The sequence below is a fragment of the Paraburkholderia sp. EG286B genome (genome assembly GCF_040965655.1).
In the GTDB taxonomy this organism is placed as follows: Bacteria; Pseudomonadota; Gammaproteobacteria; order Burkholderiales; family Burkholderiaceae; genus Paraburkholderia.
Map to the genome: position 1 here is coordinate 112,687 of NZ_JBFRCF010000003.1, position 57,671 is coordinate 170,357.

General features: G+C 64.7%; 49 protein-coding genes and 1 pseudogene (2 of these 50 only partly in view). 30 read left to right on the forward strand and 20 right to left on the reverse strand.

Annotated elements, in window-relative coordinates:
* Window positions 1-321, reverse strand: the beginning of a protein-coding gene (locus AB4Y42_RS06690; protein ID WP_368693721.1) for an STAS domain-containing protein. Its footprint begins 546 nt before the window's first position; only the first 321 of its 867 coding nucleotides appear in the window; the start codon lies at window positions 319-321; its stop codon lies off the left edge, out of view.
* 372 nt (window positions 322-693) lie between these two features.
* Here AB4Y42_RS06690 and AB4Y42_RS06695 point away from each other — a divergent pair, with 372 nt between their 5' ends.
* From AB4Y42_RS06695 to tssJ, 17 genes and pseudogenes are all read left to right on the forward strand, one after another.
* Complete coding sequence (locus AB4Y42_RS06695) at window positions 694-924, forward strand: hypothetical protein (RefSeq protein ID WP_368691728.1); 231 nt, start codon at window positions 694-696, stop codon at window positions 922-924.
* Between the two features lie 143 nt (window positions 925-1,067).
* Window positions 1,068-1,718 carry an ABC transporter substrate-binding protein gene (locus AB4Y42_RS06700; protein WP_342922957.1) on the forward strand — a complete coding sequence of 217 codons (651 nt, stop codon included), beginning with the start codon at window positions 1,068-1,070 and terminating at the stop codon, window positions 1,716-1,718.
* Between the two features lie 170 nt (window positions 1,719-1,888).
* On the forward strand, window positions 1,889-3,844 hold the full coding sequence (locus tag AB4Y42_RS06705; protein ID WP_368693722.1) for an AI-2E family transporter: 1,956 nt from the start codon (window positions 1,889-1,891) through the stop codon (window positions 3,842-3,844).
* An 84-nt stretch (window positions 3,845-3,928) separates the two neighbouring features.
* A complete protein-coding gene (locus AB4Y42_RS06710; RefSeq protein WP_342922955.1) occupies window positions 3,929-4,180 on the forward strand; it encodes a hypothetical protein in 252 nt (83 codons plus the stop codon).
* A 363-nt stretch (window positions 4,181-4,543) separates the two neighbouring features.
* Window positions 4,544-5,284, forward strand: a complete 741-nt coding sequence (locus AB4Y42_RS06715; protein WP_342922954.1) for a 3-ketoacyl-ACP reductase — start codon at window positions 4,544-4,546, stop codon at window positions 5,282-5,284.
* Window positions 5,285-5,370: 86 nt separating this feature from the next.
* A pseudogene (locus AB4Y42_RS06720) lies at window positions 5,371-5,503 on the forward strand (HTH domain-containing protein); the annotation flags it as partial.
* 56 nt (window positions 5,504-5,559) lie between these two features.
* Window positions 5,560-8,076 carry a DNA ligase D gene (ligD, locus tag AB4Y42_RS06725; protein ID WP_368693723.1) on the forward strand — a complete coding sequence of 839 codons (2,517 nt, stop codon included), beginning with the start codon at window positions 5,560-5,562 and terminating at the stop codon, window positions 8,074-8,076.
* A gap of 76 nt (window positions 8,077-8,152) precedes the next feature.
* On the forward strand, window positions 8,153-9,079 hold the full coding sequence (locus AB4Y42_RS06730) for a Ku protein (protein ID WP_368691723.1): 927 nt from the start codon (window positions 8,153-8,155) through the stop codon (window positions 9,077-9,079).
* On the forward strand, window positions 9,076-9,915 hold the full coding sequence (locus tag AB4Y42_RS06735) for a tetratricopeptide repeat protein (protein ID WP_368691722.1): 840 nt from the start codon (window positions 9,076-9,078) through the stop codon (window positions 9,913-9,915). The genes AB4Y42_RS06730 and AB4Y42_RS06735 overlap by 4 nt, the downstream gene beginning before the upstream one ends.
* Window positions 9,916-10,251: 336 nt before the next feature.
* Complete coding sequence (locus tag AB4Y42_RS06740) at window positions 10,252-12,621, forward strand: type VI secretion system Vgr family protein (RefSeq protein WP_368693724.1); 2,370 nt, start codon at window positions 10,252-10,254, stop codon at window positions 12,619-12,621.
* Between the two features lie 75 nt (window positions 12,622-12,696).
* The gene (locus AB4Y42_RS06745) at window positions 12,697-15,015 is read left to right on the forward strand and encodes a M23 family metallopeptidase (RefSeq protein ID WP_368693725.1); all 2,319 of its coding nucleotides are present in this window, start codon (window positions 12,697-12,699) and stop codon (window positions 15,013-15,015) included.
* Window positions 15,016-15,028: 13 nt separating this feature from the next.
* The gene (locus AB4Y42_RS06750; protein ID WP_368691718.1) at window positions 15,029-15,433 is read left to right on the forward strand and encodes a hypothetical protein; all 405 of its coding nucleotides are present in this window, start codon (window positions 15,029-15,031) and stop codon (window positions 15,431-15,433) included.
* An 11-nt stretch (window positions 15,434-15,444) separates the two neighbouring features.
* Window positions 15,445-15,711 (forward strand): PAAR domain-containing protein, encoded by a 267-nt coding sequence (locus AB4Y42_RS06755; protein WP_368691717.1) that lies wholly within the window; start codon window positions 15,445-15,447, stop codon window positions 15,709-15,711.
* The gene (locus AB4Y42_RS06760) at window positions 15,711-16,991 is read left to right on the forward strand and encodes a hypothetical protein (RefSeq protein WP_368691716.1); all 1,281 of its coding nucleotides are present in this window, start codon (window positions 15,711-15,713) and stop codon (window positions 16,989-16,991) included. Before AB4Y42_RS06755 ends, AB4Y42_RS06760 begins: the two co-directional genes overlap by 1 nt.
* A complete protein-coding gene (locus AB4Y42_RS06765) occupies window positions 16,984-20,601 on the forward strand; it encodes an ImcF-related family protein (protein WP_368693726.1) in 3,618 nt (1,205 codons plus the stop codon). Before AB4Y42_RS06760 ends, AB4Y42_RS06765 begins: the two co-directional genes overlap by 8 nt.
* 17 nt (window positions 20,602-20,618) lie before the next feature.
* Entirely contained in the window at window positions 20,619-22,478 is a 1,860-nt protein-coding gene (gene tssF / locus AB4Y42_RS06770; RefSeq protein WP_368693727.1) for a type VI secretion system baseplate subunit TssF, read from the forward strand.
* Entirely contained in the window at window positions 22,478-22,834 is a 357-nt protein-coding gene (gene tssJ / locus AB4Y42_RS06775; RefSeq protein ID WP_368691164.1) for a type VI secretion system lipoprotein TssJ, read from the forward strand. The genes tssF and tssJ overlap by 1 nt, the downstream gene beginning before the upstream one ends.
* Window positions 22,835-23,092: 258 nt before the next feature.
* Here the strand turns inward: tssJ and AB4Y42_RS06780 are convergent, their stop codons facing one another.
* Complete coding sequence (locus AB4Y42_RS06780; RefSeq protein WP_368693728.1) at window positions 23,093-23,953, reverse strand: class I SAM-dependent methyltransferase; 861 nt, start codon at window positions 23,951-23,953, stop codon at window positions 23,093-23,095.
* Between the two features lie 34 nt (window positions 23,954-23,987).
* On the reverse strand, window positions 23,988-24,971 hold the full coding sequence (locus AB4Y42_RS06785) for a LysR substrate-binding domain-containing protein (RefSeq protein ID WP_368691162.1): 984 nt from the start codon (window positions 24,969-24,971) through the stop codon (window positions 23,988-23,990).
* Between the two features lie 166 nt (window positions 24,972-25,137).
* On the opposite strand from AB4Y42_RS06785, the gene AB4Y42_RS06790 reads away from it, so the two are divergent.
* From AB4Y42_RS06790 to araH, 7 genes are all read left to right on the forward strand, one after another.
* Complete coding sequence (locus AB4Y42_RS06790) at window positions 25,138-26,889, forward strand: IlvD/Edd family dehydratase (protein WP_368691161.1); 1,752 nt, start codon at window positions 25,138-25,140, stop codon at window positions 26,887-26,889.
* Window positions 26,890-26,964: 75 nt separating this feature from the next.
* On the forward strand, window positions 26,965-28,320 hold the full coding sequence (locus AB4Y42_RS06795; protein WP_368693729.1) for an MFS transporter: 1,356 nt from the start codon (window positions 26,965-26,967) through the stop codon (window positions 28,318-28,320).
* A 40-nt stretch (window positions 28,321-28,360) separates the two neighbouring features.
* Window positions 28,361-29,290 (forward strand): dihydrodipicolinate synthase family protein, encoded by a 930-nt coding sequence (locus AB4Y42_RS06800; RefSeq protein WP_368693730.1) that lies wholly within the window; start codon window positions 28,361-28,363, stop codon window positions 29,288-29,290.
* A 56-nt stretch (window positions 29,291-29,346) separates the two neighbouring features.
* Window positions 29,347-30,276 carry a Gfo/Idh/MocA family protein gene (locus AB4Y42_RS06805; protein ID WP_368693731.1) on the forward strand — a complete coding sequence of 310 codons (930 nt, stop codon included), beginning with the start codon at window positions 29,347-29,349 and terminating at the stop codon, window positions 30,274-30,276.
* A 56-nt stretch (window positions 30,277-30,332) separates the two neighbouring features.
* Entirely contained in the window at window positions 30,333-31,337 is a 1,005-nt protein-coding gene (locus tag AB4Y42_RS06810; protein ID WP_069265832.1) for an arabinose ABC transporter substrate-binding protein, read from the forward strand.
* Window positions 31,338-31,392: 55 nt separating this feature from the next.
* Window positions 31,393-32,931, forward strand: a complete 1,539-nt coding sequence (araG, locus tag AB4Y42_RS06815) for an L-arabinose ABC transporter ATP-binding protein AraG (RefSeq protein ID WP_368693732.1) — start codon at window positions 31,393-31,395, stop codon at window positions 32,929-32,931.
* Window positions 32,932-32,958: 27 nt separating this feature from the next.
* Window positions 32,959-33,969, forward strand: coding sequence for an L-arabinose ABC transporter permease AraH (gene araH / locus AB4Y42_RS06820; protein ID WP_254315920.1), 1,011 nt, complete (start codon window positions 32,959-32,961; stop codon window positions 33,967-33,969).
* A gap of 66 nt (window positions 33,970-34,035) precedes the next feature.
* Here the strand turns inward: araH and AB4Y42_RS06825 are convergent, their stop codons facing one another.
* The 8 genes from AB4Y42_RS06825 to AB4Y42_RS06860 all read right to left on the reverse strand — a co-directional run bounded on the left by AB4Y42_RS06825 (window position 34,036) and on the right by AB4Y42_RS06860 (window position 42,778).
* Window positions 34,036-34,761: a FadR/GntR family transcriptional regulator gene (locus AB4Y42_RS06825; protein WP_110854758.1), complete on the reverse strand. Its 726-nt coding sequence runs from the start codon at window positions 34,759-34,761 to the stop codon at window positions 34,036-34,038.
* Window positions 34,762-34,815: 54 nt separating this feature from the next.
* Window positions 34,816-35,625 (reverse strand): ATP-binding cassette domain-containing protein, encoded by an 810-nt coding sequence (locus tag AB4Y42_RS06830; protein WP_342923044.1) that lies wholly within the window; start codon window positions 35,623-35,625, stop codon window positions 34,816-34,818.
* Entirely contained in the window at window positions 35,625-36,638 is a 1,014-nt protein-coding gene (locus AB4Y42_RS06835) for an ABC transporter permease (protein ID WP_368691156.1), read from the reverse strand. Before AB4Y42_RS06835 ends, AB4Y42_RS06830 begins: the two co-directional genes overlap by 1 nt.
* 27 nt (window positions 36,639-36,665) lie before the next feature.
* The gene (locus AB4Y42_RS06840) at window positions 36,666-37,769 is read right to left on the reverse strand and encodes a sugar ABC transporter substrate-binding protein (protein WP_368691155.1); all 1,104 of its coding nucleotides are present in this window, start codon (window positions 37,767-37,769) and stop codon (window positions 36,666-36,668) included.
* A gap of 233 nt (window positions 37,770-38,002) precedes the next feature.
* On the reverse strand, window positions 38,003-39,142 hold the full coding sequence (yjfF, locus tag AB4Y42_RS06845; protein ID WP_368693733.1) for a galactofuranose ABC transporter, permease protein YjfF: 1,140 nt from the start codon (window positions 39,140-39,142) through the stop codon (window positions 38,003-38,005).
* Between the two features lie 32 nt (window positions 39,143-39,174).
* Entirely contained in the window at window positions 39,175-40,212 is a 1,038-nt protein-coding gene (locus AB4Y42_RS06850) for an ABC transporter permease (RefSeq protein ID WP_342922938.1), read from the reverse strand.
* Complete coding sequence (locus tag AB4Y42_RS06855) at window positions 40,209-41,732, reverse strand: sugar ABC transporter ATP-binding protein (protein ID WP_368693734.1); 1,524 nt, start codon at window positions 41,730-41,732, stop codon at window positions 40,209-40,211. The genes AB4Y42_RS06850 and AB4Y42_RS06855 overlap by 4 nt, the downstream gene beginning before the upstream one ends.
* A gap of 95 nt (window positions 41,733-41,827) precedes the next feature.
* On the reverse strand, window positions 41,828-42,778 hold the full coding sequence (locus AB4Y42_RS06860) for an ABC transporter substrate-binding protein (protein WP_368691177.1): 951 nt from the start codon (window positions 42,776-42,778) through the stop codon (window positions 41,828-41,830).
* 286 nt (window positions 42,779-43,064) lie between these two features.
* Here AB4Y42_RS06860 and AB4Y42_RS06865 point away from each other — a divergent pair, with 286 nt between their 5' ends.
* Complete coding sequence (locus AB4Y42_RS06865; protein ID WP_368693735.1) at window positions 43,065-44,807, forward strand: IlvD/Edd family dehydratase; 1,743 nt, start codon at window positions 43,065-43,067, stop codon at window positions 44,805-44,807.
* A gap of 46 nt (window positions 44,808-44,853) precedes the next feature.
* Here AB4Y42_RS06865 and AB4Y42_RS06870 read toward each other — a convergent pair whose 3' ends face one another.
* The gene (locus AB4Y42_RS06870) at window positions 44,854-45,861 is read right to left on the reverse strand and encodes an NAD-dependent epimerase/dehydratase family protein (protein ID WP_368691152.1); all 1,008 of its coding nucleotides are present in this window, start codon (window positions 45,859-45,861) and stop codon (window positions 44,854-44,856) included.
* A gap of 130 nt (window positions 45,862-45,991) precedes the next feature.
* Here AB4Y42_RS06870 and AB4Y42_RS06875 point away from each other — a divergent pair, with 130 nt between their 5' ends.
* Complete coding sequence (locus AB4Y42_RS06875) at window positions 45,992-46,894, forward strand: LysR family transcriptional regulator (protein WP_368691151.1); 903 nt, start codon at window positions 45,992-45,994, stop codon at window positions 46,892-46,894.
* Between the two features lie 8 nt (window positions 46,895-46,902).
* Here the strand turns inward: AB4Y42_RS06875 and AB4Y42_RS06880 are convergent, their stop codons facing one another.
* Entirely contained in the window at window positions 46,903-47,826 is a 924-nt protein-coding gene (locus AB4Y42_RS06880; RefSeq protein ID WP_368691176.1) for a LysR family transcriptional regulator, read from the reverse strand.
* A gap of 121 nt (window positions 47,827-47,947) precedes the next feature.
* Here AB4Y42_RS06880 and AB4Y42_RS06885 point away from each other — a divergent pair, with 121 nt between their 5' ends.
* Entirely contained in the window at window positions 47,948-48,718 is a 771-nt protein-coding gene (locus AB4Y42_RS06885) for a transporter substrate-binding domain-containing protein (RefSeq protein WP_368691150.1), read from the forward strand.
* 46 nt (window positions 48,719-48,764) lie between these two features.
* Window positions 48,765-49,883 carry a succinylglutamate desuccinylase/aspartoacylase family protein gene (locus AB4Y42_RS06890; protein WP_368693736.1) on the forward strand — a complete coding sequence of 373 codons (1,119 nt, stop codon included), beginning with the start codon at window positions 48,765-48,767 and terminating at the stop codon, window positions 49,881-49,883.
* A gap of 15 nt (window positions 49,884-49,898) precedes the next feature.
* On the opposite strand, the gene AB4Y42_RS06895 is transcribed toward AB4Y42_RS06890, so the two are convergent.
* The 6 genes from AB4Y42_RS06895 to AB4Y42_RS06920 form a co-directional block, all read right to left on the reverse strand.
* On the reverse strand, window positions 49,899-51,101 hold the full coding sequence (locus AB4Y42_RS06895; RefSeq protein ID WP_368693737.1) for a sensor histidine kinase: 1,203 nt from the start codon (window positions 51,099-51,101) through the stop codon (window positions 49,899-49,901).
* Between the two features lie 364 nt (window positions 51,102-51,465).
* A complete protein-coding gene (locus AB4Y42_RS06900) occupies window positions 51,466-52,800 on the reverse strand; it encodes an epoxide hydrolase family protein (RefSeq protein ID WP_368693738.1) in 1,335 nt (444 codons plus the stop codon).
* A gap of 145 nt (window positions 52,801-52,945) precedes the next feature.
* Complete coding sequence (locus AB4Y42_RS06905) at window positions 52,946-53,413, reverse strand: MarR family winged helix-turn-helix transcriptional regulator (RefSeq protein ID WP_254315907.1); 468 nt, start codon at window positions 53,411-53,413, stop codon at window positions 52,946-52,948.
* 139 nt (window positions 53,414-53,552) lie between these two features.
* Window positions 53,553-53,822 (reverse strand): hypothetical protein, encoded by a 270-nt coding sequence (locus tag AB4Y42_RS06910; protein WP_368691146.1) that lies wholly within the window; start codon window positions 53,820-53,822, stop codon window positions 53,553-53,555.
* 68 nt (window positions 53,823-53,890) lie between these two features.
* Window positions 53,891-54,337, reverse strand: a complete 447-nt coding sequence (locus tag AB4Y42_RS06915; protein WP_368691145.1) for an Ohr family peroxiredoxin — start codon at window positions 54,335-54,337, stop codon at window positions 53,891-53,893.
* Between the two features lie 269 nt (window positions 54,338-54,606).
* On the reverse strand, window positions 54,607-55,080 hold the full coding sequence (locus tag AB4Y42_RS06920) for an OsmC family protein (RefSeq protein ID WP_368691144.1): 474 nt from the start codon (window positions 55,078-55,080) through the stop codon (window positions 54,607-54,609).
* Between the two features lie 118 nt (window positions 55,081-55,198).
* Between AB4Y42_RS06920 and AB4Y42_RS06925 the strand changes: the two genes are divergently transcribed.
* A complete protein-coding gene (locus AB4Y42_RS06925) occupies window positions 55,199-55,852 on the forward strand; it encodes a GntR family transcriptional regulator (protein WP_368693739.1) in 654 nt (217 codons plus the stop codon).
* Between the two features lie 111 nt (window positions 55,853-55,963).
* Window positions 55,964-56,602 carry a GNAT family N-acetyltransferase gene (locus tag AB4Y42_RS06930; RefSeq protein WP_368691142.1) on the forward strand — a complete coding sequence of 213 codons (639 nt, stop codon included), beginning with the start codon at window positions 55,964-55,966 and terminating at the stop codon, window positions 56,600-56,602.
* 19 nt (window positions 56,603-56,621) lie between these two features.
* On the opposite strand, the gene AB4Y42_RS06935 is transcribed toward AB4Y42_RS06930, so the two are convergent.
* Window positions 56,622-57,671, reverse strand: partial view of an EAL domain-containing protein gene (locus AB4Y42_RS06935; RefSeq protein WP_368693740.1) — the 3' portion only. 525 nt of this gene lie beyond the right edge of the window; the window shows 1,050 of its 1,575 coding nt (coding positions 526-1,575); the start codon falls outside the window, past its right edge — the gene reads right to left on this strand; its stop codon occupies window positions 56,622-56,624.

The following is a 57,671-nucleotide window of genomic DNA, read 5'->3' on the forward strand; positions in this document are numbered from 1 at the left end:
GTAGAGCGGCTCCTTGAAGGAGAACACGAAGGTGGCCGTTTCGACCGGCGTGTAGCCCTGACGCGCGCGGTGCGCCGACAATTCCGCGAGGAACGCGCGCACCGGCTCCCACTCCGGGCGGCCCGAGTCGAAGGTTTCGGTGTTCGGCAGCGTGTCGAGAAAGACGTTGAGGAACGCGGAGAACTGCTCGCGAATTTCCCCTTCCATCGCGAGGCCGCGGCGCAGCGCGATCGGCAGATGCAGGCGCAGCCATTCGACGAGCAGCGTGTCGCGATGCTGGCCGAGGATGTCCGCAATGCGAACCTGTTCCGGTGTGTTCATGCGATCTCCTGAGCGATGGGGCGCGCCTCGTCTTCGAGACGAACCGCTGAACCTTACACGATCGAATCGAGTCGATCCCGATTGCATTGCAATTGAACCGATTACGCGGGCAGGCAAGGCGAGCGAACGGGCGGGCGTGCGGCTGCATGCGTTTTTCGTGCCCGCTTGCCCGCGCAACGACTGCTGGGCCTGGCGCGCGCGGGCCCCTCCGGTTTGCCGTGACGCGCGTGTAGTTTTTACAGGGCGGAAGTGGCGTGCGGGTGCGCAAGCGTGGCTGCGGGCGGGTCCGGGCGCAATGCCACGACATGGTATGTGTCTTGCTTCACCGTAACGCCAATCACAATCCGGTCCGCACCGAGGAGCACCGCAGCCATGGAGCCCGAAGCCATTTCTCGCCAGCAATCGCCGTTATCGACGACGTCCGCGCCACTGTCAGGCGCGCCCGCTTCTGGCGAGACCGCGCTGGAGGAGGGCGCCGTGGACAGCGAAGGCGACCCGATGCCGGCGGTGCTATCGCGCCTCTCGTTTTGCGTGGCCTGGCTTTTCGGGCTCGAGGCGTTTCTCGCGGCGTCCGACGCGCGTGCGCGCGGGCCGCGCGCGTGAATGCACGAGCGCACGCGCGGCACAACGATCCGACCTGAGTGCGCCCGACCCGCTAGACTGAGCGCTGGCGTGCGCTCGCGCGATGCGTGCGGCTTGTCGATTTCGCGCCCGCTCGCCGCTCCCGCCATTGTCCAGAGATATCGATGACCAGGTTATTCCGCATGACCGCGCTGCTCGCGTGGTGTCTGTCGTTCCTGCCCGCTACGGCGGCGTTCGCTCAATCGTCCCAGGTGGACCAGTCGGACCCGCAGGCGCTCATCAAGACCGCCACGCAGCAGATCCTCGACGAAGTCCGCACGAAGGCCGTCGCGCCCGACGACATCGCGCGCATCCAGGATATCGTCAACCGCGACATTCTTCCGTACGTCGATTTTCGCCGCACCACGCGCCTCGCCATGGGGCCGCACTGGCGCACCACCACGCCTGAGCAGCAGGCGCAGATCGAGCAGCAGTTCCAGCTGCTGCTGATCCATCTCTACTCGGGCGCCATCGCGCAACTCAAGCCTGACCAGAAGATCGAGTACCCGCCCATGCGCAGCTCGCCTGGCGACACCGACGTCGTCGTGCGCACGCTCGCGCAGACCAGCAGCAATCCGATCGAAATCGATTACCGCCTGTACAAGACGCCGCAGGGCTGGCGCCTTTACGACCTGAACGTGCTCGGCGCGTGGCTGATCCAGACCTATCGCCAGCAGTTCAACGAGAAGATCCAGCAGGGCGGCGTGGACGGGCTCATCCAGTTCCTGACCGCGCGCAACCAGGAGCTCGTCACGGGCAAGACGCAGACGCAGTGACGCGCGGATTTTGCGTCCCGCCCTCGCGACCTGCGAAAATCTGGACGGCTGGGCCCCACGCGTGTGGGCGCGGTACCATTTCGAGGCGCGCTTCGTGCGTATAGAGGGGCCGTGCGCTTGCCCGAGCCAGCGCGGCCCCGATGTTTCTTTTTTTGCCGATCCGATCCGACATGAATTTCCCGCTGCCGCCGCAGGGCCGACGCAACCGGGTGTTTCCGCCGAGCCCGCCCACGCTGCACAGCCTCGCCTCCGTCATTACCGGCGTGGTCGTGGTGTGCGGCCTGTACTTCGGGCGTGCGGTGCTGATTCCCATTACGCTCTCGGTGCTGCTGAGCTTTCTGCTGGCGCCGCTCGTCACCACGCTGCGGCGCTTTCATCTGCCGCAGTTCCTCGCCATTCTCGTAGCGGTGCTGTCCACCGTGCTCGCGCTCGCCGGCGTGGGCGCGCTGATCGCCGCGCAGGTCTACCAGCTTTCCGCCTCCCTGCCGCAGTATCAGGAAGAGATCGAGCAGAAAGTGCAAACGGTGCAGGAAAAAACCGTGGGCCGCGCCGATTCGCTGATGTCGCGGGCCGCCACCGCGCTGCAGCGCGTGACGCCCACGCCGCCGCCCGCGCCGCCGCAGCCGCGCGGGCGCGCGGCGCGCAACCAGCCGCAGCAGCCCATGCCCGTGGAGATCCATAATCCCGCGCCCACGCCGCTTACGCTCGCGCAAAAGGCGCTCGCCCCGGCTATCGCGCCGCTCGAGACGACCTTCATCGTGCTCGTGGTGACGATCTTCATCCTGTTCCAGCGCGAGGATCTGCGCGACCGGCTCATCAGCGTGTTCGGCTCCGACGACCTGCACCGCACCACGACCGCCATCAACGACGCCTCGCAGCGGCTCTCGCGCTACTTCGTCGCGCAAGTCGGCGTGAACGTCACGGTGGGCGGGGTGATCGCGCTGGGGCTGGCGGGCATCGGCGTGCCGGGCGCGCTGCTGTTCGGCGCGGTGGCGGCGCTCATGCGCTTCGTGCCGTACATCGGCATCTGGATCGCGGCGATCATGGCGACGATCGTGGCGGCGGCCACGCAGCCGCAATGGACCATGGGCGTGACGACGCTGATCTTCTTCATCGTCGTGGACGTGGTGGCCGGGCAGTTCGCCGAGCCGATGCTCTATGGCAAGCGCTCGGGCCTCTCGCCGCTGGCCGTGGTGGTGGCGGCGATCTTCTGGAGCTGGCTGTGGGGGCCCGTGGGGCTCGTGCTTTCCACACCGCTCACGCTGTGCATCGTCACGCTGGGCCGCTACGTGGACCGGCTGAACTTCCTCACGATCCTGCTCGGCGACCAGCCCGCGCTCACGCCCGCGCAAACCTGCTACCAGCGCCTGCTCGCCGACGATCCCCATGAAGCGCTGCTGCAGGCGGACCGGCTGCTCACGAGCATGCCGCTCATCGACTACTACGAGCAGGTGGCGTTCGAGGGCCTGCGCCTCGCGCGCAACGACGCCATGCGCGGCGTGCTGCCCGGCGAGCAGGTCGCGCGCATCAACCAGGCGCTGCTCGATATCGTCGAGGACCTCGAATCCGTGGACGATTCGCGCCACGCCGCAGCCGCGGACGAGAGCGCAAAGAAGTCCGCCGAGGGCGCGGACGAAGGCGCGAGGGTGATCGAATTCACGCTCTCGCCGGACGCGGGCGAGGTGCTCTGCGTGCCCGGACGCGGCGCGTTCGACGACGTGGCGGTGGCGATCGTCGGCCAGTTGCTCATGCGGCGCAATATTCCCTGCACGGCCACCACCTACGACGAAGTGCGCGCCACGCGCGGGGCCATGATCGACGAGCGCTCGCCGGCCATCTGCGTGGTCTCGCTCGATGCGCCCGAGTCGGCGCCGTACCTGCGCAATCTCGTGCGGCGCCTGCGCGAGCGTGCGCCCGACGCGACCATCGTGGTGGGCATCGGCGCGGCGCTGCGCGACGACGGCGCAGGCATTGCCGACGACCCCGGCACGCTCTTCCCAACCTCGCTGCGCAACCTCGTGGAGGAATGCGGCGCGGCGCTCGTGCCGGCACAGACGCCGCTGTCCGAAAAGAGGGCAGCAACGCCGGATATGCAGGATCAATATAGTGCGGGAGCGAAATTGTGACAGTCATGCCCGTGTCACATTGAGGCTCGAATATATGCGGCCCTGTGCCCCTGGTTGCGGCATGAAAGTTACTGGGAGACAACGTTGCTGAGCCCGAAAGAATTCGCCACGCTGATGCTGGTCCGCCATTCGCCGGACCAGATCGACATGAACCGCCAGGAACTGGACACGCTGCTCGAGCGTCAGCTGGTTGCGCTCGAGCAATGGACGGAAGGCCACCGCCGGCTGTCGCTCACGATTGCCGGCCGCTCGCTGCTCGAAGCAGTGGGGCGGCTGGAATACGTGACCGGTTTGCCCGACGGGTATGGCAACGAGCGCCTCGCCGCCGGCCTTTGATGCTCAGTTGATGCTTGCGCAGTGAGCCTGCGTGCGGCCCGGTCTCAAATGGAGCCGGGCCGTATCTTTATGCAAAACACATTTTCCCCGCAGGCATTTATTGAGGCATGCCAGGTAATTGTGTGTTTTGGCCCACGTCCGAGGGCGTGATCGTCTTGTGTCCCCCAAAGGACGCTGCTACGCTGATCCGGTTCTCCGGCGGTATCGAGCGAAGGCCGGCACGCTGTCTTACGGAAGGATTGCGGCAGGCGTTTTCCTGTACGGGTATTTCCCCATCGCCCGGCTTGGTGGCGCTCGTCAAACTGACTCCATCCTCCAGAGTCTTTCCCAACTCACCTACCCCCTAAAGCAAAAGGAGGATCTATGGCAAAGCGTATTGCCTACGTGACCGGCGGCATGGGCGGCATCGGAACGGCCATCTGCCAGCGTCTGCACAAGGATGGCTACACGGTGGTCGCGGGCTGCGGTCCGAACTCGCAGCGCAAGGCGCGCTGGCTCGACGAGCAGAAGGCGCTTGGCTACGAGTTCGTCGCGTCCGAAGGCAACGTGGCCGACTGGGACTCCACGGCTGCCGCGTTCGAGAAGGTGAAGAAGGACGTCGGCGAGATCGATATCCTGGTCAACAACGCCGGCATCACGCGCGACGTCGTCTTCCGCAAGATGACGCACGAAGACTGGATCGCGGTGATCGACACCAATCTCACGAGCCTCTTCAACGTGACCAAGCAGGTGATCGACGGCATGATCGAGCGGGGCTTTGGGCGGGTGATCAATATTTCGTCGGTGAACGGGCAGAAAGGCCAGTTCGGTCAGACGAATTACTCCACGGCCAAGGCCGGCATTCACGGCTTCACCATGGCGCTCGCGCAGGAAGTGGCGACCAAGGGCATAACGGTCAACACCGTTTCGCCCGGCTATATCGGCACGGACATGGTGAAGGCGGTGAAGCCCGAAGTGCTCTCGAAGATCGTCGACAGCATTCCGGTGCGGCGCCTCGGCGAACCGCAGGAAATCGCCTCGATCGTGGCGTGGCTCGCGTCCGACGAAGCGGGCTTTTCGACCGGCGCGGACTTCTCGCTCAACGGCGGTCTGCATATGAGCTGAGCGTTGCCGCGGCTTCTGGCGCGGTGCTTGTGAGCACAACGAAGTGATCTGGCGGGAGCGGCGAGAGCCGGCTCCCGCTTTGTCTTTTGGATGTGGCCGCTTCGCCGGCGCCAGCACTGAAGCGCACGAGGCTGTCGACATACGCTGGCGAAGCCGTTGCGCGTGGCGCGGGCGACCGTCCAGAACCGCATTGCGCGGCTCGAGGAGAACGGCGTGATTGCCATCGCAAACCTGAATGCGACACACCAGGCGAGAGTTCTTCCTAGACTATCGTCATGGCCTCAACCCGCGACCGCAATCCGTCATCACCGCCGCTGTCCCGCTACGGAAAAAAGCGGGATTTCCGTGTCACGCCCGAACCGGCGCCGCCGGCCGCCAGCCCGCCCGCTGAAAATGGACATCTGGGCTTCGTCGTGCAGAAGCACTGGGCGAGCCGGCTGCACTACGACTTTCGACTCGAACTCGACGGGGTGCTGCTGTCCTGGGCCGTACCCAAAGGCCCGTGTTACGACCCGAAGGAAAAACGGATGGCCATACACGTGGAGGACCATCCTGCCGACTACGCGGGCTTCGAAGGCACGATTCCGGCAAAACAATACGGCGCCGGCGACGTGATCGTCTGGGACCGTGGCAGCTGGGAACCCGTCGGCGATCCGCGGGAGGGAATGACTGCCGGCAAGCTGGTTTTCCGGCTCCACGGCGAAAAGCTTGCCGGACTCTGGGAGCTGGTTCGCATATCGAAGCCCGACGACAGGCAAGACCAGTGGATGTTGTTCAAGAAGCGCGATGCGTGGGCGCAGCCGCTTGCCGAATACGATGTCATCAAGGCGCTTCCCGATAGCGTTACGGCGAAGCCGCTCGGGCTCATCGAGGACCGTGCGCCGAGGGTCGCGAGGCCTGCGCGCAGCGAGTCGTCGGAGATGGACCTTTCCGCGGCGGTGCCTGCCCCGTTGCCTGCCAGACTCGAGCCTCAACTCGCGACCCTGGCGCCTTCACTTCCTGCAAGTGGCGACTGGATCACCGAAGCCAAGCTCGACGGCTATCGCATGCTGTCCCGTATCGCCAAAGGACGAGTGCGACTCATCACACGAGGCGGTCACGACTGGACCGCGAGTTTTCCCGCGCTTGCTGCCGAGGTCGAAGCGCTTGCGCTCGACAGTGCGTGGCTGGATGGCGAGATCACGGTCCTCAAAAATGGCCTTCCCAGTTTCGCTGCGCTGCAAGATGCCATCGACGGCAACGCGAATCAGGACATCGTCTACTTCCTGTTCGACCTGATGTACCTCGACGGGAAAGACCTCAGGAAGGTGCCCCTGTGGTCGAGGCGCATGCTGCTCGCGCGGCATCTTGCCAATGCCGGTGAGCACATCCGGTTCAGCGAGGACTTCGAGGCGCCCCCTGCCCAACTGTTCGAGGCCGCCTCGGGCCTGGGCCTCGAAGGCCTCATGCTCAAGCGCCGCGACGCGCCCTATGAATCGGGGCGGACCCAGACGTGGCTCAAGGCGAAGTCCCGGCTGCGGCAGGAACTGGTCATCTGCGGCTTCACGGGCCGAGGCGGCAAAGACGGGGAGATTGGCAGCCTGCTGCTGGGTTACTACGCAGACGGCAAGCTTCGCGACGCCGGAAGCGTCGGCACCGGCTGGGACGCCCGGACCGCGCGGGACCTGTGGGCGCGGCTGACGCCGCTCGAAGTCGATGCGGCACCCTTTGAAGTCGACGTCGCGAGGTCGCGCCGGTGGGCCCGGCGCTCGGCCGGCAGCGAGCGGTGGGTTCGCCCCGAACTCGTCGCAGAGGTCGAATTCGCGGACTGGACCGCCGATGGCGTCATCCGCCAGGCTTCCTTCAGAGGTCTGCGTATCGACAAGCCGCCGAGCGGCGTCGTCCGGGAGGGTGGAAAGACGCAGGCGCCGGAGCCGCAACTGAAGCTGAAAATCACGCATCCGGAGCGTGTCGTCGACCCATCGACGGGTGTCACGAAGGCGGACCTCGTGCGCTACTACGCGAGTATCGCCGAGCGGATCCTGCCTCACCTGAAGGCCCGGCCCATTGCGATGGTCCGTGCGCCCGCAGGCATCGCCGAAGACCTGTTCTTTCAGAAGCATGCCGAGAGAACAGGCATGCCCGGATTGACGGCTCACGACCGCAGTCTCTGGCCGAATCATCCGCCCCTCTTGACCGTCGACACGGTCGACGCGCTGCTGTCGACGGCACAGATGAACGCCGTCGAGTTTCACACCTGGAATTCGACCGTTCGACGACTCGACAAGCCCGACCGGGTCATCTTCGACCTGGACCCAGGCGAGGGCGTGAAATGGGGACGCGTTCAGGAAGCGGCGCTGCTGGTTCAAACGTTGTTGTCGGAACTAGGGCTGCAAGCCTGGCTGAAGACGAGCGGCGGGAAGGGCTTGCACGTCGTCGTGCCGCTCGCGCCGCGGCTGGACTACGATGCGGTCAAGTCGTTCTCGCAGGCATTCGTGCGGCATCTGGCGAAGACGATTCCCGAGCGCTTTTCGGCGACCGCCGGGGCTTCGAACCGGGTCGGAAAGGTCTATGTCGACTACCTGCGCAACGGCAAGGCGCAGACCACCGCTGCGGCATTTTCCGCGCGTGCGCGACCCGGAATGGGCGTCTCGATGCCGGTCGCCTGGGCGCAGTTGAACGACCTCAAGAGCGGGGCGCAGTGGACCGTTCAAACGGCCCGCGAGTATCTCAGCTTCCAGCAGCAGGACCCGTGGGCAGATTACTGGTCGGCGGCGCAATCGTTGGCATCGGCGATAAAGCTCCTAAAATGAAACGACCGCCAGTCGGCGGCGGCACGCGCTTTGCGTAAGCGACGAGCCGAACCTGCAAATCCGCGAGGAGAAGTCCATGCCCGCCCGCTCAATCGCTTCCCTGACGCTGTCCTTCGGGCTCGTTTCGATTCCGGTGAAGCTCTATACCGCCACCGAGAGTTCGTCCGACGTCCGGTTTCACATGCTGGCGCCCGACGGTTCGCGCGTGAAGCAGCAATACGTTTCCGAGAAGACGGGCGACGTGGTCGAGCGTTCGAGCATGAACAAGGGCTACGAATTCGAAAAGGACCGCTTTGTGGTCTTCACCACCGACGAGCTAAAGGCGCTGGAAGATGCGGCGAGCCATGTCGTCGAAATCATGGCTTTCATCCCGGAAGAGGCGATCAACCCGGTCTTCTACGACAAGGCCTACTACATTGCGCCCGACAAGCGAGGCGGCAAGCCTTACAGCCTGTTGCAGCAGGCACTCGTGCAGAGCGGCCGCTGCGCGTTGGCGAAATGGGCGTCAAAAGGCCGGACGCGGATCGTGCAGGTGCGCCCCGAAGAAGACGGACTCGTCTTTCAGCAATTGCTGTATGCGGACGAGGTGCGCTCGCTGGCCGACCTGCATGTCGAACGTGTCGACGTATCCGATACCGAGATGAAACTCGCGCTGCAGATTATCGAGCAGGGCGCCGAAGACAATTACGACCCGACTGCGTACGAAGACGAAGAGAAGAAGCGCATCCTCGCGGCCATCGACGAAAAGATCGCGGGCAAGCAGGTCGTCGTTCACGAGGCTCGCGAAGAGCTGGCTGGCGGCGGACAGGTTATCGACCTGATGGACGCCTTGCGCGCGAGTTTGAAGGGTGGCGCGAAAGCGAAAGCCGCTCCGGCGCCGAAGCGCAGCAAGAGCGCGGAGCCCGTTAGCGAACTGCCTGTCGCGCCCAAGACGCGCAAGCCGCCGGCGCGTGCCGCCAAGGCACCCGCTGAAGCGCCTGCCAAGGTCCGGGCACGCAAGTGACGCCACAAGTCGCCGCGCGCGAGATATCGATGCGCGAATTGCAGGCCATGCTGGGCGTTTCCCGGAGGGTGGTGTCGGGCCTCGTTGCCGCGGGATTCGTGAAGCCGTCACGGGGACCGCGAAACGCCTACCGCTTCACGTTCCAGGACGTCGTGCTGCTGCGTACGGCATTGCAGTTGCGCGATGCGCGCATTGCGCCGCGCAAGATCATCATGGCGCTCACGCGGCTCAGAGACGAGTTGCCCGATGAATTGCCGCTTACGGGGATACGCGTATCGGCAGTCGGCAACGACGTGGCCGTGCGAACCGGTCCTTCGCAATGGGATGCCGCCACCGGTCAGTTCCTGCTGGATTTCGAAGTGGCGGAAATCAAGGGCGACGTCGTGTTTCTCGACTCCGCGCCGGCGCAGAAGAATCTCGCGCATCAGGCGCACGAGTGGTACGACCTCGGCGAGCAATTGAGAGCGTCGGATGTGAACGGTGCCGAGCGGGCGTACAGGAAGGCCATAGCGCTATCGCCGCAACCTTTTTATCCTGCCTACGTTGATTTGGGTGCGCTGCTGTGTGAACTCGAATCCCGGTGCGAGGATGCGCTGCGTGTATTCGATGAGGCGTTGGCTCACTTCCCCGACGACGCCGTGTTGCACTTCAATCGCGCGATTGCATTCGAGGAGCTGGGCCGCTTCGAAGATGCCGAGCGAAGCTATATGCGCTGCCTCGAACTCGATCCGACGTACGCGGATGCGCACCACAATCTGGCAATGCTGCTCGAAAGACGGGGCGACCCGCAAGGTTTGGTTCGTCATTTGAGCGCGTATCGACGGTTGACTACCTGAGCCGTACATAAGGCCGCGTCGTGAAGTCGTTCACCGAGATCTGTTGAAGACTTGAGTGTGTCACCGGACGACGAGCCTTTTGCAGCGCATGTTAACACCGCCGCCGCCGAGTTACTCGCCCGGTGCCGCAAAGCGTGACCCCAAATACCACATCATTCCATCTCGAAAAATCGTATAAATCTGACTTGTCATTTGTCGACAAAGTACCTTGATAAATCCAGACACTGCAGTTCGATTCGATTGACGTTTTTTTGCCGCAACCCCTAAATTCCGGAGCCGTTGGCTGCGAAAGCAACGATCTCACCTCGTGCCTTTCAACCGGAATGGGATGTGCGAATGACTGCTGTGGCCAAGAACTTTACCGATGCGCTTAGTCATCCGAGCGTACGTCTGAGTCAGCATCTCAGGCTGTGGATCGGCAAGGAGGCACTCGACCTCGATGTGCTCGACTTCAAGGTGCGCGGCGGATTCTGCAAGGACTACGTCGTCGACGTTACGGTCACGTCGCCCCGTCTCGATATCGACGGCAAGGACTACGTCGGGCGGCGCGCGGGCCTGCACGTCGACGAACGCGCCGCGGTGCCCTCGGCGAGCTGGACGACGCCCGTCGACCGTGCAGCGGCCACCTTCAACGGGATAGCGACGCGCTGGAAGCGCGTCCGTACGAGTCGCGACGAGGCAGCGTACAAGGTACGCATCGAGCCGCGCTTTGCCGCGCTCGGCAAGCGCATGGTCCACTCGGATGTGCTCGACGATGTCACGTTCGAGGAGATGGTGCGAAAGAAGCTGGTCGACGGGAAAAACTTCGACGCTTTCGACGTCGAGTTCCAGCTCGAAGGGCCGCAGGAAAAGATGCAGCAGATCGTCATGTACGAGGAGTCCGTCTGGGATTTCATCGCACGTCACGCGAAGCGTAAGGGGATTTTCTGGTTCTACCGGCAGGAGCGCGGCGAGAACGGCCTGCTCGATATCCTCGTGTTCGCCAACAATCCGCGCGCCTATATCCGCTCGGTCAACCTGCCGCTGCTGGCCAGTTCGGGCCTGCACAGCAATTCGCACGAAGCGGCGCAGGAGGTTCATGAGCAGCGTGCCCTGGTGCCCGCGACGATTGAGCTATGGGAACGCAATTACAGGACGCCGGAGGACCCGCTACGGGCGACGGCGAACGTTTCCGACGACGCGGACGACCGCTCGGTATTCGGGCAGATCAGCCGCAGCGCCGAGTTCCATCTGACGCAGCAGCAGGGCGAGACGCTTGCGCAGACGCGACGCGACGAGCAGATTGCGCGTCAGGTGACGCTCGCTGGCGCGAGCGACGCGAAGGGCATTGCACCGGGCGTCGTGATCAAGCTGACCAATACGAAGATGCCGAGCGCCGAATACGGCTTCGTGGTGACTTCGTTCAAGATGAAGGGTAGTCGCACGAAACCGGCCTATACACGGTTCAAGGCAATGCCGGCGCACCTGACCTATCGCCCTCTCTTCGTTTACGAGCGGGACTGGAGATTTTTGTCCGGTCCTGTAGTTGGCGTTGTCGGAACCCTCGACTCTGCGCCATACGCGTACGTTGACGAGTACGGGCGTTATCCAGTTTGGCCGAAGTTCCTGCAAGGTTCGGCCAATGCCAACAACAAGCTGCTGAACCTGCGTCTGGTGCGTCCTTCGTCGTCCTACCAGGGCGGTTTCCACTCGCCTCTGCTACCGGACACCGAGGTTTTGATCGACGGGGCGCATGGCGATGTAGATCGTTTGCATTTAACCGGAGCCCTTCACGATTTTTCGCACCCTGACGTGGTCCGAAGCACCGATGCGCTCTTTAGCTATGCAATCTGGCGCTCGCCGCTCCTCGGGGCCGAGATCGTTTTCAACGACCTTAAGGGCAAGGAAAGCGCGCGTATCGCGACGGTCTACAGCCAGACTGCGATCAATCAGGGCTACCTGCTCAACAGTAAAAAGCTCCCTCGCGGCGAGGGGTTCGAAATTACCTCGAAGTCGTGGGGCACGATGCGCGCGGTGAAGGGGCTGTTCTTCTCGGCAGACGCGGCGGCAGGACCTGATACGCCGCATCTGGAGATGCCTGCCGCCGTCGCGCAGCTCAAGGCAGCGCTACAGCGCGTAACGGACCTCGCGGCGGCGACGACGCAGGCCGCGGCCGACCCTGCCGACCGGGCGACGCAGGCGGCGCTCCAGGACGGCCTGAACCAGCTTCGCGATGCGGGCCTGCTCGCAAGCGCCCCCGGCGGCATGGCGTTCGTGACACCAAAGTCGGTACAGCACTCGGCGGGCGAGAACCTGATCGCGACAGCCCGGGACATGGATGTCAGCATTGCGGAACGTCTGCGCATGGCGGCGGGCGATCTGATCTCGTTCTGCGCGCACAAGCTCGGTATCAACCTGGTCGCGGCAAAGGGCAAATTGACGGCCTCGGCGCTAACCGACGGCATGGACCTGTTCGCGCAGAAGCAGCTCCGCATCGCGAGCGAGAGCGCGGACGTCCAGGTTGCGGCGAAGTCGAAAATCACGCTCAACAGCGGCGGAGCCTCGCTCGTCATCGAGAACGGCAACATGACCTTCCATTGTCCCGGCGCGTTCACCATCAAGGCAGGCTCGTTCACGTTCGTCGGACCCGACAAGGTGCCTGCCAAGTTGCCATCCCTGCTTGGCAGCAACCTGAAGCTCAATGACCGTCCTCCCCATACGAACTGACACGCCATGATCATCAGCCCTCCCTTTCTACCCGAATCGGGCCTTACGTCCACCGACGCTTCGAAGGCGGACCCCATGATGGACGTTGTCGACGAGTTTGAACTCGGGCACGGCATTTATCCAATTGCATCCGACCGGAGTTGGCATTGCGGTATCCATCTCGCGCCCGACACGCACGGCGCGGTGCATGCCATCGCCGACGGCGAGGTCGTCGCGTACCGGGTCTGCCAGCACGCGATGGACTCTGACAACGGCAATGCTGGCTTTGTGCTGCTCAAGCATTCAACCGAAACGGGCGATGGTCGCACGCTGACGTTCTATTCGCTCTATATGCATTTGCTGCCGCTCGCGGAGTATCAGTCATTCGGGCATGACGGGAAACTGCTGCCCGAATTCCTGCGCAAGCCCTCCGGTCCGGACACGCAGGGGAAGGTGACGCCAGCAGCGAAGGGGAGCGGCCAGACAGTCCGGCGCAAGGACGTAATTGGCTATCTCGGGCGTTACCAGGGTGTGACGCAGTTGCACTTTGAGATATTCATGCTACCGCACGATTTCGATGTGTATTTCGGCCATACGCAACTCGGCGTTGCCGCGCCGACGACGCCGACGACGTCGGACTGCTGGGGCCATACCTGGTACTCGATTCCCGCCGGGCAACAGTTCTTTGCGTTACCGCCCCAAACGGATGAGTACAGCAAGCTGCACGGTATCAAGTTCGAGACCGGCCAGACGGGTACGAACGCATTGCCGCTGATCGTCGAGACGTACTTTAGCAAGGGGGCGAAATACACCAACGTCTGGAGCGTTGCGACGGACGGCTCGCGCACGCTCCTAACGGAGCAGCCGGTATGCGAGGCCGACTACGAATACGATCTTTACAAGCGCGCGACAGCGCTCTACGGCGCCTGTCCGAGCGGCGGGTACGAGATGTTGCGCTTCGGACGAATTCTTTCTACACCGGCCACGCTAACGGATCAACCTGCCAACTCACCACCTCCGGTCGATGGAGCGTTGCCGGGAAACCCACATCCAGTGAATATACCCAGCCAATCTGTGACGTGGGCTCAAATAGCCTTCGACGCAGGGAAGCAAGGGTATATCGATATCAGCAAGGCGGCGATCAAGAAGCTGTCCGATGCGGATTTCTCGTCGTTCATGGGCTGGCAGAAGATTACCGACGGCAATACTCCGTTCGATAGCAACGGCAGGTGTGACCTCGCTGTGCTCAGGAAATTTGTCAAGGATGCGGGGGAAAGTGGGCAGCTTCCGGTGATTGAGGACATTACGGAGCCTCAGCATGAGGTCGCGCTCTCGACCTACCTGAAGAGCAGCGACCCGGTGCGCCAAGTATTGCGCGGATTCATCTGCAATACACCGAGCGAATGGGATAGCACGAACAACAGGACGCGCTACGCCAAACTGTTCGAAGAGGGCGGCTTCTATCACGGTAACCAGAACGGTTACGACGACTTTTTGAAATACCTCAAGGATATCCAGTTCTGGGACGTGACCGGTCTGCCAGCCGGACAGAAGCTCTGGTTCTTCCATCCGCTCGCGTTTATCCGGCATTTCAGGAAATGTAAGTGGATCGGGACGAGCGAACTAAGCCAGATTATGCCTGCCCATGGATGGTTGACCCAAACTGGATCTCTTCGTACGCCAACGTCAGATGTATTAACGGCGTCCCAAGTGATTCAGCGCATTTCTCCGCATCTTTCTAATTTGAATGCGACGATTAGAAAATATTCGCTTGATTCGTCTTCGGAGAGGCTCGCGATATTTCTGGCTCAAACATATATTGAGACGGATCATTGGAAGACTTTTAGGGAATACGGGCGTGGGGCTCCAAATCCGGGTATTCCGATGACGCAGTATTACGCAGCGTTCTATGGACGAGGCATCTTGCAATTGACTTGGGCGGGCGAATACGAGGCGTATGGAGATTTTTCTGCGAGAGCAAGCAATGGTGGCTCATACAGCGAGTCTCGGATTACGCAGGCATCGCTTCATTACTGGGATGATCCGACGAGAAAGGATTCTCACGGGCACATCACTATAGTAGGGGTCCCAAAACGCTGGGCGCCGCGTTACGACCCCGACGTTCTTGCGTCCGATTCATTGGCGGCGTGCGATAGCGGAGGTTTCTTTTGGATATGGAAACATCACGATGGGGTAAGAAGCATCAGTAGGACCGCTGATCTCGGAATTTCACCAGAAACGATTCATCGGGTCAACGTCCTCGTGAATGGTGGAGGATTTGGTTATTTCGAGAGGTTCGCCTTTACATGGTATACGAGAGATATTTTTACCGATTGGATACCTCCGAGTGCTCGGGTTAATGTTGCGACGCCGAAGCATACTACAGTTGTTATTGATTTATCGAGACCGAGCTAAAGGGGTTGATGCCATGAAGATTTATTGCTTTTTTGCGTTTTTATTAATGATGGTGTCTGATAGTGCGTTTTGTAGGGTAATCAACGTTGATGCTTTCCAGGCGTGCATGGATCGCACTCAGCACGACCGGTTGAACTGTCAATCTGGTTGTGGAATGATTCTTCAGCAGTGCTATGACGAGGGTGTTGCAGATGTAAATAAAAGAATTAATGAGGTGGATTCGGTAATAAAATCTAAAAATGGAGCGGCTTGCGCGAGTCTTGCGGAAGGCTATCTGTCTCAGGCATCGCGCGTAGCGGATGACGTTGTTCAAAAAGCGAATAATTTAACAGGTTGGATTGGTAGTGATTTGTCGCTTGCTCTCGCGAGGCAACGCTTAGAGAGTCTCAAATTGATACAGCAATCATGCAAGCCATAAGGGGGTAAAAAGTGAATGCAAAGTCCCCAATCCGCAAAGGCGACAAGCTCGAACACGGCGGCGAAGTGACCGGCGGCTCCGAGTGGTTCAACTTCATGGGCCGCCCGCTTGCCCGCAAGGGCGACGAGGCCATCTGCGATGAGCACGGCCCGACCGTTATCGATGAGGGCTACTCGAAGTTCCCCGACCGCGACGGCAAGTGGGTCGCCTTTCATCATTACCATTGCGCGTGCGGCTGCCGCCTGATTTCGTCGCTCCAGAACGTCAATATCGAGTAATGCCGGTCGATCTGTCTTTGGCCGGACGCCCTAGTACCTATCCTCGCCGCCCCCGGTTCTGGCCGTGGTGGTTCTGCATCTGGCTTGCCTGCAACGTGTGCGGCGTCGCCATTGCAATGCTGCTCTGGCCGAAGGGACAGCCCGCAAGCGGGGGATGGTTCTGGTTTTGCTTCCTTTGCGCTCCTAACGGTGGGTTCGTGATCCTTTTTGCTATCGAGCGCGCTGGATACGAGGGCCTCTGGTACCGGGCGTACTGGCGCAACCATCATCGGGGCCGGTGGCTCGCGGAGCGGCTCCGCACCGCGCAGAAACCCCTCCAGGTGCTCGGCGTCGGCTACTGCCTGCCGCTTGGCGGCCAGACGCTTGCCGGAGCGATTGCCGCCGGGACGCGCCTCGTCGTTTCACAGTTGTCCCGAACCGGCCTGGAACTCGTGTTGCACTGCCGCTTCAAGGAGGCGGACTGGATGGTCGACGAACTTCCTACGGTTAGTCTTGAGGTTGGTGAAGCACGCAGCGTGGAGGAGACCGCGACGAAGCAGATTTCCCTAATGACGCTCAAGATCGCACAGGCACTTGAGCCGTTGGCGGCGACCCTGCGCGCCCTGACGTGCTACGAGCGGCAATGGTGGCCGCAGGTTCGCGTACATAGCGCCCCGGGGAGCGAGCAGCAGGACGTCGCGAGGGTCGTTGACGCACTTCGTATCGGGGGCCTCCCGCCGCTTGCGGTACAGGCAGTAGCGGCTAAGGACGGCCTGATGGTCGCCGATGCGTGGCTCGACGCAAAGGATGCGCGTCCTCTGCTCGTCGTCGCGACCGCATGGCACGAGGCGGGACCGCCCGAAGGCAGCACCGAGGGGTGCGTCGCTGTACTCATGACGGCGGGATACTTCCGGCTGCCGGATACGGTCAAGGTCGCCGCGCTACTGCACAGGCCCGTCACCGGGCTCGCTGGCGAGGTCGAATACGGCTTCGCCAACGCTGCGGTATGGGGCAAGGCTGACTTCGCCTCGATCGTTCGAGCGTGGATAACGCGTCCTGTCGACGGAAGCGACAAGGCGTTACGCGCAGCCAATATGGATTCCATTTCAAAAGACGAGGCGCAACGACGCCCCGACCGCATCGCTGGCGACCTCGGCGACGCTAACGGCTGGCTGTCCATCATAGCGGCGATCGAATCAGGCGCGGCAGACGGCCCGCAGCTCATCATTGACGGCTTACAGTCCGCAGTCCTGCGCGTAACGCCCGCAACAAACGATAACAACCGGAATACCGATGAATGACCCCAGGCTTTCCCTGCGCTCGCTTGAGCTCGCCACCGCGAAGGAGGAATCTGCGCCGTCAAGCCGTCTGGCGATCTGGGGAATACCCGTCGCGGCGCTGGTCGTCGCCCTGCTCGCAATCGGCATCGTATCGCTACGTGGCGACATGGTCGGCGTCTCGCCGGGTGAGTCTCACCTGAAGGCGATCATCGTCATCCTCTCAACCTTCGCGGTCGTTGTCGTCGTTCACCTCGTCCTGTTTGCGACCGGCGCTTACGGCTTCGCGGCGCGACTCCTTCGCTGTGAGACCGGAGACCGTACGAAGGCGGCGAAGCCGCTCAAGTGCGACGCGCGGCTGCAACGCATGGCCGAGGAACTGCGCGTCGCGCATGGCTGGTTCTGGCGTAGCCGTCTGCGCTGGCTGATGCTCGACGGCAGCGACGAGCGGGTCGATCAGGTTGCGCCCGGGCTCAAGCAGGCGGGCGTCATGCACGTCGGCGAAACCGTCCTCGTTCACGCCGCGCCGGACGGTATCGAGAAAGAAAAGTGGCTCGGCCAGATCCGCAAGTTGCGTAGCCGTCGTCCGGTCGATGGTCTGGTTCACGTCGCGCGCGCCGACGAGACCGGTACGGAGCTGCCCCGAGCGCTCTCGATGACCGCGAATGCGCTTCGCTGGGCCGCACCCGTTACGTTCCTTCACCCGGTAGAGACTGAGGGTCGTCCATCCCAACGGTTCGATGCGGTCGGCGCCTTCATGCCGAACGAGTCGCGCAGGCAGGCGCAGGACGCCGCCGCCAGACTGCCGGAGTTGCTCAACCAGGTCGAGCATTGGTCGGCAGACGCGGGCGTGCGCTTGCATACGCGCGAGAACGCGGTATGGCTGATGGAAGTCTCGAAGTATGTCGGCGACCATGCCGCGCGGATCGCTGCGAGCCTGGGCGCGCTCGCCGCGTCGAACTGGCTGCGCGCGCCGCTCGCGGGTGTCATGTTCGCGCCGGTCTTTCCGGGGCCGACCGTCGTCCCGGTGCCCGTCGCGGACGGAAACGCAAACGCTACGCCGGGTCAGCCTGCCGATGTGTCGCAGACGGTAGCGGTCACGCGCGAGCAGCCCGCCGCGCTGCTACCGGTATGGAAGGAGATCGCTGGCGGGGCGTCCCGCTATCGGGGCAGACGCGCGGGCTTTTACTGGCCCGATGCCCTCGCGATAGCTGTCCTCGTTGGGGCGATCGCATGGATCGTGCTGCTGGTGATCTCGGGTCTGGGTAACCACGCACTTGTCAAGGAGGCCGAAACGACCGCTACGGTTGCCCTGGAGGCCACGCCAGGTTCACCGCAGGCGATGCGCGCGCAACTCGCCCTGCAGCAGCAGATCAAGACGCTCGAATACCGCCGGGACCATGGCGCACCGTGGTATCTGCGCGCAGGTCTCTCGCACAACGATGAACTGCTCGACGCGCTCTGGCGGCCCTATCAGGCCGTGGCTATGCGCAACCTGCGCCAGCCAGTCGCGCGGGCGCTCGAAGGGCAACTCGCCCGGTTCTCGCAGGTTCGCGCGGATGAACAGCAGAGTCACGATGCGCAGCAGCAGGCCTACAATCGCCTGAAGGCGTACCTGATGCTCGCTACCCCGGCGCGCACTGACGCAACCTTTCTCAGGCAACAACTGCTCGACGTCTGGCCTGCACCCACCGGCATGCGTGCGGGCGAATGGCTCGACGTTTCGCAGCAACTCGCGGGCTTCTGGTCCGATCATCTGACGGCGCGTCCCGACTGGCGGATCAATCCGTCTCAACCGCTAGTCACACAGATGCGCTCGACGCTCGTCAACCAGATCGGCCTCGCGGCGAGCGACGACGTGCTCTATCAGCGCGTCATCGACACGGCGCGCGGCAGGTACGCAGACATTGCGCTCGCGACGCTACTCGCGGGCGCGGATTCGCACGGCCTTTTCACGACCACCCAGACGGTACCGGGCATCTATACGCGCGCAGCGTGGGAGGGCGTCGTCGAGAAAGCCATCGACGATGCGGTGAGCGGGCAGCATGTCGAGGGTGACTGGGTGCTGACCGGTGACCAGCCGACCGCCCGGATCAGCACCACTGCCGTCGAGGGTGCGGTTGACGCGGCGCAGGCTGCAGCCGAAGCAAGGAAGGCCGCCGACGCGCTGAGAAAGCGCCTGCGCGACCGGTATTTCACGGACTACACGGCAGCCTGGGCGACGATGCTCAACAGCTTCCAGTGGCTCCCGGCGACCAGCTTCCCGGGCGTCATCGACCAGCTCACGCGCCTGACCGATGCGCAGACCTCACCGCTGCTCGCGGTTATGAAGTCGGTGCAGTACCAGGGCGAGGCGGGGCGTCCTTCGCAGGCGCTGACCGATACGCTCGTGCGCAAGGCGCAGGGGTTGCTCGGTGGGAGCGATAGCAACCAGACGCAGGCCCCCATCGTGAACCCGCTCGACCGCTCGTTCGGCCCGCTGCTCGCGCTGATGGGCGACACGAATCCGCCAGCGGCGAGCGGCAATGCGGGTCACGCTCCGGCGGCAAATGCCGCCGCGTTCAACGGCGTCAGCCTCTCGCGCGTGCTGACCGCCGATACGACCGTGCGGCTGAAACTCCAGCAGATCCAGGCGAGTCCGGACGCGCAGGCCATGGCGCGGAGTCTCGCGCAGGCGGTATTCCAGGGCAAGCTCTCGGATCTGTCGCAGACGCGCGACGACGCGGCGCTGACCGCCGCGAGCCTGGGCGCACAGTGGGCGGGCTTCGGCCAGACGATGTTTGTGCAGCCGCTCGACGCGGCCTGGCAGGCGGTCCTGCAGCCCGCCGCTGCGAGCCTGAACGAGGCATGGCGAGCGGGCGTCGCGGCCCCCTTCGCCTCGTCGTTCGCCGCGCGCTATCCGTTCTCGCCGGCGAGCGCCGACGCGTCCTTCGCCGAGTTTGGCCGTTACGTGCGGCCCGAGACGGGGCTGATCAACCGCTTTATCGAGCTTGAGCTGTCCGGTGTGCTCAAGCGCCAGGGCGACCAGTGGGTGCCGAACGAACTCGCGCCGCAGGCGCTGCAGTTCGATCCGAAGTTTCTCGCCATGCTCCGGCTGATGGGTCCGCTCGGCGCACGTCTCTATGCGCGGGGCGAGGCTGGCTATCACTTTGAGATCATGCCGCAGCCGACGCCGGACGTAACACGCACGGAACTCATGTTGGACGGCCAGCAGATCGTCTATTTCAACCAGCGCGAAACGTGGACGCCGCTGGCATGGCCGGGCAACGGTCTGAACGGCCATGCGTCGTTGAACTGGCAGACGCTCAACGCAGGAGTGCGGATCGACTTCGATGCGACAGGCGACTGGGCCTTTCTGCGGATGCTCGAAAAGGCCCAGGTCAAGCCGCTCGACGATACGCGCTACGAACTCGTCTGGAATGCCGGGGCGGGTGGCGATGCCGCGAAGGCCGCTTCCGCGACGTCCGGTGACAATACGGACGGCAAGGTGGCGCCGTTGCGCTACGTATTGCGCGCGCAAGCGGGATCCGGACCGCTAGAGCTGCTGAAACTGCGAGGCATGCGCATGCCCGAGCGCATCTTCGTGACGGGCCGCGCCGGTGTGATCTCCGGATTGCCCGCATTGCCGCCCTAACCCCCGGAGTCGCAGCCATGACCGCACCATGGAAAGCCACGCAACAGGAAGGCGCAAGCCCGTTCCTGAGATATTTCGACGCCGAGATGCGCTACCTGCGCGAAACCGGTCGCGAGTTTGCACACGACCAGCCCGAGGCCGCGCGGCGCCTGGGCATGCAGTACGGCCAGGAGAACGACCAGGTCCGTGCGGTCAACGAAGCCTTCGCATTCGTGATGGCGCAATTGCGCATGAAACTCGACGACGGCATGCAGGAGCTGACCGATCCGTTGCTCGATAACATGTTCGAGCACATGGCGCGGGCGATTCCATCGCTGTCGATCATCGAGTGCGCGCCCCTGAACCGGGGCGCAAAGGTGGCACAGATTCCCGCCGGGGCCGTGGTGCGCTCGGCGCCCGTCGGCCCCGACGGGGTGCAGTGCCCGTTCCGTACGACGCAGGCAGTCGATCTGCTGCCGCTTTCGGTTGAGGACTCGGTCCTCGCGGTACGCCCCGACGGGCGTACGGTTATCCGCCTGACGTTCGGCCTCTGGTTCGGCGACCAGCGCGAGCATACCGACCTGTCGCGCATCCGCCTCTACCTGCATGGCGACAGGCCCGCCGCCGCCGCGCTGTATGCTGCACTGACGCGCCAGATCGCCGCCATTGGCCTGCGCCTGCCCTCGGTACGCGACGGCGCGCTGGTACCGCTCGACGGGGTGCATTTCAAGCCAGCGGGGTTTGGCCCGTCGACGCGGCTGTGGCCGGTCCTGGACCCGAAACGCGACCAGGAACTCGACCGCGAACAGACGCTGCTGGAATATTTCGTATGCCCGCAGAAGTTTCACTTCGTCGACCTGTGCGGCTTCGACAGCACGATGGTGCCGGCAGGCGAAACGCGCATGATCCTCGAGATCGAACTCGACGGACGTATGCCAGGCGAGCAGCCGGTGGGGCGCGAGAGCTTTCGCCTCTTCTGCACGCCCGTGATCAACCTGTTCGAGGTTGATGCACGGCCGCTGCAGCCCGCCGACTGGCATGACAGGGAACACCGCGTACGCGTGCATCCCGCCGTGGAGAGCCACGTCGAGCCCTACGACCTGCTTGAGGTGACCGCCGCAGACCCGGAGGGCAGCGCACGGTACGCTTACAGGCCGTTCAGCAGTTTCAGGCATCGCGGATGGATGCTGCACTACGAGAAGCCGGAACGGTACTTCCGTACCTCGACGCGCTATGGCGTGCTGGGGCAGGAGCTGTGGGTGACCCTCTCAGGGCAGCTCTGGACCGGGACGTACCGCCACGCACCGGACGATGAGGCGCGTCCACGGCCCGACCGCCATGTCACGGTGCGTGCGCTCGCGAACAACGGACGTCTGCCGCGCATGGCGCTTGCGGAGGCAACGATCACGGAAACGGTCACGGGCTTTACCGGCATCGCATTGGTGCACAATGTGACAAAGCCGAGCCTGCCGCAGTATCCGCCGCGCTACTACCCGGGTTACGACTGGCGCGTGCTTGGGCACTACGCCGCGAATGGTGCGAATGAATTCAACCGGATGCTGATGGAAGGCGCGCCGGTACTGCGCGAGATCCTCGAACTCTACGACTGGACGCCGGACGATGCGGTGCCGCAGCGCATTGACGCGATCAGGACCGTGCATTTTTCCCAGGACCAGGAAATCCTGCGAAGCGGCTATGTGTTGCGGATTGCATGTATCCACGTTGACCTTGACCCAGGCGGCTTCGATGGACCCGGCGACGCGGTGCTCTTCGGCGACGTGCTGAGATACTTCCTCGGGCGCTACGCAAGTATTCAGTGTTCCATGCAACTGGTGCTGAGCATCGGCGGCAAGGAGACGGTCTATCCGCGCACCGATTTCACAGGGGCGTCATTCTGATGTGTAGCAGGATCATACGGGCCGCGCTCGGCGTCGGCCTCGCGCTCGCCGTCTCGGCGTCCGGCATGTGGCAGTCCGTCAAGGACGGAACGGTCGCGGCGACGCAGGCCGTGTTCGAGACGAAGGTCAAGCAGATGAACCTCACCGTTGCGGCGCGTAGCGCGCTGAATCAGGATACGCGCGGCGTATCGCTGCCGGCCGTGCTGCGCATCTACCAGCTCAAGGACGACAAGCCCTTTGCGACGGCGACCTACGCGCAGTTACTAGCAGGCGGCGATGCGCTCAAGGCCGCGACGCTGTGGAGCCGCGACCTGACGCTCCGGCCGGGGCAGACATTGAAGGTGACGGCGAGGTAAGTTCGGCCAGACGGCTGAGCAGTTGAAAAGATTCAGCTATACGGCAAACACGCCGGCTGAGGGGGCGTCAACTCGTGCTCCGTCGAATCCAATGGGACGACGTGTCGATACCGCACCTGACGTTCAGTCTTTCTCCAAACGACGATCCGCAAGTCATCGCACCGCCCGCCCAGCTCGCTGACCGATTCACCGGCCGCGCGCCTGCGGCTGAGCGCGCAAAAAACCAGCTTTCCGCAAACAGCCTTCGACAACCCCGCCTCAAACCGTCGCCACCAGAATCGACTCCCCGCTAGCCGGCTTCAGCCCATCGCTTCGTCCTGCGAAGTAACGCGCAGTGAGATCCGCGGTCGAAACATGGCGCGCCGCGCGCAACCCCGCTTCGCTTGCCAGCGCAAGCATCTCGTCCGGCGCAAAAAAGCTCACGAACGGCGTACCCGCCGCCTTCGCGCGTTCATACACGGCGGCATGCTGCGAGCGCTCGGGCTCGTCGATGAGTTCGAGCGGCAAAAGGAAGGTCATGACGAGCGTCGAGCCCGGTGCGAGCTGCGCGATCTGCCGCAGCGTCGCGAGGTTCGCTTCGCGCGTGAGATACATGGAAACGCCCGTCGAGGCGATCACCGCGGGACTCGCGGCATCGAACCCGGCCGCGGCGAGCCGATCCCACCACGTTTCGCCGCCTTCGAAATCGACCGGCACGAAGCGCAGCCAGGCCTGCTCGCGATACCCCAGCTCCATGAGCCGCTGACGTTTCCATGCCTGCGTGCCCGGCTTGTCCACTTCGTACACGTGCAGGCGCGAGGCGATTTCGGGGTGGCGCTGCGCGAACGTGTCGAGTCCCGCGCCGAGAATCGCGTACTGCCGCGCGAGCCCCTTCGCGGTCTGCTCGGCCACGAGGTCCTCGACAAACCGTGCCCGCCCGACGATCGAAGCACGATAGCCGCGCGTCCCTTCCGGGTGCATATCGGGCCGCTCGCGCCAGTTCGTTTCCGGCGCGGCGATCTGCATGCCGGTTTCGTCTTCGAGCACGTGGGGCGCATCGTCGACCTGGACGTGCAGCGCGCGCCACAGCGCGACGCGAATGGCGGTGCTGTCGGGAGCGGCGGGATGGCTGGCGGGCATGGTTCGGTCCTCTAGCGCGGGTTTCGTCGCACGATTATCGCGCGCCTGGCTCGCCGCCGTGCGTGCCGTAAATGTCGGCGCTCACCTGCCGCAGCGCCTCGATCATCACGCTCGCCGCCGGCGTGAGGAGGCCGTCCGCACGCGTGATGATGCCGAAGTCGTCCATCTGGCAATCCATCGGCACGGGCAGGATCGCGACCATGCCGTGCGCCGCGTAGTAGCGCGCCACGTCCTCGGTGAGCACGGCGATCATGTCGCTTTGCTCCAGCACGCGCGTGATGAACAGCAGCGCGGGCGTCTCGACCACGTTCGATGGGGGCGCGAGGCTCGCACGCTGGAACATCAGCTCGAAGCGGTGGCGCAGCACGCTGCCGACCGGCGGCACGACCCAGGTGGCGCGCGCGATGTCGGCGAGCGCAATCGGCCGGGCTTCGTCCTGCGCCGCCGCGAGCATGGGGTGCCCGGGGCGGACCACGGCGCACACGGGCTCGCCCGCGAGCGGCTCGTAACGCAACTGGAGCTTGTCGTGCTCGGCGGCAAGGCGGCCCAGCACCACGTCGAGCTTGTCTTGCGCCAGGTGTTCGAGCAGCACGTTGCTGGCGTCGATCTCCACGGAGACGCGCAGGTTCGCATGCGTGCGCTTGACCGCCGCAACGGCCGCCGGCAGCACGCGCACGCCCGGCGAGGTGATCGCGCCCACCGCCACGTGGCCCAGGCGCCCGGCCTTGAGCGCGCTCAGTTCCTCCTGCGCCTGGTCCAGGCTGCCGAGCACGGCGCGCGCGTGGCGGATCAGCGCGTCGCCGTATAGCGTGGGCCGCATGCCGCGCGGCATGCGCTCGAACAGCACCGCGCCGAGCATGTCCTCGAGCTCGCGCAGGAGCTTCGAGGCGGCGGGCTGCGTCATGTTCAGCGCCGCCGCCGCGCGGTGAATGTTGCCTTCCTCCGCCAGCGCCACGACGAGGAGCAGTTGCCGCGTTTTCAGCCGCGTGCGTACGTACCAGGGGCTCGTATCCAGCATGTCTCCGCCTGATTTCCCAAATAGTTTTAGGTGTTTATACTAATGCCGATTTCGATATCGGAAGCGTCCATTATTTCATTAGAAGGTTATCAGACTTCTCCCTAGACTGTCCCGAATCCATCGCTCTAAGCACTCGGCGAACTACTCGCTCTACACAACGAACACGATGTCGGATACCAAACCCAAACTGCGCTCCCAAGAGTGGTTCGGCACCACGGACAAGAACGGCTTCATGTACCGAAGCTGGATGAAGAATCAAGGCATTCCCGATCACGAATTCGATGGTCGCCCGATCATCGGCATCTGCAACACCTGGTCGGAACTCACGCCCTGCAATGCGCATTTCCGCAAGCTCGCCGAACACGTGAAGCGCGGCATTTATGAGGCGGGCGGCTTCCCGGTCGAATTCCCGGTGTTCTCGAACGGCGAATCGAACCTGCGTCCCTCGGCCATGCTCACGCGCAATCTCGCTTCCATGGACGTGGAAGAGGCGATTCGCGGCAACCCCATCGACGCCGTCGTGCTGCTGTGCGGCTGCGACAAGACCACGCCCGCGCTGCTGATGGGCGCGGCGAGCGTGGACGTGCCCGCCATCGTCGTGACCGGCGGCCCGATGCTCAACGGCAAGCACGAAGGCCGTGACATCGGCTCCGGCACGGTCGTCTGGAGGTTGCACGAGGAACTGAAGGCGGGCGAGATCAACCTGCACCAGTTCCTTTCGGCCGAAGCGGGCATGTCGCGCTCGGCGGGCACCTGCAACACCATGGGCACCGCCTCGACGATGGCCTGCATGGCCGAATCGCTCGGCGTTTCGCTGCCGCACAACGCGGCGATTCCCGCCGTCGATTCGCGCCGCTACGTGCTCGCGCACATGTCGGGCATCCGCATCGTGCAGATGGCGCTGGAAGACCTGAAGCTCTCGAAGGTCCTCACGCGCGAAGCGTTCGAGAACGCCATTCGCACCAATGCGGCGATTGGCGGCTCGACCAACGCCGTGATTCACCTGAAGGCGATTGCCGGGCGCATCGGCGTCGATCTCGAACTGGAAGACTGGCAGCGCATTGGCCGCAACACGCCGACCATCGTCGATCTGCAGCCGTCGGGCCGCTTCCTGATGGAGGAGTTCTATTACGCGGGCGGCCTGCCGGCGGTGCTGCGCCGGCTCGGCGAAGCGAACCTCCTGCCGCATCCCAATGCGCTCACGGTCAACGGCAAGTCCATCTGGGACAACGTGCGCGAGGCGCCCAACTACAACGACGAAGTGATCCGTCCGCTCGACAACCCATTGATCGCAGACGGCGGCATCTGTATCCTGCGCGGCAATCTCGCGCCGCGCGGCGCCGTGCTCAAGCCTTCGGCGGCCACGCCCGAATTGCTCAAGCATCGAGGCCGCGCCGTGGTGTTCGAAAACTTCGACCACTACAAGGCGACGATCGCCGACGAGTCGCTCGATGTCGACAAGGACTCCATCCTCGTGATGAAGAACTGCGGCCCGCGCGGCTACCCCGGCATGGCCGAGGTCGGCAACATGGGCCTGCCGCCCAAGCTGCTGCGCCAGGGCGTGAAGGACATGGTGCGCATTTCCGATGCGCGCATGAGCGGCACGGCTTACGGCACGGTGGTCCTGCACGTGGCGCCCGAAGCGGCGGCGGGCGGGCCGCTCGCGGCGGTGCGCAACGGCGACTGGATCGAGCTGGACTGCGAATCGGGTCGCCTGCATCTGGACATCAGCGACGAGGAACTCGCGCGCCGTCTGAGCGATGTCGATCCGGCGGCCGCGCCCGGCGTGGCGGAGCAGCTGGGCAAGGGCGGCTATGCGCGCCTTTACGTCGATCATGTGCTGCAGGCCGACGAGGGTTGCGACCTCGACTTCCTCGTGGGCAAGCGCGGGGCGGCGGTGCCGCGGCATTCGCACTGAGCGGTTGATGCAATGAGTCAGGGCGCGCCGGCGCCCTGAGCGCGGCAAAAGAGAAGAAGCGAGCCTGGAGACACGATGACGAACCCGCAGGTGCTGCAACACGAAAGCCCCGCTGCACTGGCAAGCGCCAGCAGCGAGGAAAGGCACATCGTCGGCCATATCGCGCGCCGGCTGCTGCCTTTTCTCGCGCTGATCTACGTGGTGGCGTACGTCGATCGCACCGTGGTCGGCTTCGCGAAGCTGCACATGAACGCGGCCGTGGGCCTTTCCGACGCCGCCTACGGCCTGGGCGCAGGCCTCTTCTTCATCGGTTATTTCCTCTGCGAAGTGCCGAGCAATCTCGCACTTGCGCGCTTCGGCGCGCGCGTGTGGTTCGCGCGCATCCTCTTCACGTGGGGCGTGATCACGATGCTGATGGCGCTCGTGAGCGGCCCGAAGAGCTTCTACGCGCTGCGCTTCCTGCTGGGCGCGGCCGAAGCGGGTCTCTACCCCGGCATTCTGTATTTCCTCACGCAGTGGTTTCCCATGCGCCACCGCGCGCGCGTGATCGGCATGCTCGTGCTCGCGCAGCCCATCGCCGGCATCGTCACGGGCCCGATCGCGGGCGCGCTGCTCGAAACGCACGGCTTTTTCGGCATGTCGAACTGGCAGACGCTCTTCGTCGTGAGCGGCCTGCCCGCCGTGCTGCTGTGCATTCCCACGCTGCGTCTGTTGCCCGAATCGCCCGCGCACGCGCGCTGGCTCGACGACACCGAGCGCCGCTGGATCGCGCGCGAACTCGCCGCCGACCAGCGCGCCTACCAGCTCGACACGCATCGCAACCCGTTTAGCGCGCTCAAGGACCGCCGCGTGCTGCTGCTTGCGCTGCTGTTCCTGCCGTTTCCGCTGTGCATCTATGGTTTGTCGCTCTGGTTGCCTACCATTATCAAGGCGTTCGGCGTGAGCGATTCCACGGCGGGCCTGCTTTCCGCGGTGCCGTATCTGTTCGCGGTGGTGGGCCTGCTGATCGTGCCGCGCCATTCGGACAAGCATCGCGAACGCTACGGCCACATCGTCGTGGTCTCGGGCGTCGCGGCGCTGACGATGGCCGCGAGCGCGTGGTTTCGCGCGCCGGCGCTGCAACTGCTGTTCATCTGCCTGACCGCTTTTTCGATCTACTCGATTCAGGCCGTGGTCTGGGCGCTGCCCGGCGAGTTCCTCACCGGCGCGAGCGCGGCCGTGGGGATCGCGACGATCAACTCGCTCGCGAATCTCGGCGGCTATCTCGGCCCCTATGGCATCGGGCTCATCAAGGACGCGACGGGCAGCCTGGCGGCCGGGCTTTATTTTCTCGCGGCCACGCTGGTGTTCGCGGTGCTCGTGACGTTCGCCGTGCGCGCGGTGCTGCGCAAGCCCGGGCGCGGCGCTGCAGAGCTGGCGAGTGAATCGTGAAGGCGCGGCCCGACACCCTTTCTCAAGCAGGACTGAAGACATGACTACGAGCCGTACGCCCCGCTTCCGGGGCATTTTCCCCGTCGTGCCGACCACGTTCACCGAAACGGGCGAACTGGATCTGGCAAGCCAGAAGCGCGCCGTCGATTTCATGATCGACGCCGGTTCCGACGGCCTGTGCATTCTCGCGAACTTCTCGGAGCAGTTCTCGCTCTCCGACGACGAGCGCGAACTCATCACGCGCACCGTGCTCGAGCACGTGGCGGGCCGCGTGCCCGTGATCGTGACGACCACGCACTACGGCACGCCGGTTGCCGCCGCACGCAGCAAGCGCGCGCAGGAGCAGGGCGCGGCGATGGTGATGCTCATGCCGCCGTATCACGGCGCGACCTTCCGCGTGCCCGAGCAGCAGATTTACGACTTCTACGCGCGCGTGTCGGATGCGATCGACATTCCGATCATGATCCAGGACGCGCCCGCGAGCGGCACGGTGCTTTCCGCCGCGTTCCTCGCGCGTATGGCGCGCGAGATCGGGCAGGTCTCGTACTTCAAGATCGAAACCCCGGGCGCGGCAAACAAGCTGCGCGAGCTGATCAAGCTGGCGGGCGAGGCCGTCGAAGGCCCGTGGGACGGCGAAGAAGCCATTACGTTGCTCGCGGACCTGAACGCCGGCGCGACCGGCTCGATGACGGGCGGCGGCTTCCCGGACGGCATTCGCCCGATCATCGTCGCCCACCGCGAAGGCCGCGCCGACGACGCATTCGCGCTTTACCAGAAGTGGCTGCCGCTCATCAATCACGAGAACCGCCAGGCGGGCATGCTCGCCTGCAAGTCGCTGATGAAGGAAGGCGGCGTGATCGAGTGCGAACTGCCGCGCCACCCGCTGCCCGCGATGCATCCCGCGACGCGCGCCGAGCTGATCGATATTGCGCGCCGCCTCGATCCGCTCGTGCTGCGCTGGGGCAAGTAAATCATTCGTCATGCAGAATAAAAAATCTCCCTGAAAAGAAGGGGCGGAGATACGTCATGAAAGCGTCCTATACGTTGGGTATCGTCGGCGTCGGCAAGATTGCGCGCGACCAGCATCTGCCCGCCATCGCGGGCAATCCGGGCTTCGAACTCGTTGCGGGCGCGAGCCGCAACGCGCAGGTCGAGAACGTGCGCAACTACAAGGACATCGGTGCGCTGCTGGCCGCCGAGTCCGATCTCGACGCCGTCTCGCTGTGCGCGCCGCCGCAGGTGCGTTACGCGCAGGCGCGCGCCGCGCTCGAAGCGGGCAAGCACGTGATGCTCGAAAAGCCGCCCGGCGCGAGCGTGAGCGAAGTCGAGGCGCTGCGTGAACTCGCGCAAAAGCGCGGCCGCACGCTGTTCACCACGTGGCATTCGCGCTGCGCGAGCGCCGTCGAACCCGCGCGCGCGTGGCTCGCCGAGCGCACCATTCGCGCCGTGCACGTGCGCTGGAAGGAGGACGTACGCCGCTGGCATCCGGGTCAGCAGTGGATCTGGGAACCGGGCGGCCTCGGCGTGTTCGATCCGGGCATCAACGCGCTGTCGATCGTCACGCGCATCCTGCCGCGCGAAGTGCTGTTGCAGGGCGCGACGCTGCATGTGCCGAGCGATTGCTCGACGCCCATCGCGGCGGAACTCGATTGCATCGACACCGATGGCGTGCCCGTGCGCGCCGAGTTCGACTGGCGCCACGGTCCGGTCGAGCAATGGGAAATCGATGTGGAAACCACGGACGGCCTGCTCTCGATCGCGGAAGGCGGCAAGCGCCTCGCGATTGCGGGCGAGCCGGTCGCGCTCGACGCGGAACGGGAATATTCGGCGCTCTATGAGCGTTTTCACTGGTTGATCGCCCACGGCACCGACGACGTGGACGTGCGTCCGCTGCGCCTCGTGGCGGACGCGTTCCTGCTCGGCAGGCACGTCGAAGTCGAGGCCTTCGGCCACTAACGACGCTTCTTTCAAGCATTACACACGCAGCACACCACACCTGAGGAGACAGGAGCATGACCAGCAAGATTCGCCGTTTGACCCTTCGTGCCGCATTCGCGGCGATGTGCATCGCCCCGCTCGGCATGAACGTGGCGGCGCACGCCGACTCGCCCGTGAAGATCGGCTTCCTCGTGAAGATGCCGGAACAGGCATGGTTCATCAACGAGCAGAAGGCCGCCACGGCGCTCGGCCAGAAGGAGAACTTCTCGGTCGTGAACATCGGCACGCCGGACGGCGAGAAGGTGCTCGCCGCCATCGACAACCTCGGCGCGCAAGGCGCACAAGGCTTCGTGATCTGCGCGCCGGACGTGCGTCTCGGACCGGCCATCCAGGCGCGCGCCAAGCGCTACAACATGAAGTTCGTGACGGTGGACGACCAGCTCGTCGACTCGTCGGGCAAGCCGATCGCCAGCGTGCCGCACCTCGGCATGTCGGCGCTCAAGATCGGCAATCAGGTCGGTCAGGCGATCACCGACGAAATGAAGCGCCGCGGCTGGAAGCCGGAAGAAGTGGGTGCGCTGCGTATCACCGACTATGAACTGCCCACGGCGAAGCTGCGCACGGACGGCGCGACGCAATCGCTGCTGGCCGGCGGCTTCAAGAAGGAAAACATCTTCGACGCCCCGCAAAAGACCACCGACGACGAAGGCGGCTTCAATGCAGCGTCGCCGGTGCTCGCCCAGCATCCGAACATCAAGAAGTGGGTGGTGTTCGCGCTCAACGAAGAAAGCGTGCTGGGCGCCGTGCGCGCAACCGAACAGCTGCACATCCCGTCGGCTGACGTGATCGGCGTGGGCATCAACGGCGCAGGCGAAGCGTTCGCCGAGTTCCAGAAGAAGCAGCCTACGGGCTTCTACGGCACGATCGCCGTGAGCTCGACGAACCACGGCAAGGAAAGCGCCGAGAACCTCGTCGAGTGGATCCGCGACGGCAAGCAGCCGGCCGCCGACACGCAGACCACCGGCAAGCTGATGACGCGCGACAACTGGACGGCCGTGCGCAGCGAGCTGGGTATCTAAGCACTGCGTAGAAGACTGAGGCGAAGCAAAGGGCAGGGATGCAATGACTGAAACCATGACTGACGCGAACGTGCAGGCGAACGCGGTGAAGGGCGCTCAACAGGGGAATCGCGCGTATCTGGAGCTCGACGGCATTACCGTGAGCTTCCCGGGCGTGCGCGCGCTCGACCGCGTGGCGCTGGAAGTGCGTGCCGGCGAAGTGCACGGCTTGATGGGCGAGAACGGCGCGGGTAAATCCACGCTGCTCAAGGTGCTCTCGGGCGTGAACCAGCCGCAGGAAGGCACGCTCGAGCTGGGTGGCGTGGAGCACCGCTTCACGACCACCAAGGCGGCGCTCGAAGCGGGTATCGCGATCATCTATCAGGAACTGCATCTCGTGCCCGAGCTGACGGTGGCGGAAAACCTGATGCTCGGGCAGTTGCCCAACCGCCTCGGCGTGCTCGACGAAGGCACGCTCGTCAAGCGCGCGATGGATGAACTCAAGCGGCTTGGCGAGCGCATCGATCCGCGCACGCCGGTGAAAAACCTCTCCATCGGCCAGCGCCAGATGATCGAAATCGGCAAGGCGCTCATGCGCGACGCGCGCGTGATCGCCTTCGACGAACCGACCAGCTCGCTCTCGGCGCGCGAGACGGAGAACCTCTTTCGCATCATCAACGCGCTGCGCGCCGATGGCCGCGCGATCATCTACGTCACGCACCGCATGGACGAGGTCTATGAGCTCTGCGACCGCGTGACGGTGTTCCGCGACGGCAAGCGCATCGAAACGTTCGACTCGGTGGCCGATCTCGACCGCAATCGCCTGATCGCGGCGATGGTGGGCCGCTCGATCGAGGACGTGTACGGCTATCGCCCGCGCCAGGCGGGAGACGTGCTGCTCGAAGCGAAGGGCCTGCTGGGGCCTGGACTGGCCGAGCCGGTGTCGTTCACGGCGCGGCGCGGCGAGATCGTCGGCTTCTTCGGGCTCGTGGGCGCCGGGCGCTCGGAACTCATGAAGCTGATTTACGGCGCGACGCGCGCCAGCGCAGGCCATGTCGAACTCGACGGCAAGCGCGTCAATTTCGCGAGCCCGCGCGACGCCGTGCGCGCAGGCCTCGCGCTCTGCCCCGAGGACCGCAAGCAGGAAGGCATCGTCGCGATCGCCTCGGTGGCCGACAACCTCAACATCAGCGCGCGCCGCCACTTCAGCCCCGCGCGCTTCCTGCTCGATGCGCGGCGCGAGCGCGATCTCGCGCAGGACTACATCAAGAAACTCGCGATCAAGACGCGCAACGGCGACACGGCCATCGGCACGCTTTCGGGCGGCAACCAGCAGAAGGTGATTCTGTCGCGCTGGCTCGCCGAGCGCATCGAGGTGTTCCTGATGGACGAGCCCACGCGGGGCATCGACGTGGGGGCGCGCGCCGAAATCTACAACCTGCTGTACGAGCTCGCCGAAGCGGGCAAGACCGTGATCATGGTGTCGAGCGACCTGGCCGAAGTGATCGGCGTGTCGGACCGCATCATCGTCATGCGCGAAGGCCGGATCGCGGGCAGCCTGCCGAAGGCCGAAGCCTCGCCCGACGAACTGATCAAGATGGCGCTGCCGCGCTGAAATCCTTTTTGTAACGATGAACCAGAAATGAGTGAAGCCATGCAGCCACAGGGCACGCCTACCGTCAACGAAGCCGCCGCGCCGATTACCCCCCAGCGCGCGCGGGCCTGGGACATGATCAACAAATCGGGCATCGCGGTGGTGTTCGTGGTGCTGTTCGCGGTGCTATCCGCCACGGTGCCCGACTTCCTCACGACCCGCAACATTCAGGGCCTGCTGCTCTCCGTCACGCTGATCGGCTCGATCGCCGTCACGATGATGTTCGTGCTCGCGCTCGGCGAGGTCGATCTTTCGGTCGCCTCGATCGTGGCGTTCGCGGGCGTGGTGGCCTCCACGGTCATCACGCAGTCGCATAGCGTGCTGCTCGGCATTACGGCGGGCGTGCTCGCGGGCGGCGCCGTGGGGCTCGTGAACGGCGTGCTGATCGCGCGCTTCAAGATCAACTCGCTGATCGCCACGCTCGCGATGATGGAAGCGGTGCGCGGCCTCGCGTTCCTCACCTCGAACGGCGACGCCGTGATGATCTCCGAAGAGCGCTTCTTCGATCTGGGCGGCGGCTCGTTCCTCGGCATCTCGTTCCCGATCTGGAGCAACATCATCGGCTTCGTGGTGTTCGGTTTCCTGCTCAAGAAGACGGTGTTCGGCAAGAACGTGCTCGCGGTGGGCGGCAATAGCGAAGCGGCGCGGCTGGCCGGCCTGCCGGTCACGCGCATCAAGATCACGGTGTTCGTGCTGCAAGGGCTCATTACGGGCTTTGCGGGCGTGATGCTGGCCTCGCGCATGAGCCTCGGCGACCCGAAGACCTCGGTGGGTCTCGAGCTCGGCGTGATCTCGGCCTGCGTGCTGGGCGGCGTGTCGCTCACGGGCGGCGTGGCGACGATCTCGGGCGTGCTGGTGGGCGTGCTCATCATGGGCTCGGTGCAGGACGCCATGAGCCTCATGAACGTGCCGACGTTCTATCAGTACCTGATTCGCGGCGGCATCCTGCTGCTCGCGGTGCTGTTCGACCAGTACCGCCGCAGCAAACGCGCAGTGTGAGGGAAGGGCACGTCGACGCGCCGCAATGCGCCGTTGGCGCGGCGGCGCGTCAGTAGTCGGCGGGCCTCAGGTTTCCAGCCCCGCCCCGCCCAGAATCGACTTGGCGTCGGCGCGCGCATTGTCGAGCTGCACGACGCTCGCCTGCCGTGCCGCAAGCGCGTCGCCGTGCTCGATCGCCGTGAGAATCGCCTTGTGGCGCGGCAACGAAAGCGCATGCGTGTTGGGATGGCGGCTCGTGAGCTTGATCGACTCGGAAAGCGCGAGCGAGAGCATGTTGCCGATGTACGCCAGCATGTTGTTGTGCGTGGCCGCCATGATCGCGCGGTGGAATTCCAGATCGGGCTCGAGCAGGTCGGCAGCGGTTTGCGCCTGCTCCATGCGCGCGTAGGCCGCGGTAATGCGGGCGCGGTCTTCGTCGTTCGCTGAAATCGCGGCGAGCGCGGCGGCGGCGGGCTCGATGATCTGCCGCACGGTCATGAGCGAGCGGAAGAACTCGCCTTCGGGAATGCTGTTGACGGTCCAGTACAGCACGTCGGGGTCGAGCATGTGCCATTCTTCGCGCGGCCGTACGACGCTGCCCACGCGCGGCTTCGAAACCACGAGGCCCTTGGCGACCAGCACGCGCGTGGCTTCGCGCAGCACGGGGCGGCTCACGCCGTAGGTTTCGCACAGCGTGGGTTCGGGCGGCAGGCGCTGCCCTGGGGCGAGCGTGCCGCCTACGATCTGCATGCCGAGCTCCTGCACGATGCGCGCGTGCATGCTCTTGCGTTTCTCTAGATTGCGGTAATCCATGATTGTCCGGCCGGGGGCTACCCGATCGGAGCGTCCCCCTGATTGTGGGAACCACTACGCGCTGGTGGCGCGCATGGCCCGATATTCCCGCCGCACGATATCCATCAGTTCAGCCACCGATGTATTGGCGCTGTGCTGCTCGTATGTCACGCGGCCTCGCTGCATCAACATGATGCGATCCGCAATATCGAGCGTCTGCGCATAGTTGTGCATGATCATGATAATCGATAGGCCGCCTTTTTCCTTCAAACGCATGATGAGATCGATGATCAGACCCGCTTCGCGCGCTCCCATCGCGGCGAGCGGCTCGTCGAGCAACAGGATCTTTGCGTTCGAATGCACGGCGCGCGCCACCGCGATCGCCTGGCGCTGACCGCCCGAAAGCCGCTCCACGGGCAGGTCCACGGAGGGCACGTGCACGCCGATGTCGTCGAGCAGCTGCGCCGCGCGCTGGCGCATCTGCTTGTGGTCGAGCAGTCTGAAGGGCCCGCGCCGCACGATTTCCCGGTTCAGGAACATGTTGTGGTAAATGCTCAGCGAATTGGCGAGCGCGAGGTCCTGATAAACGCATTCGATGCCGAGCGAGCGCGCATGGTCCACCGAGCGCAGCAGCGTTTCGCTGCCGTCGATCTGCAGCGTGCCGCTCGTTTGCTGGTGAAAACCCGTGAGGATCTTCACGAGCGTGGACTTGCCCGCGCCGTTGTCGCCGAGAATGCCGAGGATTTCGCCGCGCCCGAGCGTGAGCGACACGCCGTCGAGCGCCGTGACCGCACCGAAGCGCTTGACGATGTTGTCGCCCCGCACCGCGAGCGGCGCGTTGGCCGTGGCGCTCGCGCCGCCGGGGGAGGCTTGCGATTCGTCCATCATCGGCTCCCTTTGCGGCGCAGGCGCCCAACGTGGATGTTGAAGACCATGGCGGCGAGAATCGCGGCGCCGAGGATGATGTTGAAGGTGAACGCGTTGATGCCGATGAGCGTGAAGCCGTCGTTGAGAATGCCGAGCACCGCCGCGCCGATCAGGCCGCCCACGATCGTGCCCGAGCCGCCCGTGAGCGGCGTGCCGCCGATCACGGCCGAAGCCACGGCGAGGAACATGATCTGGTTGCCGCCCGCCTGCGGGTCGATCGAGGTGATGCGAAAGCCTTCCAGAATGCCGGTGAAGCCCGCGAGCACGGCGGCAATGATGAAGTTGCCGAGGCGCAGCCGGTTCACGTGAATACCGGCCTCGCTCGCGCCCAGCGGATTCGCGCCGGCCGCTTGCGTATGCAGGCCCCAGCGCGTGTGGCGCAGCAGCACGTGCATGGCAAACGCGATCACGATCGTCCAGAGGATCTCGCTATAGCCCCACGCGCCCATGAAGGCCGCGAATTCGGGCGAGCCCGGCGTCTGCACCGGCGTGCCGCGCGAAATGGTGAGCGTGATGCCGTTGATGAGGAAGAGCGTGCCGAGCGTCGTGACGAACGAGGGCAGGCGCAGCCACACGGTCACGGCCCCGTTCACGAAGCCGACGATGCCCGCGGCCACGAGCCCCGCGATCACGGCGAGCCACATGGGCGCGCCCGCATCGTTGGCGAACACCATCATGAACGGCGCGAAGGCGAACACCATGCCCGCCGAGAGATCGATGTCGCCGCCGATCATCAGCATGATTTCGCCGAATGCGATGATCGCCACCGGCGCGATGAACTGCGAGAGGTTGACGAGACTCGCGTTGGTGAGCAGGAAATCCCGGTTGGAAAATTCGAAGTACGCCGCGAGGATCATTGCCACGAGCAGAATACGCAACTCGGGCGCCCACGCGGAGAGCCATTGCCCGCGCGGGCGGGCAGCAGCCCGCGCGGAGACTTCAGCCTTGCCAGTTTCGTTCACAGAGTTCATCACTCGTCGTTCGTTACGCGCTGTTTGTTAAGACTTGATCGCACCGCTCATCGGCACGATTTGCGGCTTGGTGGTCTTGCCTTCGAAACGCGTCGAGGTATTGAGGTACGGCTCGACCGTTTCCTTCGTCACGAACTTCAGGCCCGTGTTCGTGTCGGCGGGGCCGACCAGACCGCCCGAGGCGAGTGTCACGAACGCCTGCATCACCGTGTAGAAGCCCTGCACGTACGGCTGCTGGTCGATCGTGAAGTCGAGATAGCCTTCGTGGATGAGCTGGACCGTGGTCGGCAAGAGGTCGAAGCCGCCGCCGTGCACGCCTTTCGAAGGCAGGTTGTTTTCCTTCATCACCTGCGCGACGCCCTGCGTGCTGCCCGCATCCACGGCGAACATGCCCTTCAGGTCCTGGTGGCCCAGGTAGAACGACTTGATCTTCGAAAGTTCTTCGTTGACGGTCGCGCCCGTGGCCACGGTCTGGATCTCGATCTTCTTGCCGGACTTCTTGATGGCGTCGCTCGCGCCGTCCAGACGCGGCTGGATATTGAGCTGGCCCGGGGTGGCGATGAACAGGCCGACGAGGCCGCTGTCGATCAGGCTCACGATGCGCTCGCCCATCTGGTAGCCCGAGAGATACAGGTCCTGGCCGATATAGGCGAGGCGCGGGTTCTTCTTGCCGCGCGGCGCGTCGGCGTTATAGGCGAACACCGGAATGCCCGCGTCGAGCGCCGCCTGAATGGGCTTGTCGAAGGCGGTGGGGTCGACGATCGGCACCGCGATCGCATCGGCCTTCGCGGCGATGGCCGCATTCACGGCGCGCACCATTTCGCCCGCGTCGGACGTGGCCGAGCCGGTCCACTGGTAGTCCATGTTGAGCAGCGAGCATGCGTCCTGAATGCCGTATTGCGTCGGCACGAAGAACGGATTCGTGGTGACGTGATTGACGAACACGATCTTCCACTTCTTGTGCGAAGGAAAGCCCGATTCGGCGGCCTGCGCCGTGGAAATGAAGCCGCCGCCGCCCACCGCACCGAGCAGCGAAAGCGCCGCGCCCAGTCCCGCACCCTGCATCAGGCCGCGCCGGCCCGTGTCGATCAAGCTCTTACCGTCTTTTGCGTCATCCCGATCCTGCGCCATGTTTTCCTCCGGTCTTGTCATCGTGGTCGATGTAGGCGACTTTTCGTCGAAAAGCGTGCAGATACTGGCCAGTACCGGGGGAACGCGCGAGACATCCGCAGCGAACATGAGTTCGCCAGGCGCCGACGGTACCGCAAAAATCTTAGTGCAGCGTGATGAGGCCTCCTAATCCATGTATACCCCTAACTACTCCATAGGCCCTGCCGTGGCGAGGATCGTCCATGACAAGCGGCTTACGCACCGCCTTTCGCCTCCTGCATGTGCGGCGGCGGGCTGGCGAGCTTGGCCTGATCCATCGGCGCGGCGGCTTGCGGCCGCGTGGTGCGCGGTGCGCCGCGTCCCGTGCCCGTGGACTTGCGGCGCGCGGCGTGGCGCTCAGTGGCGCGCTGCATGAGGCAGAACGCGCAGAGCAGCGCGCCGATCACGATACGCGTCCACCACGAACTGAGCGTGCCGTCGAAGGTAATGAGCGTCTGGATCGTGCCCAGAATGCCCACGCCGAACACCGAGCCGATCACATAGCCCACACCGCCTGTGAGCAGCGTGCCGCCGATCACGGTCGCGGCGATGGCGTCGAGTTCCATGCCTTGCGCCTGCAGCCCGTAGCCCGAGAGCACGTAGAGCGTAAACACGACGCCGCCGAGCGCCGAGCAAAAGCCCGAGAGCGCGTACACGCCGATCTTGGTGCGCGCCACCGGCAAGCCCATGAGCAGCGCGGAGCGCTCGTTGCCGCCGATCGCGTAAACGTTGCGCCCAAAGCGCGTGAAGTGCGCGATGACGATGCCCGCAGCGAGCATGGCGATGGCCGTGAGCGAACCCGTGGTGAGCGAGCCGCTGCCCACCGGAATGTTGAATTCGGAGAGCGCGTGAAAACCGGGGTCGTTGATCTGGATGGATTCGGTGGTGATGAGAAAGCAGGTGCCGCGCGCGAGGAACATGCCTGCGAGTGTGATGATGAAAGGCTGCAGCCGGAAGAAGTGGATCAGCGCGCCCATTGCCGCGCCGTAGAGCGCGCCGCAGAGCAACACGAGCGGCACGACGACGAGCACGGGCCAGTGCAGCTTCTCGGTGCCCGCGGCGCAGAGAATCGTCGTGAGCGCGACCACGGCGCCCACCGAAAGATCGATGCCGCCCGAGATGATCACGAATGTCATGCCGATGGCGACGATCAGCAGGAACGCGTTGTCGACCAGCAGCCCGAAGGCCACCTGAAGCGAGAAGAAGCCGGTGTACATGACCGAGCCGAAGCCGAACAGCACGGCAAACAGCACGACGGTCACGACGATGGGCAGCACGCGCGGATCGACGAAGCGGGTGGCGCCGCGCCGGCACGCTGCGAGCGTGTTCGAAAAGGACAGGGCAGGGCGGTTCATGCTCGGCTTCCCCCGAATGGGTGCATGGCGACTCAGGCGCGCGCGCGGCGCGCGAGCGCGATGCGTTTGAGTTGTTGAAAAGCGAAGGTGCGCGCGGCGGGCGACTGGATCAGGCACACGAGCAGCACGACCACGGCCTTCACGACGAGCGTGGCCTCGGGCGGCACGCCGATCGAATAGGTGGTGTAGGTGAGCGTCTGGATGATGAGCGCGCCGAGCACCGTGCCCGCGAGACTGAAGCGCCCGCCCAGCAGCGACGTGCCGCCGAGCGTCACGGCGAGGATGGCGTCGAGTTCGAGCAGCAGGCCCGCGTTGTTGCCGTCGGCGCTGCGTACGTTCGAGCTGATGAGAATGCCCGCAATCGCGGCGGTCACGCCGCAGAACGCGTACGCGCCGAACACCACGGCTTGCGACGACAGGCCCGCAAGGCGCGCGGCCACCGGATTCACGCCGATCGAGCGGATGAACAGGCCGAGCGCCGTGCGGTTGACGATGAGGGCAGTGAGCACGGTCACGGCGAGCGCAATCCACACGGCGCACGGGATCAGCGCGAAATAGCCGCCGCCCGCGAACAGATAACCGGGCGCGCCGATGGGGATGATCTGGCCGCCCGTGAGCAGCTGCGCCACGCCGCGGCCCGCCACCATCAGGATGAGCGTGGCGATGATCGGCTGCATGCCGACGAACGCGACGAGCAGCCCGTTCCAGATGCCGGCGAGCAGGCCGACCGCGAGCGCCGCGCCGAACGCCAGGCCCACGCGCGAAGGATCGGCGGCGAGCACCGTGGCGGCCGCCGCACCCGCGATCGCCACCACGGCGCCCACGGAAATGTCGATGCCGCGTGTGGCGATCACGAGCGTCATGCCGAGCGACACCACGACGAGCGGCGCGGCGCGCATGAGGATGTCGATGGGCGCGCCGAACAGGTGCCCGCCCAGCATCGTGATCGAGAGGAAATTGCCGCGATGCACGACATCGACGACGAACAGCGCGATGAGCGTCACCGCGGGCCACACCAGCGGATGCCGGATGACGAGCGAAAGCCAGGCGGGCAGGGCGGGGCGCGTCATCGACGGTCTCCGGCAATCAGGTCGTAGACTTCGTGCTCCGAGCGCGCCGCGCCCGAAAGCTCGGCCACCTTGCGCCGGTCGCGCAGCACGGCGATGCGGTCGCTCACGCGCACCACCTCGCTGATCTCCGACGAAATGAACAGGATGCCGAGGCCCTTTGCGCAGAGCGCGCGCACGCGGTCCATGATTTCGAACTTGGCGGCCACGTCGATGCCGCGCGTCGGTTCGTCGAGGATCAGCAAACGCGGTTTGGTCGCGAGCCAGCGCGCGAGCAGCACCTTCTGCTGGTTGCCGCCCGAAAGCAGGCCGATGGGCTGTTCGGCGTCGCGCGCCTTGATGCCGAGCTGCTCGATATATTCGTTGGCCAGTTCGCGCTGGCGCGAGCGCCGGATCATGCGCCACCAGCCGAGTTGCGCCTGCAGCGCCAGCACGATGTTTTCGCGGATCGACAGATCGGCGACGATGCCTTCCTTCTTGCGGTCTTCGGGGCAATAAGCCATGCCGTGGCGCACGGCGTCGCGCGGCGAAGAAAGCTTCACCGCCTTGCCGTTGATGTGCACCGTGCCCGCATCGGCCTTGTCCGCGCCGAACAGCAGGCGGGCGGTCTCCGTGCGGCCCGAGCCGAGCAGGCCAGCGAGGCCCAGAATCTGGCCCGGCTGTACTTCCAGATCGAGTGGATTGAGCACGCCGCGGCGCGCCACGCCTTGCGCCGCGAGATACGGCTCGGCGTTCGTTGCCACCGTCTCGCCGTGCGCCGCTTCGGCTTGCGTGAGCCGCTCGCCCGCGTTCTGCAGGCCCACCATCTTCGCGACCAGCGTTTGCACCGGCAGATCGGCGGCGAGATATTCGCCCTCGCGCTCGCCGTTGCGCATCACCGTGATGCGATCGGAGATCGCGTAGGTCTGCTCCAGAAAATGCGTGACGAACAGGATCGCGATGCCCGACGCTTTCAGCTTGCGCAGCACCTCGAACAGGCGCGCGACTTCGCCTTCGTCGAGGCTCGAAGTCGGTTCGTCGAGAATGAGGATGCGCGCATCGACGGACACCGCGCGCGCAATCGCCACCATCTGCTGCATGGCGATGGGGTAGGTGTCGAGCGACTGCGTGACGTCGAGCGAAAGATTCAGTTCCGCGAGCGCTTCTTCCGCCCGGCGATGAATCGTTTTCCAGTCGATCAGGCCGAGGCCGCGCTTGCGCGGCTGGCGGCCCGCGAAAATGTTCTCCGCCACCGAGAGGTTCGGGCAGAGATTGACTTCCTGGTAGAGCGTCTGGATGCCGGCGGCCTCCGCCATCTGCGGCGTCGGGAAGTGCACCGCCTCGCCCGCGAGGCGTATTTCGCCCGCCTCGGGCTGGTGCACGCCGGTCAGCACGTTGATGAGCGTGGACTTGCCGGCGCCGTTCTGCCCCATCAGCGTATGGATTTCGCCGGGGTACAGACGAAAATCGACCCGGTCGAGCGCACGCACGCCGGGGAAGGTTCGGGTGAGACCGACGGTTTCGAGTATCGGGGAAACGCTCATGGGCAACCGTGAATGAGGCCAGAGCGCGCGGGGTGCTATGTAAACCCTTTAAATACTAAGGGTTACGAAGCACACCGCGCCGCTTGCAGCGAAGTTTAGTACTTGCGCGACGGGAGCACCTGCGCCGCCACGTCCTCCGGGAACACCGTTTCGTTCGTCACGATGCGCTTGGGCAATTGCTTGCCCGCCACGACGTCCTTCACGGCGCTCATGAGCTGCGGCCCGAGCAGCGGGCTGCACTCCACATCGACGTTCATCTTGCCGGCGATCATCGCCTGGAAGCCGCCCTTGGTGGCGTCGAACGACACGACGCTGATGTCCTTGCCCGGCTTCATGCCGGCTTCTTCCATGGCCTGGATCGCGCCGAGCGCCATGTCGTCGTTATGCGCGTAGACGACGTTGATCTTGTTTCCATACGTCTTCGCGAACGCTTCCATGACCTGCTTGCCGCCGGCGAGCGTGAAGTCGCCGCTTTGCGACGCGATGATCTTGAACTTCGGATCGTTCTTGATCACTTCCATGAGGCCCGAGTGACGGTCGTTGGCCGGCGCGGAACCCACGGTGCCCTGCAGCTCGACGATATTGATCGGGCCGGGGTTGTCCTTGTAGTGATCTTCAAGCCACTTGCCCGCGCGGCGGCCTTCTTCCATGAAGTCCGAACCGATCATCGTCACGTAGAGCGACTGGTCCTTCACGTCGATGTTGCGGTCCGTGAGGATCACGGGAATCCTGGCGCGCTTGGCTTCCTGCAGCACCGGCTCCCAGCCCGATTCCACCACGGGCGAGAACGCGATCACGTCCACCTTCTGGGCGATGTACGAGCGGATCGCCTTGATCTGGTTTTCCTGCTTCTGCTGGGCGTCCGAGAACTTGAGGTTGATGCCGGCGTCTTTCGCGGCCTGTTTGACCGACACCGTGTTGGCCGTGCGCCAGGCGCTTTCCGCGCCGACCTGCGCAAATCCTAGCGTGATCTGCTTGTCTTCGGCGTGGGCGACACCCGCCGCCAACGAGAAAGCGGCCGCCGCAGCGACCAACCCGCTTACCATGCGTGTTGCCAGTTTCATGCGTGTCTCCGATGTAGCTCTGCGCGTTGTATTTCTTTAATTCATGGCGCTACACCCGCGTCCATCACGGCCGGACAGTATCACGAGAAGTATCGCGCCATCCCTGGCCTCCGGTTATATCCTCTCGGTATACCGTTAGCCGCCCCTGCTGACCACAATAGACAAACTATATGCAACGGCCGGAACGGATTCGATTAGCGTTTTCCCGATAATCGCAGTCCATATAGTCATGCTATTTATAGGACTTTCTCACTAAGTGGGCAAAGCCATGAACACCCGTAAGCCCAAGCTTCGCTCGGCCGCGTGGTTCGGCACCACGGATAAAAACGGCTTCATGTACCGGAGCTGGATGAAGAACCAGGGAATACCGGATCACGAGTTCGCCGGCAAGCCGATTATCGGCATTTGCAATACGTGGTCAGAACTCACGCCCTGTAACGCGCATTTTCGCAAGCTCGCCGAGCACGTCAAACGAGGCATCTACGAAGCCGGCGGATTTCCTGTCGAGTTTCCCGTGTTCTCGAACGGCGAGTCGAACCTGCGGCCCACGGCCATGTTCACGCGCAACCTCGCTTCGATGGATGTTGAGGAATCCATACGAGGCAATCCGGTCGATGCCGTCGTGCTGCTGGTGGGCTGCGACAAGACCACGCCCGCACTGCTGATGGGCGCGGCCAGTTGCGACGTGCCTGCGATTGCCGTGACCGGCGGCCCGATGCTCAACGGCAAGCACGAAGGGCGCGATATCGGTTCGGGCACGGTGGTGTGGCAACTGAGCGAGCAGGTGAAGGCGGGCAAGATTTCGATCCACGAGTTCATGTCGGCGGAGTCGGGCATGTCGCGCTCGGCGGGCACCTGCAACACCATGGGCACGGCTTCGACCATGGCGTGCATGGCCGAAGCGCTGGGCGTCACGCTGCCGCACAACGCGGCGATTCCGGCCGTGGACGCGCGCCGCTACGTGCTCGCGCATATGTCGGGCATGCGCATCGTGGAGATGGCGCTCGAAGACCTGCGCCTCTCGAAGCTGCTTACGCGCGCGGCGTTCGAGAACGCCATCCGCACGAACGCGGCGATCGGCGGCTCGACCAATGCGGCGATCCACCTGAAGGCGATCGCGGGACGCATCGGCGTGCCGCTCGAACTCGACGACTGGACGCGCATCGGACGAGGCACGCCGACCCTCGTCGACCTGCAGCCTTCGGGCCGTTTCCTGATGGAGGAGTTCTATTACGCGGGCGGCTTGCCCGCCGTGCTGCGGCGCCTCGGCGAAGCGAACCTGCTGCCGCATCCCGATGCGCTCACGGCCAACGGCAAGACGCTGTGGGAAAACGTGCGCGATGCGCCCATTCACAATGCCGAAGTCATTCGCCCGCTCGACAATCCGCTCGTGAAAGACGGCGCGCTGTGCGTGCTGCGCGGCAATCTCGCGCCGAATGGGGCGGTGCTGAAGCCGTCGGCGGCCACGCAGAAGCTGTTGAAGCATCGCGGGCCTGCCGTGGTGTTCGAGAACTTCGACGACTACAAGGCGCGCATCGGCGATCCCGATCTCGACGTTACCGCCGATTCGGTGCTCGTCATGAAGAACTGCGGGCCCAAGGGTTATCCGGGCATGGCCGAGGTGGGCAACATGGGCCTGCCGCCCAAGCTGCTTGCGCAGGGCGTGACCGACATGGTGCGTGTGTCGGATGCGCGTATGAGCGGCACGGCGTACGGCACCGTGGTGCTGCACGTGGCGCCTGAAGCGCGCGCGGGCGGCCCGCTCGCGATCGTGCGCGACGGCGACTGGATCGAGCTGGACTGCGAAAAGGGCGTGCTGCGCGTGGATATCCGCGACGAGGCAATCGTCGCGCGGCTCGACGAGTGGGCCGCGAACCAGCAGCCCATCCCCGCCGATCGCAGCGGGTATCGCAAGCTTTATGTCGAGCACGTGTTGCAGGCCGACGAGGGCTGCGACTTCGACTTCCTGGTGGGCTGCCGCGGCTCGGAAGTGCCGAGCCACTCGCATTGAGATTCGGAATCCGTATCAAAGCGCGCGGCGCGGGCAAGCGTAACCCTTAAGCTGCCTTCGGCGCGCGCTCGTCGGCGCCGAGGCAGTTCAGGCCCATGAGCGTCGCCTCGACGGCTTCGTCGAGCGGCGTATGCGGCTCGTGCCCGAGTTCGCGGACGAGGCGGGCGTTGTCGAGCTGCAACGGCTCGCTCCACAAATAGCGCATCTCCATCAGTTCGCGCAGCGTCGTCACGAACGGCGAGATCGCGCGCATGAAGGCCCAGGCGAAGGGCTTGCTTTGCGGCTTCAGACCGTGGCGCCGGGCGACGCGGCAGATCGCTTCGACGAACTGCGAGCCATCGGCATCCCAGTGGCCGGCCATGTGGAACACCGCGAACGCGGGCAGCGTGTCGCGCCGTTCGATCAGCTCGAGCATCGTGCGCGCGACGTCGGGCACGTACGACCACGCGTGGCCCACGCCGCGCGTCCCCGGCTGGCGCACGACCTGCACCGGCTCGTCACGCTTCACGATCCCTTGCGCAAACCAGCTGTTGCCCACGTGCGGCCCGAAAAAGTCGCCCGCGCGCACGACGATCGAGCGCACGCCATACTCGCTCGCGGCCCGCATGCGCCGCTCCAGTTCCACGCGAATCGCGCCCTTGCGCGTGAGCGGCTTTTGGGGCGAATCTTCACGCAGCACCGGGAAGCTGTCGGGCCCGAAGTTGTAGACGGTGCCCGGCAGCACGACGGTCGCGCCCACGGCGGCCGCGGCGGCGAGCGTGTTGTCGATCATCGGCAGCACGACCTGCGCCCAGCGCCGGTAGCCCGGCGGGTTGACGGCGTGCACGATCACCGCGCAACCCCGCGCCGCGCGTACCACCGCCTCGCGCGAGAGCACGTCGCCGTCGAGCCATTCGATGGCGCCGGCCGCCGCCGCGCCCGGCGCACCGCCGCGCCGCAGCGCGCGGACTTGCCAGCCGGCGTCGAGCAACTGGCGGGCGACTTCGCTGCCGATTCCGCCGCTGGCGCCGAGTACGAGTGCGCGGTTCTGTCGATTGATGGGGGTGGCGTTCATGCGGGTTCTCCTGACGGGTGAGCTGTGATGAGGGGCATTCTGCGCCGCTTGCCGTCAATAGAAAATTGGCGAAAATAGACCATAAGCTATACATTTATGCATAGCCTGCGATCTGAATTGGGGACGAAGTATGGCCGACAAGGAACCGAACTGGGAGTGGTACCGGAGCTTTCTGCAGGTCTTGGAAAGCGGCTCGCTCTCGGCGGCCGCCCGCGCGCTGGGCATCACGCAGCCGACCGTTGGGCGCCACATCGAAAGTCTGGAGGCGGCGCTGGGACTCACGCTGTTTACGCGCTCGTCCGATGGGTTCTCGCCGACCGAGGCGGCCAATGAGTTGAGGCCGTATGCCGTCGGTCTTGCGATGACGACGGCAGCCTTGCGCCGCGCGGCGAGCAGTCACGGCTCGGGCGTGCGCGGGACCGTGCGTTTGACGGCGAGCGAAGTCATCGGCGTCGAGGTCTTGCCGCCGATCCTGGCAGGCCTGCGCCACGACTATCCGGAACTGAGGATCGAACTCGTGCTGTCAAACAGGGCGGACGACCTGCTGCGACGTGAAGCGGACATTGCAATACGCATGTTCCGGCCAGTGCAAGAGGCGCTGATCGCCAAGCGTGTTGGCGCGATCGACGTCGGGCTGCATGCCCACGAACGATATCTGGCGCTTCATGGCGTGCCGAAGTCGATGAAAGAGTTGCCGCGCCATTCGCTCATCGGCTTCGATCACGAGAACGCGTTCATTCGCTCGGTTCAGCCCAGGTTCGCCGCCTACAGTCGCAATAACTTTGCATTTCGCGCCGACAGCGATCTTGCGCAGCTGGGCGCGATACGCGCTGGCTTCGGCATCGGCGGGTGCCAGGCGCCGTTGGCGGCCAGAGACCCGAAGCTGGTTCGCGTCCTGCCCGACGAGTTCTCGCTGAGTCTGGATACGTGGGTGGCCATGCACGAGGATTTGCGCACGAGCGCGCGCTGCACGGTAACGTTTGCGGCGCTGGCGTCGGGGCTTGGTGCCTATATACAAGGACAAGGCGCGTAACAACTGCCTCAACGCGGCGCACGGCCTGCCCGCGCAAACGAAGCGAGCATCGTCGCGAGTTCCTGTGCGGCAGGCGTGAGCGGCACGGCCGCGCGCTGCAGCAAACAGACCTGCTGCGCCGCCGGCCGCTCGGCGATTCTGATGCGCGTGAGCCGCTCGGCAAACGGGCCGCGCGTGGCGACCACCGACGACTCCAGCGCGAGGCAATCCGTCTCGCTGACCCAATGCAGCGTTTCGAACAGCCCCTCCACCGTTGCGACGATGCGCGGCGCCGGCAGGCCGTGGTCGGTGAAGAACGTCGTGAGCCGGCTCGAAGCGAAGGCGTCCGCAATATTGGGCGAGCGCGTCGCGAGCCAGTGGCAGTGCGTGAGCGAGCGCAGGGTGCGCGCCCCCGCCTTCGGATGGTCGCGGCGGCAGACGACGACCGGGTCGGACGGGTAAAGCTCCGTGACCGAGAGATCGGTCGTATCGGTCTGGTCCGAAACGAGGGCGAGCGCGAAATCGAGCGTGCCTTCGCGTATCCACGAAATCATCATGCGCGAGGTTCCCGTGCGCAGGCGCAGCGCCACGCGCGGAAACCGCGTGCTGTACTGCCCGAGCACGGGCACGAGCGCGTCCATGAGCGGATCGGTCGTCAGGCCGAACGCGACTTCGCCCGCGTAATCGCCGCGCAGTTGCTGCGCCTCTTCGCTCGCACGCTCGCACTCGCCGAGAATCGATGCCGCGCGCACCAGCATGCGCTGCCCGAGCGCCGTGAGCGTCACGCCGCGATTCGTGCGTGTGAGCAGCGGGCCGCCCAGTTCGACTTCGAGATTCTGCAACTGCTGCGTCACGCCGCTCTGCGCCACGCCGAGCGCGCGCGAGGCCGCCCGCACACTGCCACGCTGGGCGACGGCGACGAAGACGCGCAACTGGGAGAGCGTGAGACTCATGGGCGACGACTGGCTGTGATCGGTATGAGTGATCATGATAGACGAATTCGAGCTTTTCCCGAACGCAGCGTCGTCCTACCATCGGTCGGCAGGAGACCCCCACGTTCACTGATCGCTCATCATGAAAAAAATCCCGTCGATCCTTCTTTCGCTCGCGCTGGCCCTGAGCAGCAATGCCTTCGCGCGCGAGGGCGACATCGTGCGCCTCGGCATCGATCCGACCTATCCGCCCATGGACGCCAAGGCGCCCGACGGCTCGCTCAAAGGCTTCGACGTCGATCTCGGCAACGAGATCTGCCGCCGGATTCACGCGCGTTGCCAGTGGGTCGAGCTGGAGTTCTCGGGCATGATTCCGGCGCTGCAGGCGCGCAAGATCGACGCGATCATGTCGTCGATGGCGATCACCGCGAAGCGCGAACAGCAAATCCTCTTCACGTCGAAGCTGTTCCAGTTCAAATCGCGGCTCGTCGCGCGCAAGGGCGCCCCGTTCGGCGCCACCGCGCAGTCGCTGGCCGGCAAGTCGGTCGGCGTGCAGGCGGGCACGCAGTTCGAGACCTATGCGCTCGCGAACTGGGCGCCGGCGGGCGTGCACGTCGTCACCTACAAAAGCCAGGACGAAGTGTTCGCCGACCTCGTCAACGGGCGGCTCGACGCCGCGCTGCTGGGCTACGTCGAAGCGGATTACGGCTTCCTGCGCACGCCGCAAGGCGACGGCTTCGCGTTTGCCGGCGGCCCGCTCTCGATGGGCGACCGCGGCACGGGCATCGGCATGCGCAAGGACGAAACCGCGCTGCAGGCGCAGATGAACGACGCGATCGCGTCCATGCTCAAGGACGGCACCTACGCGCAGATCGCGCATCGCTATTTCGACTTCGATCCGTACGGAAACTGAGCGGCAACTGAGCCGCCGCACACATTTTTGAAACCGCACTGAATTCATGAACCCGCAATCGATTCCGCTCCTGAGCGCCACGCCGGGCACACACCGCGAACTGACCAGCTTCCATTTCGGCCCCGCGGATGCGCCCCAGAAGGTCTATATCCAGGCGTCGCTGCACGCCGACGAAACGCCCGCCATGCTGACGGCCGTGCTGTTGCGCACGCAACTGGCGGAACTCGAGGCGCAAGGCGCGCTCGCCGCGCAGGTAGTGCTCGTACCGCTCGCCAATCCCGTGGGCCTGAACCAGCACGTGCTCGGCCAGTTCGTCGGCCGCTTCGATCTCGCGAGCGGCAGGAACTTCAACCGCCATTTCCACGCGTTTCCGAAGCTGCTCGCGCGCGCGAAAGAGATGCTCGGCGCGGACGTCGAGCGCAACCGCGAGCTGATCCGGCAGTTGATGCGCGAAGCGCTCGACGCGCAGGGGCCGCTCACGGAATTCGATTCGCTCCAGCTGGCGCTGCTCAGGCTCTCGCACGACGCCGATCTCATCATCGACCTGCATTGCTCGCTCGAGGCGGTCATGCACGTGTACACGAGCGAGGCCGGCTGGCCCGATGTCGAGCCGCTCGCGCGCTACCTCGGCTCGCGCGCGCAACTGCTCGCCACCGATTCGGGCGCGCAGGCGTTCGACGAGGCGCATAGCCTGCTGTGGTGGCAACTGCGTCAGCAGATGCCGGCCACGCAGCCCGTGCCCGCCGGACCTACCGCGGTGACGATCGAGTGCCGCGGCCAGCGCGACGTGTCGTGGGAAAGCGCGCAGCAGGACGCCGACGCGCTGATCGATTATCTGCGCTGGCGCGGTGCGCTCACCGGCGGCGACGTGAAGCCGCTGCCGGAGCTGCTGATGCCAGCCACGCCGCTCGCCGGCAGCGCGCAATTCTATGCGCCGTGCAGCGGCATTCTCGTGCACCGCGCGCAAATCGGCGCGTGGATCCGCGAAAACGACCCGCTCTTCGACATCGTCGATCCGATGACGGGCGCAACGACGACGATGGAGAGCACCGCGGAAGGTGTTTTCTATATGCGCAGGGCGATTCGCTTCGTCACGGCCGGCGCGCCGCTCGGCCGCGTGACGGGCACCCGGCCGATACGCAGCGGCGTGCTGCTGGGGGCTTGAGGGGCGGGTGTCGCGTCAGGCGTGGCGCGCTTTGTCCATCGGCACGATCACGCGCACCCAGAGGCCGCCCTCGGGATGATTGCCGATCTTGAGCTTCGCGTTGCACAGGCGCGCGAGCCGCCGCACGATCGACAGGCCCATGCCCCAATGCGAGTCGAGCCGCAGGCTCGCGGCGCGCGAGGCGGGCAACGGCGACGCCGGCGCGCCACCCTCGGGCAGACTCGCGGCTACGCCTTCGCCGTGATCCCGCACGCTCAAGGTCCACGAGCGCGGCCCGCGCGCCGTGCAGATCTCGATGGGCGGCATGCCGTGCGCCTGGGCGTTGCCCACGAGATTGTCGACGAGCCGCACGAGCGCGGAGCGCGGCAGCGCAAACGCCTCGCCGGCGTCCAGCCGCAGCACGATGCTCGCGTCCGCATTCGCGCCGTAGACGAAGCGGTCCTTCAGATACGCGTCCACGTTCACGGGCGCATGATTCGCGCCGCCCTGGCCGGCCGTGTCGACGAACTGGCGCGCGAGGTCCTGGAAGAGATCGATGTCCTCGACGAGCGCCACGCGCAAGTTCCAGCGCGGGACGGTCATCGCATACACGCGCAACCGCGCCACCCGCGATTCGGTCTGCCGCAGGAAAGCGGCGAAGGTAGCCGACTGGTCTTCGACTGCACCGGTGCGGCGGCACAACAGATCGCCGATCGCGCGGGCGAGGCCATGCAGCTTGCGCGGGCAGTCCACGAGCGCGAGCGCGGGTGCCGGGCCGTCGCCGCTCGACGCGACGCGCAGAGTGGCGATCATGGCGAGCAGATCGTGGCGCACCGTCTGCAGCCACCAGGCGCGCAATGCGAACAGCAGCACGCCGAGCGCCAGCATGAGCGCCGCGAATCGCGCATCGAACCCGCGGGCGGCCATCTTCAGGCGCGTGACGCCGGACGAACAGGCTTCACGCAGATAGGCGGCGTTCGAGGCCGTCCCGGCAGGCGGCGCCCAGATGGCATCGCGCAGATGGGGCGCCACCTCGGGGCCGAGATTGACGATGTCCGGCTTGATCGAGACCAGCGGGGCGATCCCACGGACGCTCGCACCTTGCGCGGCCAGCTCCAGTTCCAGTTCGGCGTCCTGCTGCTGGGCGGCCTGCGGCGCGGAAGCCGGTTCGAATGCCGTGTCGCCGAAATAGAGCAGCGATTCCGCATCGAGATATCGAAAACCGACTTGCACGAGCATCAACGACGCCATCCACAGCAGGAATATCCGGGCAAACAAAACAATCACCTTTCTTTTTTTGACATCGAAGTTTGACTTGCGCCCGCGGGCGCACGGTTGAAACAGCCGCAAATCGGGCTATGACCGGCATTGTCCGCGAAGTGCGCGATTTCCTATTCGTGGAAAAGCGCCGGAATTTGCGCCGTTTTTTCCCGTTGAGCGATGCTGGCGGTCTCGCGTTGTGCAGTATTTGGGAGAAGGGGCGGCCGTTGTATCCGTCCGTCGCACGGGCGCTCCGTGGCTTTTGCCGCTGGCGATAGCGCGAGCCTTCGGAGTCCTTGGTAAAATCGTCGGACACCCGAAAGCTCACGCGTGCGGCATTGCGTCAGGCGGGCTGACGCAGCGTCCTGAAGGTCGCGCGAACTTCTTCCGTGAACGCGGCAGGCTGCTCCCATGCGGCGAAATGGCCGCCTTTCGGAAGTCGATTGTAGTGAACCAGCCTGGGGTAGGCGCGTTCTGTCCAGCTCTTCGGCGCGGCGTAGATTTCGTCCGGGAAGACGCTCACGCCAACCGGCAGCTCCACATGCTTGGGCTCGAAAAAGTTGAGCTTGTTTTCCCAATACAGGCGCGCGGAGGAGACCGCCGTCTTCGTCAGCCAGTAGAGCGTGACGTTGTCGAGCACGTCGTCCCTCGTCAGGCCTTCGGGCTGGCCCGCGAACACGCGCGCGATCATCGCCTGACCGCTCGCGTCGTGGTCGAGCATCCATGCAGCGAGGCCGACTGGCGAATCCTGGATCGCGTAGAGCGTTTGCGGGCGGTTCGCCATTTCGAGCGCGTAGCCCAGACCATGTTTGTAAAAGTAATCGAGCTGGTCGTACGCGTGCTGCTCTTCCGGCGAAAGCCCGGCCGGCGGCGGCGTGCCGTCCTTGAGCGACTTGGCGACGGCGTCGGGCACGGTCGCGGGCATGTTGGTGTGAATGCCCACGAGTCCTGCCGGCTTGAGCAGCGCGAGCTGTTCCGTCACGGCATTGCCCCAGTCGCCCCCTTGCGCGGCGTAGCGCTTGTAGCCGAGCCGGTCCATCAGCACGACCCAGGCGCGAGCGACACGCTGCGGGTCCCAACCGGTCTTCGTCGGCTTGCCCGAGAAACCGTAGCCCGGCAGCGAGGGAATGACGACGTGGAATGCATCGGATGCGCTCCCGCCATGCGCGGTCGGGTTGGTCAGCGGTTCGATGATCTTCAGCTGCTCGATGATCGAGCCGGGCCAGCCGTGCGTGACGATGATCGGCAGCGCGTTCTCGTGCTTCGAGCGCACGTGGATGAAGTGAATATCGAGCCCGTCGATTTCCGTGACGTATTGCGGCAGCGAGTTGAGCCTCGCCTCCACCTTGCGCCAGTCGTAGTCGTTGGCCCAGTAGCTGGCGAGCCGTTGCATGGTCGCGAGTTGCACGCCTTGCGAGGCGTCGTCGACCGTTTCGCGCTCGGGCCATTGCGTCGCGACGATACGGCGCCGCAGATCGGTCAGCGCCGCTTCCGGCACCTGCACGCGCAGCGGACGAATCGAAGACGGATCGCCGGCGGCAATCTGCGTGAGTCCGCCGGCCGACGGCTTCGATTCAGCGAAGGCGAAACGGCTCATTGCGGCGCCGGCAAGCGTGACGGCAGCGGCGCCGATGAAACGCCGGCGCGAAAGCGGGGTGGGACGAAGATCGTTTGACATATCAATTCCTGATGGTGACGTTGGACCGTGGCGAGCAGGACGCATTGGACGTGCGTATGCCTTCCTTTAACCACGGTATTTGTCGTAGTCCTGACTATTGATGATCGAAGCCGGTCCGCAAAAAACGTGGGCGCGGCTGCGACGGCTATTCGGTGTCGAGTGAACGAATCAGATTGGCGCGCAGGTTCACGATCGCCTTTTGCAGTTTCATGAATTCGTCATGGCCCAGCCCGGTCGCGTCGGTGAGATCCGCGGCTTTCAGGCTCTTTTCGCGCAGCTTCCGGCCGCTCGCGGTCAGGCTCACACGCACCTGGCGCTCATCTTCCGGATCGCGCCGCCGCTGCACGTATCCCATCGCTTCGAGCTTTTTCAGCATCGGCGTCAGCGTGTTGGATTCGAGAAAGAGCTTCTCGCCCAGGCCGCTCACCGTCTGGTTGTCCTGCTCCCAGAGCGCGATGATCGCGATGTACTGCGGATAGGTCAGCCCGAGTTCGTCCAGGATCGGCTTGTACGCCTTGCCGAACGCCAGATTGGTCGAGTAGACCGCGAAGCAAAGGTAGTCTGCGAGCGGCGCGGGCGTGGCGCCCTGCGCCGGGTGGTCCGTCGATTTCATGGTCATCCTCTTCAGGCAAAGGCCTCAATGGCTCGCAAACTTGAATAAATCGCTTGCGATTATATCGTAGGCCGACACCGGTTCCGCCGTACATCGCCATCGCAATGCCCGGCGAAACAGCCACGACGCGGTGGCGCAATCAATGGTGGGCGAAGAGGCTGTTTCGCTCCATCGAGACGCGGCTGCCCGCGGCCGAGGTGGCGTCGGCCATGCCGCCGTATGCCGTCGCGGCGGTGCCGCTTTCGGCGCGCTCGGCCGCGAGCGTTTGCACGCTCTGGCCGCGTTGCGATGCCGGTGCGCCGACTTCGGGCCGATAGGACGGGGCCGGGCCGTAGCCGCTGGCGAATGCGGGGGCGGCTGCGCCGATAGAAAGGGCGATGAGGAGCTTGGCGATGAATTGGGTCTTCATGATGGGATCTCGCTAGGTCAATGTGAATTGCAGTGAATTTGGGTGAAAGCGTGAATTGCGGTTGCCGGTTATGCGGTGACGACGGTGAGGCTCACGTCGATGTTGCCGTGCACGGCCTTCGAGTACGGGCAGATCTGATGGGCGCTGCGCGCGATGGCCTCGGCCACGTTTTGCTCGATGCCCGGCAGCGTGACCGTGAAGTGCGCGCCCAGGAACCAGGCGGCGCCGGTCTGGCCGACGTCGACCTGAATGTCGACCGAAGCGTCCTCCGGCAGGGCGACCTTCTTCAGCGAGGCCGCGATGGCGAGCGCGGAGATGTAGCAGGCCGACCATGCGCCGGCGAACAGTTGCTCGGCGCGCGGATGCGGTTCGGTCGCGACGATGTCGAGGGTTTCGCCGCTTGAAGACGTCAGTTCGAGGTCGACGACGCCGAATTCACCGCGTTGGGCCGCGGGGTCGTGATTGATGGTGGTATGGGTGTTGCCCGAGAACAGCACTTTGTCGATCGTTGCCATGTTGCACTCCTTGATGGATTTCAGGTTTGGGTCATATGCGTCGCATAAGATCGAATCGCATGCGATGCATAATGGACGAGAAATTTGCCCGTGTCAAGCGCATAAGATTAAATCGCATACGAGTTATTTGAGCATGCTTCGCAGGGGGCGATCGGACGTAAGGACGTTATCTATCGTTTCGCGTGGGAATTCGTGATCGAGACCTGTTTGCCGGCACTCGCGGGAGTGCCGGCATGGCCGGCGGAGCGGCCTCGGGCGTTCGCGAGCCGTTACGCAGCCAGTTCGATGGTCGGCTCGCAAACGATGGGGAAGTTGACCGAATTGGCGATATAGCACTGCTCGTGCGCCGCGTGATGCAGCCGCTCGGCGAGGCTGCGGTTATCGCTCGCGCGGATCGTCACGTGTGGGCGCAGCACGATCTTCGTGAAGGCGCCGCGCTGCGGCGTATCGGCCATCGTGCCTTCGGCCTCGTCTTCATAGGCGAGCACCGCGATGCCCGCCTCGGCGCACAGGTGCAGATACCAGAGCTTGTGGCACGCCGAAGCCGAAGCCACCAGCAGATCCTCGGGGTTCCAGCGTGAGCCGTCGCCGCGAAAGGCCGGATCCGACGAGCCCGGAATGTCCGGCTTGCCGTTCGCGCGGATCACGTGATCGCGGTCGTAGTCGCGATAGCCCGAGGTGCCGCTGCCGCGATTGCCCGTCCATTGCACCGAAACGCGGTAGGTGTGTTCGCCATGCGCCATGCTGACTCTCCGTCCGTTCGAAAGGGGGTACGTCATTATGAACGCATTCGGCATTTTGGTATACCATTATGCCGAAATGGCTCAGATGAGAACCGGACGCGAACCGGACATGACACGCATGGAAACAAAATTCGACTCCACGGCGGACGCGGTTGCGTCCGGCTTGCGCGACCTGATCGTCAGCGGCGAACTGGGCGGCGGCGAGCGCCTCGTCGAGCGCGATCTCGCGGAGCGTTTCGAGGTGAGCCGCATTCCGCTGCGCGAAGCGATCCAGCGGCTCGCGCGCGAGGGGCTCGTCGAGATTTTCCGCAATCGCGGCGCGGTCGTGCGCCTGCTCACGGTGCAGGACGTGGAAGAAATCTACGACCTGCGCGCGCTGCTCGAAGGCGACGCGATCTTTCACGGCGTCAAGCGCCTCGACGCCGAAACGCTCGCCCGCGCGGAACTCGTACACCGGCTGCTGGGCGAGGCGCTCACCACGCAGAAGCAGGGCGAACTCAACCGCGAGTTTCACGAACTGCTTTACGGCGCGTGCGGCAACGCCCGGCAACTGGCGGCGATCCGCGAACTGCGCGCGCAGGTGGAGCGCTACGAGCGGCTGCAGATTACGCTGCTTGCCGATACGCCCTCGTTTCAGCACGAACACGAGGCCATCCTGGAAGCCTGCCTCGCACGCAACGCCCGCAGCGCGCGCGCCTCGACCGTGGCGCATATCGACTCGGCGAAGCGCATCGTGCTCGCCGTGGTGGAGCGCATGGCAGCGCAAGGATAGCGCGCAATCGCCCCTGCATTCACACCATTCGCGCCGGTTTTTACGAGATTTTTTCTTGTGGCCCTTACGGGTCAACCCTAGACTAGGGGCATCGAAACGACTGGAGACGCCATGTCGATCTCGCGTGCAACCCAGCGCCCGGATGAGCAGATCACTTCCGTGCAGCCCGGCCTCGGCCGGCTCGTGCTGAGGCGCTTCGATCCGCGCCACGACTCATGGGAAGCGCTCACGCGTTTGCTGCATCGCGCGTTCTCGCGGCTCGCGTCGCTCGGATTGCACTGCTCATGCGCCGATCAGGCGGCGAGCCTCACGCGTGAACGCGCGCTGGCTGGCGACTGCTTCGTCGCCATCTGCAATGGCAGGATCGTCGGTACGCTCACGGTGGAAGGTCACAACAGCCATTCGCAGTGCGAACATTATCGCCAGCGCAGTGTGGCTTCGGTCCATCAGTTCGGCATCGAGCCCAAATGGCAAAGCCGCGGTATCGGCCGTGCGCTGCTCGCGTTCGCGGGGCGTTGGGCGGCTGCGCGCGGCTACACGCAGCTCGCGCTCGACACGCCGTTTCCCGCCGCTCACCTGATCGCGTTCTATCGCGCACAAGGCTTTAGTCTCGTCGATGTCGTGCGCTTTGCGGGTCGCGGCTACGACAGCGCCGTGCTCAGCAGGGCCGCCGCGGCGCGCTGCGGCGTGGCATTCCCGGACTTGCCCGGCGGGCTGCCGCACGCCGCGTCGCCGGGTTCGTTCGCCTGAGCGTGCGCCGCGCTCACGCTCACGTCTCGCGTGTGCGCGCCGCTTCACGCTCCAGGTAGCGCAGGAATTCGTCGGCGGGCATGGCCTTCGCATAGAGCCAGCCCTGCGCGAACTGCACGCCGCGCTCGCGCAGATATTGCGCCTGCGCCTCGGTTTCCACCCCCTCGGCGACCATCAGCAGGTCGAGGCTGCGCGCCATTTCGATGATGTGCGGCACGATCTTGTTCATTTCCTCGCCGCTCGCCAGCGAGCGGATGAACGCGCGGTCGATCTTGATGCCGTCCACGGGCAAGTCTTGTAGATACGAGAGACTCGAATACCCCGTGCCGAAATCGTCGATGAAAATGCGGTGGCCGGCCGCGCGAAACGCTGCGAGAACGGGCGCGGAGCTGGCCGTATCCATGAGCGTGCGCTCGATCGCTTCGAACCAGATTTGTTCGGCGTGCACGGCATATTTCGCGAGCTTGCCCTTGAGGGTCGCGAGCACGCGCGTGCCGGCGAGATCCTTGCCGGCAAGGTTTACCGAGACATGCAGATCGCGGCGACGCGCGAGCACGGCGCCCACGCCCTCGAACACGGAACGTATGACCTGATCGGTGATGGGCTCGATGAGACCGAGCGATTCCGCCATGGGAATGAACGTGTCCGGCGCGACGACGGTGCCGTCTTCGAGCTTCCAGCGCACGAGCGCTTCCGCGCCGACGCAGCGTCCGCTTTCCAGCGAGACGAGCGGCTGCAGCCACGCCACGAACTGGCGCCGCCGGATGCCCTGCAGCATCGCGTTGCGCGGCGTGCGCAGCTTGCGGCGCCAGCGCAGGACGAGCCACGTGCCGATCGCGCTCAGGACGAGCGCGGGCGGGATCACGGTCCTCAGTTGCGCGGGCAGGTTGCGGCGCATGCGTTCCTCGGGCTCGTACGCGACCACCGCGATGGGATAGCGCTGCGAGCGCTCGACGACGTAATAGCGTCCCTCGAAATACGGGCTCCCGCTGGTGCGCTGCAGCGCTGCGCGTACGAGGGCGTGGTCGGCGTTCGTCCAGCTTGAAATCACGGCGCCGTCCTGCGTTTC

Coding starts and splice junctions, on each gene's coding strand:
- AB4Y42_RS06695 (WP_368691728.1), top strand. CDS start 694: ATGGAGCCCGAAGCCATTTCTCGCCAGCAATCGCCGTTATCGACGACG.
- AB4Y42_RS06700 (WP_342922957.1), top strand. CDS start 1,068: ATGACCAGGTTATTCCGCATGACCGCGCTGCTCGCGTGGTGTCTGTCG.
- AB4Y42_RS06705 (WP_368693722.1), top strand. CDS start 1,889: ATGAATTTCCCGCTGCCGCCGCAGGGCCGACGCAACCGGGTGTTTCCG.
- AB4Y42_RS06715 (WP_342922954.1), top strand. CDS start 4,544: ATGGCAAAGCGTATTGCCTACGTGACCGGCGGCATGGGCGGCATCGGA.
- ligD (WP_368693723.1), top strand. CDS start 5,560: ATGGCCTCAACCCGCGACCGCAATCCGTCATCACCGCCGCTGTCCCGC.
- AB4Y42_RS06730 (WP_368691723.1), top strand. CDS start 8,153: ATGCCCGCCCGCTCAATCGCTTCCCTGACGCTGTCCTTCGGGCTCGTT.
- AB4Y42_RS06740 (WP_368693724.1), top strand. CDS start 10,252: ATGACTGCTGTGGCCAAGAACTTTACCGATGCGCTTAGTCATCCGAGC.
- AB4Y42_RS06745 (WP_368693725.1), top strand. CDS start 12,697: ATGATGGACGTTGTCGACGAGTTTGAACTCGGGCACGGCATTTATCCA.
- AB4Y42_RS06750 (WP_368691718.1), top strand. CDS start 15,029: ATGAAGATTTATTGCTTTTTTGCGTTTTTATTAATGATGGTGTCTGAT.
- AB4Y42_RS06760 (WP_368691716.1), top strand. CDS start 15,711: ATGCCGGTCGATCTGTCTTTGGCCGGACGCCCTAGTACCTATCCTCGC.
- AB4Y42_RS06765 (WP_368693726.1), top strand. CDS start 16,984: ATGAATGACCCCAGGCTTTCCCTGCGCTCGCTTGAGCTCGCCACCGCG.
- tssF (WP_368693727.1), top strand. CDS start 20,619: ATGACCGCACCATGGAAAGCCACGCAACAGGAAGGCGCAAGCCCGTTC.
- tssJ (WP_368691164.1), top strand. CDS start 22,478: ATGTGTAGCAGGATCATACGGGCCGCGCTCGGCGTCGGCCTCGCGCTC.
- AB4Y42_RS06780 (WP_368693728.1), bottom strand. CDS start 23,953: ATGCCCGCCAGCCATCCCGCCGCTCCCGACAGCACCGCCATTCGCGTC.
- AB4Y42_RS06785 (WP_368691162.1), bottom strand. CDS start 24,971: ATGCTGGATACGAGCCCCTGGTACGTACGCACGCGGCTGAAAACGCGG.
- AB4Y42_RS06790 (WP_368691161.1), top strand. CDS start 25,138: ATGTCGGATACCAAACCCAAACTGCGCTCCCAAGAGTGGTTCGGCACC.
- AB4Y42_RS06795 (WP_368693729.1), top strand. CDS start 26,965: ATGACGAACCCGCAGGTGCTGCAACACGAAAGCCCCGCTGCACTGGCA.
- AB4Y42_RS06800 (WP_368693730.1), top strand. CDS start 28,361: ATGACTACGAGCCGTACGCCCCGCTTCCGGGGCATTTTCCCCGTCGTG.
- AB4Y42_RS06805 (WP_368693731.1), top strand. CDS start 29,347: ATGAAAGCGTCCTATACGTTGGGTATCGTCGGCGTCGGCAAGATTGCG.
- AB4Y42_RS06810 (WP_069265832.1), top strand. CDS start 30,333: ATGACCAGCAAGATTCGCCGTTTGACCCTTCGTGCCGCATTCGCGGCG.
- araG (WP_368693732.1), top strand. CDS start 31,393: ATGACTGACGCGAACGTGCAGGCGAACGCGGTGAAGGGCGCTCAACAG.
- araH (WP_254315920.1), top strand. CDS start 32,959: ATGAGTGAAGCCATGCAGCCACAGGGCACGCCTACCGTCAACGAAGCC.
- AB4Y42_RS06825 (WP_110854758.1), bottom strand. CDS start 34,761: ATGGATTACCGCAATCTAGAGAAACGCAAGAGCATGCACGCGCGCATC.
- AB4Y42_RS06830 (WP_342923044.1), bottom strand. CDS start 35,625: ATGGACGAATCGCAAGCCTCCCCCGGCGGCGCGAGCGCCACGGCCAAC.
- AB4Y42_RS06835 (WP_368691156.1), bottom strand. CDS start 36,638: ATGAACTCTGTGAACGAAACTGGCAAGGCTGAAGTCTCCGCGCGGGCT.
- AB4Y42_RS06840 (WP_368691155.1), bottom strand. CDS start 37,769: ATGGCGCAGGATCGGGATGACGCAAAAGACGGTAAGAGCTTGATCGAC.
- yjfF (WP_368693733.1), bottom strand. CDS start 39,142: ATGAACCGCCCTGCCCTGTCCTTTTCGAACACGCTCGCAGCGTGCCGG.
- AB4Y42_RS06850 (WP_342922938.1), bottom strand. CDS start 40,212: ATGACGCGCCCCGCCCTGCCCGCCTGGCTTTCGCTCGTCATCCGGCAT.
- AB4Y42_RS06855 (WP_368693734.1), bottom strand. CDS start 41,732: ATGAGCGTTTCCCCGATACTCGAAACCGTCGGTCTCACCCGAACCTTC.
- AB4Y42_RS06860 (WP_368691177.1), bottom strand. CDS start 42,778: ATGGTAAGCGGGTTGGTCGCTGCGGCGGCCGCTTTCTCGTTGGCGGCG.
- AB4Y42_RS06865 (WP_368693735.1), top strand. CDS start 43,065: ATGAACACCCGTAAGCCCAAGCTTCGCTCGGCCGCGTGGTTCGGCACC.
- AB4Y42_RS06870 (WP_368691152.1), bottom strand. CDS start 45,861: ATGAACGCCACCCCCATCAATCGACAGAACCGCGCACTCGTACTCGGC.
- AB4Y42_RS06875 (WP_368691151.1), top strand. CDS start 45,992: ATGGCCGACAAGGAACCGAACTGGGAGTGGTACCGGAGCTTTCTGCAG.
- AB4Y42_RS06880 (WP_368691176.1), bottom strand. CDS start 47,826: ATGAGTCTCACGCTCTCCCAGTTGCGCGTCTTCGTCGCCGTCGCCCAG.
- AB4Y42_RS06885 (WP_368691150.1), top strand. CDS start 47,948: ATGAAAAAAATCCCGTCGATCCTTCTTTCGCTCGCGCTGGCCCTGAGC.
- AB4Y42_RS06890 (WP_368693736.1), top strand. CDS start 48,765: ATGAACCCGCAATCGATTCCGCTCCTGAGCGCCACGCCGGGCACACAC.
- AB4Y42_RS06895 (WP_368693737.1), bottom strand. CDS start 51,101: ATGCTCGTGCAAGTCGGTTTTCGATATCTCGATGCGGAATCGCTGCTC.
- AB4Y42_RS06900 (WP_368693738.1), bottom strand. CDS start 52,800: ATGTCAAACGATCTTCGTCCCACCCCGCTTTCGCGCCGGCGTTTCATC.
- AB4Y42_RS06905 (WP_254315907.1), bottom strand. CDS start 53,413: ATGAAATCGACGGACCACCCGGCGCAGGGCGCCACGCCCGCGCCGCTC.
- AB4Y42_RS06910 (WP_368691146.1), bottom strand. CDS start 53,822: ATGAAGACCCAATTCATCGCCAAGCTCCTCATCGCCCTTTCTATCGGC.
- AB4Y42_RS06915 (WP_368691145.1), bottom strand. CDS start 54,337: ATGGCAACGATCGACAAAGTGCTGTTCTCGGGCAACACCCATACCACC.
- AB4Y42_RS06920 (WP_368691144.1), bottom strand. CDS start 55,080: ATGGCGCATGGCGAACACACCTACCGCGTTTCGGTGCAATGGACGGGC.
- AB4Y42_RS06925 (WP_368693739.1), top strand. CDS start 55,199: ATGGAAACAAAATTCGACTCCACGGCGGACGCGGTTGCGTCCGGCTTG.
- AB4Y42_RS06930 (WP_368691142.1), top strand. CDS start 55,964: ATGTCGATCTCGCGTGCAACCCAGCGCCCGGATGAGCAGATCACTTCC.